The organism is Streptomyces sp. cg40 (genome assembly GCF_050320165.1).
GTDB classification, from domain to species: Bacteria; Actinomycetota; Actinomycetes; order Streptomycetales; family Streptomycetaceae; genus Streptomyces; species Streptomyces hokutonensis.
On record NZ_CP190128.1, the window covers coordinates 979,544 to 1,035,182 of the forward strand.

The following is a 55,639-nucleotide window of genomic DNA, read 5'->3' on the forward strand; positions in this document are numbered from 1 at the left end:
CCGCCGTAGAGGAGTCCGTCGACGCCGTTCGGGGCGTCCGCGGTGCCGAGGACGCCGACCAGCAGGGTGCCGGTGATGCCGCCGACGAGGTGGATGCCGACGACGTCGAGGGAGTCGTCGTAGCCGAGCTTGTACTTCAGGCCGACGGCGAGGGCGCAGACCGCGCCGCCGATCGCGCCGAGGGCGAGCGCGCCGAGCGGGGAGACCGCGCCGCAGGACGGGGTGATGGCGACCAGGCCCGCGATCGCGCCGGACGCGGCGCCGAGGCTGGTGGAGTGGCCGTCGCGGAGCTTCTCGACGAGGAGCCAGCCGAGCATCGCCGAGCAGGTGGCGGTGAAGGTGTTCAGTACGACGACGGAGGCCGTGTTGCTCGACGTCAGCGCGGAGCCGCCGTTGAAGCCGAACCAGCCGAACCAGAGCAGGCCGGCGCCGAGCATCACGAGGGGGAGGTTGTGGGGGCGTTCGGCGCCGCCCTCCTTCTTCCAGCCGATGCGCTTGCCGAGGACCAGGATCACGGCGAGGGCCGCCGCACCGGAGTTGATGTGGACCGCCGTACCACCGGCGAAGTCGATCGCGCCGAGCTTGTTGACGATCCAGCCGCCGGTGACGCCCTTGCCGTCGAAGGCGAACACCCAGTGGGCGACCGGCAGATAGACCACCGTCACCCAGATGCCGGTGAAGGCCATCCAGGCGCCGAACTTGATGCGGTCCGAGATGGCACCGCAGATCAGGGCGGCGGTGAGGGCCGCGAAGAGGGCCTGGAAGGCGGCGAAGACAGAGAGCGGGATGACGGCCTTCGGGTCGTCCGTCATCACGCCGCTCATGCCGAAGTACTCGGTGACGTCACCGAGTATTCCGGCCCCGCCGATCGAGTCGCCGAACGAGGCCGAGAAGCCGTAGACGACCCAGATGCAGCCGACCAGGGCGACGGAGCCGAAGGTCATCATGATCATGTTCAGGACGCTCTTGGCGGCGACCATGCCGCCGTAGAAGAGCGCGAGGCCCGGCACCATCAGACAGACGAGTGCCGTGCTCGCGAGCATCCAAGCGGTACTTCCGGTGTCCATGCGCACGCTCCACAGAGAGGCCCAGCGGGAGGAAACAACGTTTCACCGCAGTAGACCTTGGGTGCGTTACAGGACACCTGTGTGGCTGATTAAGGCCGGGTTTCAGTGCGGGGCGCCGCCGCCGAAGGCCGTCACCGTCAGGAAGCGGATCGGCAACTCGACCAGCCGCTCCGGACCGTGGGGACCCTCGCCGTCGAACTGGAGGGCGTCGCCGGGGCGCAGGGTGTAGCTGGACTTCCCGTGGCCGTAGACCATCACGCCTTCCAGCATGTAGATGATCTCGGTGCCGGCGTGCTGGAAGAGGGGGAAGACCTCGCTGGACTCGGTGAGGGTGACCAGCAGGGCGTCCATGCGCTTGTGGGCGCCCCTGAGTGAGCCGAGCTGGGCGTAGTCGTGGCCGACGCGGGTGCCCCGCCGGACGATGCGGGCGCCGTGTCCGGCGGGGACGAAGACGGCCTCGCGTTCGTCGTCCAGGCCGCGGAACAGGGCGGTGACGGGGACGTCGAGACCGCGCGCGAGCCGGGAGAGCGTGGTGAGACTGCACGCGGTCTGGGCGTTCTCGATCTTCGACAGCATCGCCTTGGAGATGCCGACCCGCTGCGCCATCTCGCCGACCGACAGCCCGGCCGCCTGCCGGTACTCGCGGGCCCGGACCGCGATGACGCGCTCCAGGGCCTGGTCGTCGGAGTCCGCCGCGGGTTCGGGGTGTTCGTCGTGCTCGGTCACCGGCGCATCCTATGCCGTGCGTTCCAGGCGGAAGCGGGGGTGGGGCTCGGCCCGGCCGGTGGCCAGGTCGGCCGCCATCGCGCCGATGAGCGGCGCGAATTTCGCGCCGTGCCCGGAGCACGGGGAGACGATGACGAGGCTGCCGTGACGGTCCAGGACGAAGTCCTCGTCCGGGGTGGTCGTGTAGAGACAGGTCGTCTCGGCGACGGGTACGGGGTCGAGTCCCGGGAGCCGGTCGTGGACGAAGTCGCCGACGCGGACGCGCGAGGCGGGGTCGACGGCACCGCTGCGTGCGGTGGCCGTGGTCGGGGTGCCACGGTCGTGTTCGGCGACCTTGACGGCGGGCAGCGGACCGCCGTCGGCGCCGGACGGCAGTCCGAAGACCTGCATCGACTCGTCCTTGGAGACCAGGACCGGCCAGGCGTCGGACGGCTCCCGCTGCCGGAAGTGGAAGACCTGCTGCTGGGTGACCCTCAACGGCGGGAGCACGACGGGCAGTTGGAGCTCGGGCAGCCACGCCCCGGCCGCGACCACCACCGTGTCGGCGATCAGCTCACGCCCGTCGTCCACGCGCAGAATCACCTTCTCCCGTACCTCGACGCCCGTGACGCGTACCCCGATCCACAGGTCCGCTCCATGATCGATCGCCCGCCTCACACAGACCGCGACGGTTTCGTCGGCGTCGATGACACCCGCGTCCGGGTGATACAGCGCCGGACCCGTGAACCGGATCTGCGGCCAGCGCTCCGAGGCGGCTTCCGGGCCGAGGAGTTCGTACGGCACCCCGGCCGCGCCCAGGGTGCCGGCCAGGCCCTCCGGGTCCCGCCCCTCACCCAGGTCGAGGCCACCGGTGGTCCGCAGCAAGGGAGTCGAGCTGTCGTGTTCCAGCTCGCGCCACTCCTCGTAGGCCTTCCCCGTCAGGCCGACGTAGAGGGGATCGGCGTACGCGCGCCGGAAGATGCGTGAACTGCCGTGCGAGCTGCCGTGCCTGTGGCCGATGTCGTGCGCCTCGACGAGCGTGACCTCGTGGCCCCGCCGGGCGAGCTGCCACGCGGTGGCGGCGCCCATGAGCCCGGCGCCGACGACGGCGATCACCGTACGGCTCCGGGGATCCAGTCGGTGCCGGCGAGGGGGACGCGGGCCATGGCGGCGGACTCGATGGTGAGGGCGACCAGGTCCTCGGGCTCCAGGTGGTGGAGGTGGGCCTTGCCGCAGGCGCGGGCGAGGGTCTGGGCCTCCAGGGTCATCACGCGGAGGTAGTTCGCGAGTCGGTGACCGGCCTCGACGGGGTCGAGGCGGGCGGCGAGTTCCTCGTCCTGGGTGGAGATGCCTGCCGGGTCTCGACCGTCCTGGTAGTCGTCGAAGTAGCCTGCCGCGGAGCCGAGTCGGCGGTACTCGTCGTCGTACTTCGGGTGGTTGTCGCCCAGGGCGATCAGGGCTGCCGTGCCGATGGCGACCGCGTCCGCGCCCAGGGCGAGGGCCTTGGCCATGTCGGCGCCGCCCCGGATGCCGCCGGACACGATGAGCTGGACCTCGCGGTGGACGCCCAACTCCTGTAGCGCCCGCACGGCTTGGGGCAGAGCGGCGAGGGTGGGGATGCCGACGTGCTCGATGAAGACGTCCTGGGTCGCGGCCGTGCCGCCCTGCATACCGTCGACGACCACGACGTCGGCGCCCGCGTGGACGGCGAGCTTCACGTCGTAGTAGGTGCGCGTGGCGCCGACCTTGACGTAGATCGGCTTCTCCCAGTCGGTGATCTCGCGCAGTTCGAGGATCTTGATGGCGAGGTCGTCGGGGCCGGTCCAGTCGGGGTGGCGGCAGGCGCTGCGCTGGTCGATGCCGACCGGCAACGTCCGCATGCCGGCGACGCGTTCGGTGATCTTCTGACCGAGGAGCATGCCTCCGCCGCCCGGCTTGGCGCCTTGGCCGAGGACCACCTCGATGGCGTCGGCGGCACGAAGGTCGTCGGGGTTCATGCCGTAGCGGGACGGCAGGTACTGGTAGACGAGGTGCTTGGAGTGGCCGCGCTCCTCGGGCGTCATGCCGCCGTCGCCGGTGGTCGTGGAGGTGCCGACCTCGCTGGCACCGCGGCCGAGGGCCTCCTTGGCCTGGGCGGACAGCGCACCGAAGCTCATGCCGGCGATCGTGACGGGGGTGGCCAGCCGCAGGGGGTTCTTGGCGTGCCGGGTGCCGAGGACGACGTCCGTGTCGCAGCGTTCGCGGTAACCCTCCAGCGGATAGCGGGACATGGAGGCGCCGAGCAGCAACAGGTCGTCGAAGTGGGGCAGTCGGCGCTTGGCGCCCCAGCCGCGGATGTCGTAGATGCCGGTCTCGGCGGCGCGCTGGATGGCGTGGATGGTGGCGCGGTCGAAGGTCGCGGACTCGCGCAGGCCGTGGGATGCGGGTTCCATGGTTCTTCGAACTCCCTCAGTACGCTGCCGTGTTGTCGACGTTGAAGTGGTAGAGCTCGCGGGCCGATCCGTAGCGGCGGAAGTCGGCCGGGTCCTCGTCCCGCTCGGCCGCCTTGAGCAACTCGGCCAGCTCGGCGAGGTGTTCGGGCCGCATCTCCTTCTCCACGCAGTCCGCGCCCAGTGACTTGACCGTGCCGCGGACGTAGATCCGCGCCTCGTAGAGGGAGTCCCCCAGGGCGTCGCCCGCGTCGCCGCAGACCACCAGTCGCCCGGCCTGTCCCATGAACGCGCTCATGTGGCCGACGTTTCCGCCCACGACGATGTTCACGCCCTTCATGGAGATCCCGCACCGCGCGGCGGCGTCGCCGTCGATCACCAGGAGGCCGCCGTGTGCGGTGGCTCCGGCGGACTGGGAGGCGTTGCCGCGCACGCGCACGGTGCCGGACATCATGTTCTCGGCGACGCCGGTGCCCGCGTTGCCGTGGACGGTGACGGTGGCGTGCTGGTTCATGCCCGCGCAGTAGTAGCCGACGTGGCCCTCGACCTCCACGGCGAGGTCTTCACGGATGCCGCAGGCCACGGCGTGCGCGCCCCGCGGGTTGAGAATCCGCCAGGTCGCGGCCGAGGGTGTGTGCAGGGCCTGGTTGAGCTCCCTCACCGGGGTCTCGGCCAGGTCGATCAGCGTCGCCATACGTACACCTCTTCCGGTTCGGGTTCGAAGATGCGGGCGTTCTCGACGCCGGGCAGGACGTCCAGGGCGCGGTACTCGGAGGCCATCGCCACCCAGGCGTCGGTCTCGGCGACGAGGGCGGGCTTGCAGGCGATGGCGTCCCGGACGATGGCGAAGGAGTCGCTCGTGGACACCAGCAGGGTGTAGAAGCCGTCGAAGCGCTCGCACAGCAGTCGCAGCGCCTTCTCCGGGTCGGCGCCTTCGGAGAGTTGGTGCGCGATGAAGCGGGCGCCGACCTCGGAGTCGTTCTCGCTGTCGAACTCCACGCCCCGGGCGCGGAGTTCGCGTCGGATGGTGGCGTGGTTGGCGAACGACCCGTTGTGGACCAGGCATTGACCGGGTCCGACGGAGAAGGGGTGCGCGCCTTCGGGGGTGACGGCCGACTCGGTGGCCATCCGGGTGTGGCCGACGCCCTGCCAGCCGGTGACGTTCGCGAGCCCGAAGGAGTCGGCCAACTCCACTGGATTTCCGGTGCCCTTGAGTACGGCCATGTCGGTGCCGGAGCCGATGACGACGGCATCCGGCAGCGCGTCCGCGACGGCCGCGAGCAGGGCGGCGACGGAGAGGTCCGCGTGGACGACCGTGGTGACATCGGCCGCGACGGCCGTCGTGCCCGGCAGCGCGGTCTCCGCGTCGGCCGGCGTCACGCCCAGCAGCGAGACGACCGCACGTCCCGGCGGGGACAGGCGCGGGTCGCCGTAGACCGCGACACCGGCCGAGTCGGGTCCGCGTTCGACGACCTGGCCCAGCATCGCGGTCAGCAGCTCGCCGAGCCGCGGTTCGAGTGCGGGCTCACGCAGATGGAGCCCCACGATTCCGCACATCTCAAGTCCCTTCTGGAGGGGGCGAAAACGGAAGGTGGTCAGAAGGCGGTCAGATAGCGGTCGAGCTCCCAGGGGCCGACCGTGGCGTGCCAGTCGAAGAACTCCTCGCGCTTGAGGTCGGCGAAGTACCGGCTCACCCCGGTTCCGGCCGCGTCCAGGGCACCGCTGACCACGTCGTCCGCCTGGAGGGCCTCGACGGCGTGCAGGAGGGTCGGCGGGAGTTCGGGGCCCTTGCCGACCGCGCCCGGCTCACCGGGGTCGAGGCCGCGCTCGATGCCGTCGAGACCGGCGGCCAGGGCGGCGGCAGCGGCGAGGTAGGGGTTGGCGGCGCCGTCCCCGCCGCGCAGTTCGATGCGGTTGCCGTCGGGGACGCGCACGAAGTGGGTGCGGTCGTTGCCGCCGTAGCCCGCCGTGCGCGGTGACCAGGTGGCACCCGAGCGGGTGGAGACCGCGCCGGTGCGCTTGTAGGAGTTGACCGTCGGCGCGATGACGGCCTGGAGGGCGCGGGCGTGCTCGACGATCCCGGCGACGAAGGAGTAGGCGAGCGGGGAGAGGCCGAGGCCCCGCCCGTCGGTGGCGTCGGGGAACGCGGGGTCCTCGCCCCGCCAGAGCGACATGTGCAGGTGCATGCCGGTGCCGGTGCGGTCGGTGAACGGCTTCGGCATGAACGTGGCGGTCATGCCGCGCTGTTCGGCCAGGACCGACACCAGGTATCGCATGGTGATGACCCGGTCGGCGGTGGTGAGGGCGTCGGCGTGCAGGAAGTTCTGCTCGAACTGGCCGTTGCCGTCCTCGTGGTCGTTGGCGTAGTTGCCCCAGCCGAGGGAGTTCATGGCCTTGGAGACGGCGGTGAGGTGGTCGTACATCCGGGTCAACCCGCGGGCGTCGTAACAGGGTTGGGCCGCGGTGTCGCGGCTGTCGGCCACGCTGAGCACACCGTGCTCGTCCCGGTTGACGAGGAAGTACTCCACCTCGGCGCCCACGGAGAGGGACAGCCCCTGCCCGGCGGCCCGCTCGATCAGCCGGCGAAGGATGACGCGCGGGGCGTACGGCCAGGGCTTTCCCTCTACGTACGGGTCGCAGTGGACCAGTGCGAGACCGGGTTTGACGAAGGGGAGGGGGGTGTACGAGCCGGCGTCCGGACGCGCGACGACGTCGGGATCGCTGGGCTGCTGGCCGAGCGCGCCGGCCGCGTATCCGGCGAAGCCGACGCCCGTGTCCCGGAGCTCCTCCACGGCCTGGGCCGGGACCAGCTTGGCGCACGGCTTGCCGGTCAGGTCGACGAAGACGGCCAGGACGAACTCGATGCCGTCGGCGCGGACCAGTTCGGCGAGATCGGGGGTGGCGGTCGCCATGGATCCCTCCAGGATGTCTACTGCTATGAATCTATGTTGCATATCAGTAGACAGGGTTGGCGTTACGGAAGGATTTCCGCCGTGCAAGCTCCCCGTAAGCTGCGGGGTCACAGTCGACCGAATTTCAACTAGGTCGTTCCGTGTCGCCCGCGTATCAATGGGGGTCGTACGTTCCGACGGACCGTCAGATTCGATCCCCCGCAGTGTGCCCGCACCCACCCGGCCCGGGGTCGCCATCCCACAACATGGCACTCCCATCAACGGGAAGGGAACACGATCCCCATGAAGCGATTAACCACAGGTGCGGCACTCACCGCCGCGGTCGTCGCCGCCACGACGCTGGCCCTCGCGCCCTCCGCGTCCGCCGCCGTCACCCCGGCCAGCGCCACCATCACCGCCTCCTGCGGCATCTTCGGCGGTGGCGCGGCCACGCTGACCGCGACCCAGGTCAGCAGCACTTCGGCCACCATCACCCTCAACTCCACCGCCATCACCACACCGCTCGCCCTGTCGGCGAACTCCATCAGTTCCACGCTCACCATGACCAACTCCACAGGCGCCAACCGGGTGTTCAGCGGCACCGTGAACCCGGCCATACCGGCGGGCGGCGCGGTCACCGTCGGTCCGCTGCCCGGCACCGTGGCCGTCGGCGACCACCTGGACTTCTTCAACGGCTCACTGAAGATGGTCATCTTCGGCATCTCCGTCACCTGTACGTCGAGCGCCGCTCAGTCGCCCGGGCCCTTCGTCTTCAGCTGAGTCCGCCGTGAGTGAGTGACCCGTTCGACTTCCGGGAGCGGTCGCACGCGCGCCCGCGCAGGACCCGACTGTCGCTCCGGGCGGACGACGCCCGACCCGCACCGGGATCAGACCCGGGCTGGTTCCGCCCGGAGCGATGCCCCGCCGCTCGCGAGATTCCCGACCGACCGGGGAGCGATGAGTTCGCGGGGCGGGGAGAGTCGTATCCGATGTATTCGACACGACTCCCCCGACCGGAAGGCCGACCGATGAGCTCTCTCCACGACACCCTGCGGCGACGCGTCGACGACGGCACCGTGCCGGGAGCTGTGGGCCTGGTGGCCCGCGGCGACGACGTCGAGGTGGTGGCCGTCGGCTCCGCCGACGTCGAAGGCACCGCGCCCATGGCCCGCGACTCGATCTTCCGGATCGCCTCGGTCAGCAAGCCGGTCACGGCGGCGGCGGTCCTGGCGCTGGTGGAGGACGGACGCCTGGCACTGGACGCCCCGGTGGAGGAGTGGCTGCCGGAACTGGCGAAGCCGACGGTGGTCCGCACACCCTCCTCCCCCGTCGAGGACGTGGTCCCGGCGGACCGTCCCGTCACGGTCGAGGACCTGCTGAGCTTCCGGGCCGGCTGGGGCTTCCCCGACGATTTCTCGCCGCCGGCCGTCCAGGCGCTGCTCGCGTTCCAGCAGGACGGCCGCGCCCCCTACCTCCAGCCCGGCCCAGACGAGTGGCTCGGCGCCCTGTCCCGGATCCCGATGGTGCGCCAACCGGGCACCGCGTGGCTCTACAACACCTGCTCGGACCTCCAGGGCGTCCTGGTCGCCCGCGCCTCGGGCTCGCCCTTCCCGGACTTCCTGGCGGAGCGGTTCTTCGGGCCGCTGGGCATGACGGACACGGCGTTCACGGTCCCGGAGTCGAAGCGGGACCGCTTCACCACTGCCTACACCCCGGACGGGCAGGGCGCCCTCCGGCAGGCCGACACCCCTGACGGCGGCTTCAGCCGCCCCCCGGCCTTCCCCTCGGGCGCCGGCGGCCTGGTCTCGACAGCGGACGACCTCCTCGCCTTCGGCCGGATGCTCGCGCACGACGGCACGGCACCGGACGGCACGCGGGTCCTCTCCCCTACCTCGGTCAGCCGCATGACGACGAACCACCTCACCGCCGCCCAGCGCGAGGCCGCGACCCTGTTCCTGGAGGGCCAGGGCTGGGGCTACGGCGGCCAGGTCGACATGGCCCCGATCGACCCGTGGAACGTCCCCGGCCGCTACGGCTGGGTCGGCGGCACCGGCACCGCGGCCCACGTCGTCCCGCCCACGGGCACTATCACGGTCCTGCTGACCCAGGTGGCGATGACCAGTCCGACACCGACGCCGCTGATGCGGGAGTTCTGGCGGTGCGCGGCGGCGGTCTAGAGGCGGTGGCCGGTGAGGCCGTTGATCCAGGCGATCATGGCGTCCGCGTCCTCGTTCACGGCGTGGCCGCCGTCCCAGTACAGGTACGAGTCGACGTCGTCGCCCAGGCTGTCGAGCCTGGCGGCGAGGTTGAGGACGATGTTGTGCGAGGTGTTGGTGTCGAGCGAGCCGGTGCGCAGCCACCAGTGCCTGGAGCGGCCGGGGTTGCGCTGTCCGATGAAGAACATCGGGTTCATCAGCCTGATCTTCTCGGGCAGGTCGGCGTCGAGTCGGGCGGTGTCGTCACCGGTGGCGGTGCGGAGGCTGTAGAGCGTGAAGTGGCGGGCGTTGGTGGTCGCGTCGCCGAACTCCTGGTTCTCGAAGGCACCGACGTCGAGGGCGTCGAAGGACGGGGCGTTCTTCGACCGGGTGCCGATGTGGGACAGGAAGCCGTCCCAGGTGAAGGTGGCCCTGCCGCCGTTCCAGGTGATGAAGGGGTTGGCGGCGAGGTAGGTGGCACGGTCCGCGTCCGACAGGCAGGCGAGATGGGCGGTGGCCGAGGGCTGGAGGTAGACCTCGACCATGTAGTCGGCGTAGTTGTCGGCGGTGAGGGTGCCGTACCCCTTGATGCCGCGCAGGCGCAGGGTGCGGAGGTAGCCGGCGTACGCGTCCTTCAACTGCGTGGAGTAGGGCTGTGCGAGGGCGGTGCCACTGCCCAGCGGGAGCGTGCCGAACATCCACTCGTACGCCATGTCGGCGTGGTCGAGATCGGTGATGGGCGAGTAGGCGGCGGTGGCGAAGACGGCGTCGCTCTCGTCGGCCGCCCCGATCTCCCTCAAGTAGGGGTGGTACAGCGGGCTGTCGCCGGAGGCGCCGAGCAGCGCGGAGAGCGCCGCGCCGGCGCTGCCGCCGCCGGAGACGATCCAGTCGGTGTTGCCCGGGATGCGGTGGCTGTTGAAGCGCAGGTAGCGCACCGCGGCCTTGAGGTCCACGATGCAGGCCGGGGCCTTGCCGAAGTACGTGCCGTCGGCCGTCGCGTTGTCCCGGCCCCGGACGCCCGGCTCCACCACGACCCAGCCGTTCGCCAGCGCGTACAGGGCGTTGTTCTGACGCGCCGTGGCACCCTCACCGGCGTTGTTGCCGCCTCCGCCCGGGCCGCCGATGACCGGGCCGGTGTAGCCCACGCCCGTGGCGGGGTTCGTGCTGGAGGAGGAGTACCCGCCCATGATGTTGGCCAGCATGATCGGTGCGCGGGAGGCGTCGACCGCCGTGCCGTCGATCTCGACGGGGACGCTGATGTTCATGCTCTGGTATGCCGCGTCGACCGGCTTCGCCACATAGGTGACGGCCTTGTAGAAGTGGTACGTGACCGTGTGGTCGCCGCTGCCGGTGGTGATCGTGGTCGTCAGAGTCGTGTGGTCGTCCTTGTCGAACACCAGTGACGCCTTTGACACCTTGTCGCCCGCCGAGGATGCCGTGGTCGTGGCCGAGTCGGCGCCGGCCGGTGTGGCCGCGTTCGCCGGTGCGGCCGAGAGGGCGGTGGAGGCCGGAACCGCTGCCGCTGCGGCGATCCCCGAGATGACAGTCCTGCGCTTCATGGCGAACGAGGCCCTTCCCGGTGGGCGACGCCCTCTTTTCCGGCGCGGCCGACCGCTGATTGGTTGTGGATGTGGGGTTGCGCGACCGATTCGCGCCTGGCTCAAAGGTGTCGCAGTATCTCGGTGCGGTCCGGAATCGGCCGGACCGCACCATGTCCCTTGGTGGTGAGAGCGGCGGCCACCGCCGCGTACCGCGCCGCCTCCACCGGTGAGGCCCCCCGCACCAGTTCGGCGGCGAACGCGCCGTCGAAGGTGTCACCTGCGCCGGACGCGTCCACGGCGGTCACCTGATGCGGCGGAACGCGGGTCACCTCTCCGTCCTCGGCCACCAGCACCCCCTCCTCGCCCAGCTTGAGGACGACCACGCTCGGGCCTCGTGCGCACAGCGCCCGCAGCACGGCTTCCGGCGACTCCTCACCTGTGAGCATCCGGCCCTCGTCGAGATTGGGAAGGGCGACGTCGCACAGCTCCAGGCTGCGCAGGATCACCGCTCGCGCACGCTCCCGCGACCACAACGCCGGCCGGTGGTTGGGGTCGTAGGTGATGAGCGTGTGGTGGGCACGGGCGACCGCCATCGCGTGGAAGGCCGCGTCGCAGGCCGTGCTGCTGATCGCCTGCGTGATGCCGGTGACATGCAGCAACCGCGCCTGTGCGACGGCCTGTTCGGGGATGTCGGCGGGTGTGAGCCAACTGGCCGGCGAGTCGGCCCGGTAGTACGTGAAAGCGTGCCCGGCCGGACCGCGGGCGATGAAGTAGACGCCCGTACGCCCGCCCGGCTCGCGCGTCACATGCTCCGTGCCGATCCCCTCGCGCTCCCACAACCGCAGGAGCGAGGTACCGAACGCGTCGTCACCGACCCGCGTCACGTAACCGGCACGTCCGCCCGAACGAGCCGCGGCCACAAGGAAGTTGGACGTGTCGCCGCCGTAGCCGACCGTGAAGGACTCGGCACTCTCCAGCGCCCCGTCCGCGTCGGCGTTGAACTCCAGCATCGGTTCGCCGATGGCGAGGATGTGGGCGGGTTCGATGTCGGTGTGCGTCATGGCCTCGGGTTCGGATCGGCGCGAAGCGCGGGGTGGACGGAGCGGAAGTCTTCACGGGCCGGCGGTCCGTCTCAGTTGTACGACGGCCCCTCCGGGCGCCGGACTCGTCGAGTCGGCCGCGCCATACGCTTCCCGGACTCGTCGATCGCTGACACGTAGGGCGAGGACTGACGCACACAGGCACAGCGCGGCCAGCGTGAAGAAGGCAACGCGGTAGGCGAACGCGCCGTCGGCGCCGGCCGGTGCTGTCAGGGATGCCGCCAGTGTCCCGGCCAGGGCCACCCCGAAGGCTCCGGCGGTCTGCCGCTGCATGTTGAGGAGGGTGGTGGCGTCGGCCGTACGGGAGGAGGAGATCGCGACGAAGGCGGCGTTCTGGGCGCTTGCGAAGAGCAGGCCGACGGATGCGCCCAGGAGGTAGGTCGACGGGTAGAGGGCGAGGGGCCGCGGGGTGACCGTGAGGATCGCCAGGAGGACGACGACCAGCGCGGCGCCGGCACCGCCGAGGACCATCAGGCGGCGGGGGCCGACCCGGTCGTGGACGCGGGGCACGATCTGTGAGGCGGTCAGCATGCCGAGCGCCTCCGGGAACGTGGCCAGGCCCGAGTGGAGGGCGTCGTAGCCCAACTCGGTCTGCAGGAACTGGGGGTAGAGGTAGAGCACGCCCATGAAGGCGGCCCCGGTGGGCAGCAGCACCAGCTGGGTGGTGCGGAACAACTCGTCCCTGAAGACCCGCAGATCGATCATCGGGTGCTTCGCGCGCAGTTCCCATGGGACCAGTGCGGCGAGGAACACGGCGCCGCCCACGAGCGGGACGAGGACGGCGCCGCTTCGCCAGCCCCGGTCCGGGGCTCCGGTGAGGGCGTACAGGACCGCCGCGAGTCCGCCGCCCGCGAGCACGAACCCCGGCACGTCGAAGCGGGGCGCGCCCTCGCCGGGGAAGTCGGGCAGCACGCCCAGTCCGAAGCACAGGGCGAGCAGTCCGACGGGCAGGTTGACGAGGAACACCCAGTGCCAGGAGGCGGTGTCGACGAGCCAGCCGCCCAGGACGGGTCCGAGGGCGGGGGCGACGGCGGTGGGCAGCATGACGTACTGCTGCGCGCGCAGCCTCTCCGCCACTGGGAACGCCCGCAGCATCATCGTCATCCCGACCGGGGCGAGCAGTCCGCCGCCGACTCCTTGCAGGACGCGGTATCCGGTGAGCGCTTCGAGCGAGCCAGCGGTGGCGCACAGGCCCGAGGCCACCGTGAACAGCAGCAGGGCGGTCAGCGCGGTGCGCCGGGTGCCGAAACGGTTGCCGAGCCAGCCGGAGACCGGGATGAAGACCGCGAGGGCCACGAGGTAGCCGACGTTGACCGAGCTCAGGCCGGACGTGTCCACCGCGAAGTCGCGTCCCATGGCCGGAAGTGCCACATTGACGATCGTGGTGTCCATGATCGCCATGAAGTTCGCGGCGACGAAGACGACACAGACGGCGACCTTCGCGGAGACCAGATGCCCGAATCGCGGCCCGGTCCGCCGCTCGTGGCTCAACTGCCGTCCCTGAGCCAGCGGACCTGCCCCTCGGTCAGCGTGAGGCGGCGCGCCTGGAGCGAGTTGTCGATCTGGGCGGTCGTCCGCGCGCCGATGGACGGCCACACGCCGGGGTGGTGGAGGGTCCAGGCCAGGGCCACGGTCTCGGGCAACGAGCCGAGTTCTACGGCGAGTTCGCGGCAGCGGAGGCGTCGGGCGCGGTTGGCCTCGGTGTCGTAGGGGTCGGGTTTGCCGTGGTGCGCCTTGGGGCCGGTGCGCGCGAAGTGGCCGCGGGCCTGCGAGGACCAGCCGATCAGGGGCAGCCGGTGTCCGCGCACGACGTCGAGTACGGCGCCGTCGGCGTGCAGACTGCCTTCCAGCAGCGCCGGGTCGGGCTCGGCGAGGCTGAACTGGTAGCTGGCGACGGGGGTTTGGCCCCGCTCGCCGAGTTCGACGGCGAGCTGCGCCAGTCGCTCCGCGCGCCAGTTGGAGACGCCGACGCGGCGGACGTGTCCGGCCGCCACGAGACTCACGAGGGTGTCCGCGAGTTCGGCGACCGGTCGGGCGGGGTCGTCGCAGTGGTAGAGGAGGACGTCGATGGTGTCGACGCCGAGGTTCGCCAGCGCGGACCGCACATGCTCGAACACGGTGTCCCGGTCCAGGGGGATGTCCCCGCCGGTCGTGTCGTGGCCGACCTTGGTGGCCACCCCCAGGGTCCCGGGGTTCTTGCGCAGCCAGTCGCCGACCGCCGACTCGGCCTTCCCACCGGAGTAACTGTGCGAGGTCTCGACGAGGAGCCCGCCGGCGTCGGCGAAGTGGCCGAGCCGCTCGGCGGTCGTCCCGGCGGGCTCCGCCCCGAAGGGGCCGCCCAGGACGAATCTGTGCGCGGCGGTCTCCATGCCTTCCTCGTCGAGGAGGCCGTCGAGCAGCTGAAGGGGGGAATGCGGCATCAGGCCCCACCGTCCTCGTTCGAGGCGTCCACCCGACGGAATCCGTCGATGTCGGCGAAGGGCCGCGGCAAATGCGGCCGGAGCGGGACCTGGAAGGTGTTGAGCATCATCGCGGACATGCTGAAACTGCCGATGCAGCCGATCAGGTCCAGCACGCCCTCCTCGCCGAACAGCGCGATGGCCTCGGCGTAGGTCTCGTCCGTGACGAAGTGGTCGTAGAGCATCTCGTGCGCGAAGGCGTGGAAGACTCGCTCGTCCTCGGCCTTGAACTGTGGGTCCTCGCCGCGTGCCAGGCGTTCCAGGCACTCGGCCGGGACGCCTTCCTCGATCGCCTGCTGGATGTGGGCGTTCCAGGCGGCCTGGCTGTCGAAGTGACGGCCGCAGATCAGCACGCTCAGCTCACGCAGACGCTGCGGGAACCGGGACTCGTTGCGGCAGTAGCGGCCGAGGTTCTCGACCCAGTGGGCGAGTTCCATGTTGCGGGCCCAGACGAGGAAGGGCGGGGGCGGTTCCTCGGCTCCGGGGCCGACGATGGTTTCGAGGAGTTCGGTCTGTTCGGGGGTCAGGCCGGTGATGGGGGTCAGGCGCATGGTCGCGCTGCCTTTCGGGAGATGTGGGGTCGCCGAGTCGATGTCCGCTCGCACGGGATACGACGGTGGGGTCCGCCGGAGAGGCCCGCGCCCGGGGCAGCGCCGTCCGTGACCACGAGGCCGCGCGTCAAGGGCACGCGGTCGCGTGGTCAGCGGCGGGGGGAAAGGGGAGGTGCCCCGGGCACGGGCGCCCGGCACCGGCAGGCCGAGAAGGGGATGGATGGTCGGCCGACCGGGCGGGAACGGGGGCGTGTGGCGACTCGGGTGCGGGGAACGCCCCGGACGAGGTGCTCAACCCACAGGTGGAAAGCCTGGGCGCGACGGGTCAGGCGGTGCGCCACCAGGCGTAGTACTTGTCGCCGTAGCCGTCCATGATCTCCGCGTACTCGTGGTCGGCGTCCGGGAACTCGAAGAAGTCGTGCGGGACTTCGAGGTCCGTGAAGCGGGTGTCCAGGTCACGGATGGTGGGCGCCAGCCTGGTGTCGAGCCGGCCGGACAGCAGGCGGACCTGGCTGGTGCGGCGCAGTTCGGGGGCGTTGGCGAGGACCAGGCTCCAGGGGTGGCAGAGGTCGTAGTACTCCTGGTCACCGAAGTAGGTGTTGTTGACCCGGTCCTCGGGTTCGTCCTTGAGGTCGCGCAGGATCGCCCCGGCGATCGACGACACCTTCCCGAAGATCTTCGGGTACTTCAGGCCGAGGTGCAGGGCTCCGAAACCGCCCATCGAGAAGCCCTCGACGGTACGGGCCCGGGCCTCGGGAATCGTGCGGTACGTGTCGTCCATGTGCTGGACCAGGTCGAAGGCGGTGATCTGGGCGAGCGGGCGGGCCCCGTCCTTGGAGTCGACGTACCAGCCGATCGGCAGGATCTGCGGGACGACGACGATCGCCGGGGGCATCACCTCGTTCCGGATCGCCTTGTCGATCCGCGCAACCATTTCGGAACCCTGGCGGGCGTTGCCGAACCCGCCGTGCAGCCAGTAGATGACGGGGAACCGGCGTTCCGGTTCGGTCTCGTACTGGGGCGGGAGGTAGAGCTGGTAACTGCCCTGGGCGTCCGCGCTGCCGCGCGAGGGCTGGGGGTAGAGGCCGAAGGTGGTGAGCTCCTGGTCCTCACGGACCTCGTCGATCCACTGCTGTTCGATCTCTGCCATCTGCTCGGGCGTCGTGCGTACCTTGTGAACCTTCTCGGCCACGGGGTCTGTCCTCTCGGGGATAAGTTGTGGTGCAGATCCGGGATCCTCCGAGGCAGGTGCGGCAGCCCTCCGACCCACCACCCGGACGTTCCATTACGTAGAACGATGTATTCTGTTGTGGAACGCTCATCAGTGAAACGCTGCGACGGGAGCCTGTCAATGGCCGGGATCGAAACTTCAGTGGACTCTCAGAGCGGCGGTCGCGGGGGCCGTACGTCCCTCGCGGGCAACGCCACCGACAAGGCCCTCAACCTGCTGGAAGCGGCGTCGGCGCCCGGATATCCGCACCGGCTGGGCGATGTGGCCGCGACCGCGGGGGTACCGAAGGCCAGCGCCCACCGCATCATGCAGAACCTCGTGGCCACCGGTTTCCTGGCCTCCGACGGCGCCGGCGGCTACGGCCCCGGGCCCCGGGTCCGCGCGCTCGCCGCCCGGATCACCCAGGGCTGCGAGGAGGACCAGGTCATGCGCGCCGAGCTGGAGGTGCTCGGCCGGAGAATCGGTCACACGGTGCAGATCGGTGTGCGCACCGGCGACGCGATCACCCTGCTGGTCAAGGTGTCGGGCCCGAATCCGGTACAGGACTCCTCCCGGGTGGGCATGCAGCTGCCGCTCCACACCACCGCGATCGGCAAGTGCGTCCTCGCCGACCTCGACGAGGACGAACTCACCGCCCTGACAAGCCGGTTGGGTCTGCCGCCCCGCACGGAGAACTCCCTCACCGATCCCGCCGAACTGCGGGCGGAACTCGCCAAGGTGCGCGAACAGGGATTCGCACTGGACGACGAGGAGAACGAACTCGGCGTGCGCTGCCTGGCCGTTCCGGTCCGCGACGCGAAGGGCTCGACGATCGGCGCCGTCAACGTCTCGACGATCACCTTCCTGGAGACCCGCGAGACCCTCCTGAGCTGGGTCGACGTCGTACGGACGACGGCGGGAGCGCTGCACGGTCTACTGGGCTGAGCCTCAGGACGGCGCACCCGTACAACGAGATCCAGCCAGGGCACAACGTGACGATTCGCACGCTTATCTTGTGTGTCCGTCGCAGATTCACCGCGTACGAGCACTGGACAGCAGGGCATCGTTTCAGCAGGGTTACACCACTGGGCCGATCACGTCTCGTCCGCACTGCGGCCGGAAGACGCCCGCGCCCCTGTTCACCGGCCAGCCCCCGGTGAGCCGGCACCACCACAGCATCTGAGCCCGATCCTCGCGAGCAGCGGGAGCACCTCCGGTTCGTCGCCGCTCATCTCTGAAGACCGTCGGCCTCGCACGGCCTGTTTCCGGCCGTCACCGCACGGCGGTCCCCAGCGACGCACCCGACCCTCCTCACCTCCCGGCCCTCCTCCGGCCGGCTCGCACTTTTCCGTGAACATGCGCAGGTGGAACCCGCTCTTGGGCGCCACCCGGGCCTCGCGACCCTCGTCGCCCACGCCCGGCGCGTGCAGATGTTCCCCATCACTTCAGCTGCCCGCCCTTCCGGTCTCCGCCGCCGTGGCGGATCTCCCGTGGCGCAAGGAGAAGACATGCACTCCCTCGACTCCGCTTCCCATCTGCCCGGCCCCAGAGCACGCCGGGCCGCCCGCGGTGGCCTCGTGGCCCTGTCCGCCGGGCTCGCCCTCACCCTGACCGCCTGCGGCGGCGGCACGGGCGCGACCGCCGGTGCGAAGAGCACCGGAAAGGCGGTCGCCGGCGACACGCTGACCGTGGCCGAACAGCAGGCGCCGCCCACCATGAACCCGGGCAGTCTCGACCTCGGGTTCGTCGACTTCACGATGCTGTCGTACGAGTCGCTGTTCTACCTCTCCCCCGACGGCACCGTGCAGCCCGCGCTCGCGAAGTCCTGGAAGTACGTCGGCACCGGCAACACGGAACTGTCCGTGACGCTCCGCTCCGGCGTGAAGTTCGCCGACGGCACGGCCGTGACCGCCGACGCGGTGAAGGCGTCCCTGGAGTACGCGAAGAAGGCGCAGGGCAACCAGGCCCACTACCTGACCGACGCCACCATCACCGCCACGGGCCCGCTGACGCTGACCATCAAGCTCGCCAAGGCCAACCCGATCCTGCCGACCCTGCTGACCCAGTCGTACGGCATCGGGCAGATCATCAGCCCCAAGGGACTGGCCAGCGCGTCGAAGCTGACGCCGACCGACACGAGCCAGGGTGCCGGGCCCTACATCTACCAGCCCTCGCAGAGCGTGGCCGGCGACCACTACACCTACACCGCCAACCCGTCGTACTACGACAAGAGCAAGCAGCACTACAAGAAGATCGTCATGAAGATCGTGCAGAACGGCCAGACCGCGGTCAACGCCATGAAGACGGGCCAGATCGACGTCTACAAGGGCGACTACACCTCCGCCGCCTCGGCCAAGTCCGCGGGCATGTCCACCGTCGGACTGCCGGTGATCCTCCAGGGACTGAGCCTCATCGACCGCGCCGGCGAGGTGTCCAAGCCGCTCGGCGACGTCCGCGTCCGGCAGGCGATCAACTACGCGATCGACCGGGACGCGGTGACGAAGGCGCTGCTCGGCGACGCCGGCACGCCGACCGTGCAGACCGTCATCAAGGGCGGCGACGGTTACTCCGCCGACCTCGCGGACTACTACACGTACAACCCGGCGAAGGCCAAGGAGCTGCTGAAGGCGGCCGGCTATCCCGACGGCTTCACCCTGCCCGTCCTCGCGGCCACGTTCGTCGGCTTCGACACCATGGCCCAGGCCATCGCCGGTCAGCTGTCCAAGGTGGGCATCAAGGTGAAGGTCACCGCCGTCACCAGCATCACCTCGTTCGTCGAGAACCAGACGAACAAGAAGTACCCGGCCGTCTCGGGCGGCTTCACCGAGGAGCCGATGTACCTGGAGGGCCTGGACCTCTTCATGCCGGGCTCGAAGGTCTTCAACGGCTTCGGCAGCAGCTCCCCCGAGCTCACCAAGCTCTTCGACCAGGCAGCCGCAGCCGCCCCGGCCGAGCGGGCCGGTCTCGACCAGCAGATGCAGGAGTACCTGGTGAAGAACGCCTGGTTCGCACCGGTCGCCTTCACGCCCGTCAACTACTACGTCCGGCCCGGCATCGGCGGCGTGAAGGTCAGCGCGGGCGCGCCCTTCGCCAGCCCGCTGGCCTTCTACGCCACCAAGTAGAGACTCCGGGCGGCCCCCTGTACCTGACGACGGGGGCCGCCCGGCCCAAGAAAGGAGTGAGGTGAGATGCACAGGATCCTCTTCCGCTGGCTGCTCGGCGCGATCCCGGTGGTGTTCGGCGTCAGCGTCCTGACCTTCGTCCTGACCAGCCTGGTGCCGGGCGACCCCGGCCGCACCATCCTCGGCGCCAACGCGAGTCCCGCCCAGGTGAAGGCACTCGACCAGCAGCTCGGGCTCGACCACTCGCTGCCGGTCCGCTACTGGGACTGGCTGACCGCCGCCCTGCACGGCAACCTCGGTGACTCCATCACCTCCGGGGTACCGGTGAGCGACCAGCTCACCTCCCGCCTCGGCGTCACGCTCTCGCTGATCGGCGGCGCCATCCTGGTGGCCGCCGTGGCGGGCGTGGTGCTCGGTGTGCTGAGCGCGCTGAAGGGCGGCCGGCTCGGGCGGGCCGTGGACGGCATCTCACTGGTCGGGCTCGCCGTGCCGAACTTCTGGTTCGGCCTGGTGCTGATGACCGCGTTCGCCGTGCAGCTGCCGCTCTTCCCCGCCACGGGCTACGTCCCGTTCACCGAGTCTCCGGTGCAGTGGTTCGAATCGCTGGTGCTGCCCGTACTGACGCTGGGCGTACCGGCCACCGCTCCCGTGGCCAAGCAGACCCGCGACGGCGTCCTCACCCAACTGGACCGCGAGTACGTCCGCGTACTGCGGGCGCGCGGTGTGCCCGAACGGTCGGTGATCTTCCGGCATGTGCTGCGCAACGCCGCCGCGCCCATCGTCACCGTCCTCGGCGTCGTCGTGGTGACGCTCTTCGGCGGCACGGTCCTCGCCGAGACCCTGTTCGTCATGCCCGGTCTCGGCGGCCTGGCGGTCACCGCCGCGCAGACGCAGGACATCCCGATGGTCCAGGGCGTCGCCCTCGTCTTCACGGTGACCGTGATGCTGATCAACCTCCTGATCGAAGTGGTGTATTCGATGCTCGACCCGAAGGTGCGGACATGAAGACCCCGGTGATCGCACGACAGACGGCACCCGAAAGCGGACGGGAAGGTCCGCGGCGAGGCTCCGCGCAACGCGGGTTCACGACCCGCCTGCTGCGCAAACCGACCGCCGCCGTCTCCGCCGGCTACCTCCTCCTCGTCGTCCTGGTCACCGTGTTCGCCGGCCCGCTCGCTCCGTACGACCCCGACCAGCAGGACCTCACCCACGCCCTCCAAGGCCCCAGCGGCGCCCACTGGTTGGGCACCGGCGAGCTCGGCCGGGACGTGCTCAGCCGGCTGATCCACGGTGGGCAGATCACCCTCCTCGGTGTGGTGATCACCCTGGCCGTCTATCTGACGCTCGGTGTCCCGGCCGGCATGGTCGCGGGCTACCGGGGCGGCTGGTTCGACCGGCTCGTCCTCAAGAGCGCCGACCTGATCTCCGCCGTTCCCGTCATCATCGTCCTGCTGGTGGTCCTCTCGGTCTTCACCAACAACGAGAGTGCCGCGATGGCCGCCAACGGTCTCCTCGGGGCGCCGCTTCTCGCCCGAGTGGTCCGCTCGGCCACCCTCGGTGTGAAGGGGGAGCTCTACGTCCGGGCGGCCGTCGCGGGCGGGATCGGCGACGGGGTCATCATCCGCCGGCACGTCCTGCCCCGGGTCACCGGCGCCGTCCTCGTCCAGGCCTCCGTGTTCGGCGCCTACGCCGTCCTCCTGGAGACTGGGCTCGGCTTCCTCGGTCTGGGCACCACCGACGCCAGCTGGGGCAGCATGATCGCCGAGGCGTCGAAGAACATCGGCACCGACCCCTGGCTGCTCATCCCCTCCGGCTTCATGATCGTCTCCTTCATCGTGGCGCTCGGCCTGCTCAGCGACGGCCTGCGCGACACCTTCGCCGAGCGTTACGCTCCTCCGGCCGACAAGCCGCCGTCCCGCCGGATGGGCCGCCCCCGGGGAGCCTCGCCCGAACCGACGCGGGTCGCGACCTCCGACGTACCGCGCGTGATCGAGGAGCCCGACGCCGACGCCCTGCTGTCCGTACGCGGACTGACGGTGTCCCTGCGCATCGAGGGCGCGCCCACAGAAGTCGTCCGGGACGTGGCGTTCGACCTGCACGCCGGTGAGGTGCTGGGCATCGTCGGCGAGACGGGCTGCGGCAAGACCGTCACCGCCACCTCGCTGCTGGGCATGCTGCCCGCGGGCGGCGAGATCACCTCCGGCACCATCCTCTTCGAGGGCACCGACCTCGCCCGGGCGGACGCGGCCACGCTGCGCAGGATGCGCGGACGCCGTATCGGCTGGATCTCCCAGGACCCCATCTCCAGCCTCGACCCCTCCTTCACCGCCGGCGCCCAGGTCGCCGAGGTCGTACGCCTGCACACCGGCTGCACCCGCAAGGAGGCCCGGAAGCGCGCGCTCGAACTCTTCGAGAAGGTACGGCTGCCCGACCCGGCCCGGGTGGCGAAGAGCTACCCCCACCAGTTGTCCGGGGGCATGGCCCAACGCGTCGGTATCGCCGCCGCGTTGGCCGGAAACCCCGCGCTGGTGATCGCCGACGAACCGACAACCGCCCTGGACGTGACCGTACAAGCCGAAATCCTCGACCTGCTGAGGGAGTTGCAGAGCGGCGGCACAGCGGTCGTCCTCATCACGCACGACTGGGGAGTCCTGGCCGACCTGTGCGACCGGGCCGTGGTGATGTACGCCGGCGAGGTCGTCGAGGAGGCCGAGGTCACCGCGCTCGTGACCACGCCCACCCATCCCTACACGGCCGGGCTGCTGGGGTCCGACCCGCACCACGCCCTGCCGGGCGAGCCGCTGCCCGCTGTGGAGGGCGCGGTGCCGCCCCCGACCCAGTGGCCCGTCGGCTGCCACTTCCAGAACCGCTGTCCGCGGGTGACCGACGCCTGCAAGGAGAAGCCCGTCGTGATCTCTCATCTGGTCGAGCTGGAACGGTCGACGCGGTGCATCCTCCCGCTCGAACTGATCGGAGGAGGAGCCCATGACTGACGCAACTCTCCTTCAGGTACGGGGCCTTGATGTCACCTACCGCCGATCCCGTCTGCGCGGCGGCGACGTCAACGCCGTACGCGGCGTGGACCTGACCGTGGGACGCGGCGAAACCGTCGGCCTGGTCGGCGAGTCGGGCTCGGGCAAGTCGACCATCGGGTCGACGGTCCTGGGACTCGTCCCGGCGTCCGGCGGCATCATCGACTTCGACGGCACCGACATCACACACAGCAGCCGCGCCGACCGCCGCCTGCTGGCCCGCCGTATGCAGGTGATCTTCCAGGACCCGTACGGCTCCATGAATCCCGCGCACACGGTGGGCGACACCCTCGCCGAGGCCCTCCGCTACAACCTGGGCCTGCCCGCCGACGAGATCCGTGAGCGCGTGCTGCGCGCCCTCGACGACGTCGGACTGCCGCCCGGCGCGGCCCACCGCTACCCGGCGGCCTTCTCCGGCGGACAGCGTCAACGCATCGCCATCGCCCGGGCGTTGGTCATGGAGCCCGACTTCATCGTGTGCGACGAGGCGGTCAGCGCCCTCGACCTCTCGGTCCAGGCCCAGGTCCTGAACCTGCTGGCCCGCCTCAAGCGCGCCCGTGGGCTGAGCTACCTTTTCATCTCGCACGACCTGTCGGTGGTGCGCTACCTCAGCGACACCATCGTCGTCCTGTACGCCGGCCGGGTGGTCGAGCGCGGCCCGGCCGCGCAGGTCGCCGGCAGTCCCGCCCACCCCTATACCCGGGCCCTGCTGGCCGCGGCACCGGTCCCCGACCCCGTCGCCCAGCGGCGCCGCCAGGCCGAGCGGCGCCTCGCCGCGGCGGCCACCCCCGCCACGGGCCGCGTCAGCGAGGGCTGCGCCTTCGCTCCCCGCTGCCCGTTCGCGCAGGAGATCTGCTGGTCCGTCCAGCCCGAACTCGTGGCGCGCGACGGGGTCGCCGTCGCGTGCCATCGCCGGGACGAGATCGCGGCAGGCACGGCGGCCCAGCCCGGTCAGACGACGGCCGGAGCCGCCTGACCTCGCCCCTCCTCCCTCCTGCATCCCCCTCCAAGGAGCACGATGACCATCACCGCCCCCGCCCCTCTCGACATCACCGCCCTGCTCCCCGACGGCACCCATCTCATCGCCGGCGAGTGGGTCCCCGCCCGTTCCAAGTCCACGATCGACGTGGTGAATCCGGCGACCGGCGCGGTACTGGCCCGAGTCCCGCGCGGAACGGCAGAGGACATCGACGACGCCGTACGATCCGCCGAGGCGGCGCTGCCCGCGTGGCGCGACACCAGTCCCGCCGTACGCGGTGAACTCCTCTACCGCTGGGCGGAGTTGGTGCGCGAGCACGACGACGACATCAACCGCCTGGAGGCGATCGAGGTCGGCCACCCGGTCGGCCCCTCCCCCATCGCCGCGCGCCTGACCTACCTCGCGGGCAAGGCCGACAAGATCTTCGGCGACACCCTGCCCACCCGCTCGCCGAACGTCCTGGGCCTGACTCTCCGCGAGCCCTACGGCGTCGTCGGCGCGATCATCCCCTGGAACGCGCCGGGCCCCATGACGGTCTTCAACACCGCCGCCCCGATCGCCGCCGGCAACACGGTCGTCCTCAAGCCCGCCGAGGACGCCCCGCTCACCGCCCTCTACCTCGCCCGCCTCGCCCTGGAAGCGGGCATCCCACCCGGTGTCCTCAACGTCGTCACCGGCTACGGCGCGGAGGCGGGGGCGGCACTGCCCGCGCATCCCGGCATCCGCAAGGTGAGCTTCACCGGCTCTCCGGCGACGGGCACCGCCGTGATGGAGGCGTGCGCCCGCAACTTGATACCGCTGCAACTGGAGTTGGGCGGCAAGTCCCCGCAGATCGTGCTGCCGGACGCCGATCTCGACAAGGCGATACCGGCGATCGTGCGCAGCATCGTCATGAACAGCGGCCAGGTGTGCGCCGCCGGATCGCGCGTGCTGGCCCACTCCTCGTTGCACGGCCGGCTGGTCGAAGAGCTGGCCGAACGCTTCCGGGCCGTGCGGGTGGGCCTGTGGGACCAGTCCGTCGACATGGGTCCGCTGATCAACGCCCGGCAGGAGAAGCGTGTGTTGGACTACCTGGCGATCGGGCGGGAGGAGGGTGCGGAGGTCGTGGTCGGCGGCGGCAAACTCACCGAACCCCCGTACGCCGACGGCTACTTCGTCGAGCCGACCCTCTTCGACCAGGTGCGCCCCGAGATGCGCATCGCTCAGGAGGAGATCTTCGGCCCGGTCCTCTCGGTCCTCACCTACGACGACGAGGACGAGGCGGTCGCCATCGCCAACGGCACGCGCTACGGCCTCACCGCGACGGTGTGGACGCGGGACATCGGACGCGCGGTACGGCTCGCCCGCCGCGTCGAGGCCGGCCAGGTCGCCGTCAACACCGTGGGCGACGGCGGGCCTACGGGGTCGATCGGCACCCCGTTCGGCGGCTATAAGAACAGCGGGTTCGGCCGGTCCATGGGCCCGGACTACCTGGAGGACTGGACCCAGGTCAAGGCCGTGATCATCGACGCGAACTGAGACCCGCGCCCGAGCCGGTGGTCCGGCCCCTGCGGCTCAGGGGCCGGACCACCTCCCCCTCTCTGATCGACGAGCTTGCGTACTCCGCAGACCAGCACGGCCAACGGCACCTTCTACCAAGGCTGAGTGATGATCATGTTGAGTTTCCCGCGGCGAAGGCCGCTGACCAGACTGTCGGCAGCGCTGGCGCTGGCGGTCGGCCTGCTCGTCGGCGAGACCGCCGTGACGGGCGGCCAGAGCTTCGCGGCCACGCAGACCACGACCGCCGCCGCACCGACCGCCGATGCCACGTCCTGCCCGTCGGTCGTCGGCACCGAGTCGTCCACTCCGAACGCGGCCTGGCTCGCACAGCAGGCGTCACAGTCGTTCGCCACCGCACAACTGGCCGCCTCGCCGCGCACGTCCCGCTGGGTGAGCCTGCGATTCCACGGACAGACCATGCGAGCGTGGGTGGACTATCCGGTTGGCCGGAAGAACGCCCCGGTGGTACTCGTCCTGCACGAGGTGTTCGGACTCACCGACTCCACGCGCAACACCGCCGACAAGATCGCCGCGATGGGCTACATAGCCATCACACCGGACATGATCTCGGGCCTCGGCCCCGACGGTAAGGGGGACACCCGCACGCTGACGGGCGCCGGCGGGTCGGCTTCCGACCTGGTCACGGCCGTGCCGGACAACGAGGTCAGCTCCCGTATCGGCGCATGGGTGAAGTACGCACAGCACCTGCCCCGCTCCACCGGCCAGACCGACATCGTCGGGCTCTCCTGGGGCGGCGGCGCCGCGTTCCGCTACGCGGCGACCGGCACCAGGTCGGTCGACTCGGTGTTCGTGTTCTACGACGTCGGCCCGCCCGCCGTGACCCAGGGCTGCCACCGCACCGAAGGACTCAACAACACCCGGTCGGACGGATCGCGGTTCCGGTCCACGGCTTCTACGCCGAGACCGACACCCGGGTGATCACCAGCCTGCCGGCCACCACCGAGGAGATGTCCGCCGCCCACAAGTACTACGAGCCGGTCGTCTACGCCGGCGCGGACCACGCCTTCATGCGCCTGGGGTCGAATCCGGCCGACACCAACCCGGCGAACGCCGCCGCGGAACAGGCCGGCCTGAAGCGCCTGAAGAAGGAACTCCGGCAGTCCTTCGTCCGGTGAAGCCGAACCGGCGACCGGGACCTCCTCCAGAGCGCATGTCCGGAATCGGCTCAGGCGGGCCGGGCGATCTTCTCCGCGGCTTCCACCGCGATCTCGATCGTCCGGGCCGCCGGCGAAGAGTGGGTGCGATGCGCCTGCCACAGCAGGAAGATCTCAGCGGGCGGAGGTGTCGGCTCGACCTGATGAACGCACAGCGCCGCATCGACGCCGAGATTCGCACCATGAACCGTCAGCCGGTACCCGTCACGCCGACAACTCCATCGGCGGCTGGTACGACATCTTCCTGCCCGGCCGACTGCGGGACTTCAGGGTCATCCAGGAGGTGGCCGGTATCGCTCCAGTAGTTGATGTCGAAGAGCTCGGAGACACTGTTGTTGCAGTCCCAGAGGGCGATCTTGCCGTCGCTGCCGAGCATCCGGCATGAGCCGTCCTAAGAGTTGCGGATCTTGTGGAAGCCGCTGCCGGCAGGCACGAACTGCATGGCGCCGGCGTGGCTCCTGTCCCCCGAAATCCAGCACGGTGTCCGGGCGTTCACCACCGTCGGTCACAGGGCGGTGGCGGCGCGGACCAGCCCCGCGACCGCCGTTGAGCGGCTGTGTGGGGGCCAGGCGATGACCGTGGTGACGTGGGGGGCGTCGGGGACCGGTACGGCGGTGAGGTTCTCGCGCAGGACGGTGCGGCCCGACTCCGGCACGATCGCGCAGGCGCGGCCGAGGGCGATGAGCTGGGTGAGTTGGGTGTGGTCGCGCACCTGTGGTCCGGGGCCGTCCGGGAAGGTGCCGTCCGGGCGCGGCCAGCGGGGCAGGGGCAGGTCGGGAAGGTCGGTGACCTCGGCGAGCCGCACGTGGGGGCGGGCGCTGAGCGGGTGGCCGGCCGGGAGGATCGCGACCTGGCCCTCGGAGTGCAGGTCCTCGGTGTCGAAGCCGGCCGTGTCGTCGAACGGCCGGTGCAGCAGGGCCACGTCGGCCCGGCCGTCGTGCAGGAACCGTGTCTGCTCGCCCGGCCCGCACAGTGCGACGTCCACGGCGACGGCGCCGGGCTCGGCGGCGTAGGCGTCGAGGAGTTTCGCCAGCAGTTCATCGGAGGCGCCCGCCTTCGCGGCCAGGACCACGGCGGGCCGGCCGGTCGCGGCGAGGGCGGCCCGGCGGGTGCGTCGTTCGGCGGCCTCGACGGCGTCCAGTGCCGCCCGCGCCTCTCTCAGCAGTACCGCCCCTGCCCCGGTCAGGGTGACACCCCGGCTGCCGCGCTCCAGCAGGAGGGTGTCCAGGCGGCGTTCGAGCCCGCCGATCGCCCGCGACAGCGGGGGTTGGGCGATCCCGAGCCGCTGGGCGGCCCGGCCGAAGTGCAGCTCTTCGGCGACCGCGACGAAGTACCGCAGCTCACGTGTCTCCACCCCGCCACCCTAACCGCGACGGCCAGGAGCGATACCCGGGCGGTATCGCCGTCCACCCAGACGGTCTTGGACGGCCTGCCCGGCGGGGAGAAGGATCGATGCCATGAGTGAAACGAACACCGTGAACCACCACAAGGTCGCACTGGTGACCGGGGCCAACAAGGGCATCGGCTACGAGATCGCCGCCGGGCTCGGCGCCCTCGGCTGGTCCGTCGGAATCGGCGCACGGAACGAGGAGCGTCGCGAGGCCGCTGTGGACAAGCTGCGCGCGGCCGGAGCCGACGCGTTCGGCGTGCCGCTGGACGTGACCGACGACGCCGGCGTGACAGCGGCGGCCCGGCTGGTGGAGGAGCGGGCCGGGCGGCTCGACGCGCTCGTCAACAATGCGGGGATCACCGGCGGCGAACCGCAGGAGCCCACCACGGTCGACGTGAACCGGGTACGGGCGGCCGTGGAGACCAACGTGATCGGCGTCATCCGCGTCACCAACGCCCTGCTCCCCCTGCTGCGCCGCTCGCCGTCGCCACGGATCGTGAACGTCTCCAGCAGCGTCGGCTCCCTCGCGCTCCAGACCACGCCCGGCGCCGAGACGGGCCCCATCGCCATCGCCTACGCTCCGTCGAAGACGTTCCTCAACGCCGTCACCGTGCAGTACGCGAAGGAACTGGCCGGCACCCACATCCTGATCAACGCCGTCTGCCCCGGCTTCACGGCGACCGACCTCAACGGCTTCCGGGGAGTGCGCACCCCCCAGCAGGGCGCAGCCGCCGCGATCCGGCTGGCCACCGTATCGGCCGACGGGCCCACGGGCCGCTTCTTCGACGACGAGGGGGAGGTGCCCTGGTAACACGCTTCCGGCCCGCGCCACCCCGGGGAGACGGCGCCTGCGCGTCCTCGTGACCTGCGCCGTCACGCTGTGCTGGTAGGGCCGTCGAGCGACCTCAACCCGGTAGAAAGCATCTGGTCGATACTGCGGCTGCCTAACCGGAGCCGGAACCGGACTCCGGTTCCGGCTCCGGCCGCCATGACGGCATCACGTATTCAAGGTCAGTAGTTGACCATCGGCCAAGCAACGCGGTCTACGACGCTCCCAGTCACACCACGGCCGAAGCACGGGAGGGGCAGTGATCAGCCCGTACGCCAGCGGCCTCGCCCACGAGCAGACTACGGACACCACCCGGCGGGTCCGAACCGAGACCGCGTCCATGACCAGCTTCTTCAGCCTCGGCGTCCCAGCTCGTGACCTTCACTGCCGCAAGGTCGATACTTTCCACAGGGGTGTCCTCACCCGCCCTCGCCCGACCGACCCCGGAGGCCTGACGACCCGTCATCAAAGTCGGCATTAAGTCAGCATCAGCCCCGCCGGAACCCGCTTCCGACCGCCAAGGACCGCCAAGATCAAGAACTTGCGCAACCCAGTCTGACCAGCAAAGACACAGGTCAGAGGCCCGTCTGCCAGTGCCACCAGGAGGAACCGATGAAGATGCTGATCAACGTCGCGGAAACCGTCGTCACGGACGCGCTGCGGGGCATGGCGGCCGCCCACCCCGAGTTGAGCGTGGACGTCGAGAACCGGGTGATCGTACGGCGGGACGCTCCCGTGGCCGGGCAGGTCGCGCTGGTTTCCGGTGGCGGGTCGGGGCACGAGCCGTTGCACGGTGGGTTCGTGGGTCCGGGGATGTTGTCCGCAGCCTGTCCTGGTGAGGTGTTCACCTCCCCCGTGCCGGACCAGATGGTGCGGGCCGCGGCGGCCGTGGACAGCGGGGCCGGGGTGCTGTTCATCGTGAAGAACTACACGGGGGACGTCCTCAACTTCGACATGGCGGCCGAGCTCGCCGAGGACGAGGGTATCCAGACCGCCAAGGTGCTGGTCAATGACGATGTCGCCGTCACCGACAGCCTCTACACCGCGGGGCGGCGCGGCACCGGTGCCACGCTGTTCGTCGAGAAGATCGCCGGTGCCGCCGCGGCCGAGGGGCAGCCGCTGGACCGCGTGGCGGCGATCGCCCGGCAGGTCAACGAGAACTCGCGCAGCTTCGGCGTCGCGCTGAGCGCCTGCACCACCCCGGCCAAGGGCAGCCCCACCTTCGATCTGCCGCCGGGCGAGCTGGAGTTGGGCGTCGGCATCCACGGCGAGCCGGGCCGGGAGCGGCGGGCGATGATGACCTCCGGCGAGATCGCGGACTTCGCCGTGCACGCCATCCTGGAGGACATGCCGCCGAGCAGTCCGGTGCTGGTCCTGGTCAACGGCATGGGTGCGACCCCGCTCCTGGAGCTGTACGGCTTCAACGCCGAGGTGCAGCGGGTGCTCACCGAGCGCGGGGTCGCCGTCGCACGCACACTGGTCGGCAACTACGTCACGTCCCTCGACATGGCGGGCGCCTCGGTCACCGTGTGCCAGATCGACGAGGAGCTGCTGCGGCTGTGGGACGCGCCGGTGAAGACGCCGGGACTGCGCTGGGGCGTGTGACACGTCGGCGCGTTCGGCCAACTCACCCACCACGCAAGGAGATCCCGTGCTCGACGCCGACTTCTTCCGCCGTTGGATGACGGCGACCGCCACCTCCGTCGCCCGCGAGGCGGAACGGCTCACCGACCTCGACTCCCCCATCGGCGACGCCGACCACGGCGCGAACCTGCAGCGCGGGTTCACCGCCGTGGCGGCCACCCTGGAGAAGGAGGCGCCGGACACCCCGGGCGCCGTCCTCACCCTCGCCGGGCGGCAGCTCATCTCGACCGTCGGCGGCGCCTCGGGGCCGCTCTACGGCACGCTGCTGCGCCGTACCGGAAAGGCGCTCGGGGACGCCGGCGAGGTGAGCGAGGAGGAGTTCGCCGGCGCGCTGCGCACCGGGGTCGACGCGGTCATGACCCTCGGTGGCGCCTCACCCGGTGACAAGACCATGATCGACGCGCTGGTCCCGGCGGTCGACGCGCTGCCGGAGGGTTTCGCCGCGGCGCGGGCCGCCGCCGAGGCGGGCGCCACGGCCACCATTCCCCTTCAGGCCCGCAAGGGCAGGGCGAGCTATCTCGGGGAGCGGAGCATCGGGCACCAGGACCCGGGCGCCACCTCGTCCGCGCTGCTGATCGCGGCGCTCCAGGAAGCCGCGGAGGCCGACGGTGAGTGACGAGAAGCTCGTGGGGATCGTTCTGGTGTCGCACAGCGCCCAAGTCGCCGCCTCCGTGGCCGAGTTGGCGCGGGGTCTCGCGGGCGGCGGCGCGGCCGTGCCGCTCGCTCCGGCCGGCGGCACCGAGGGCGGCGGGCTCGGTACCAGTTCCGAACTGATCGCCGCCGCTGCCGCGTCCGTCGACCGCGGCGCCGGGGTCGCCGTACTCACCGACCTCGGCAGCGCCGTACTCACCGTGAAGGCCCTCCTCGCCGAGGGCGACGAACTCCCGGCCGGCACCCGCCTGGTGGACGCCCCGTTCGTCGAGGGCGCGGTGGCCGCCGTCGTCACGGCGTCGACGGGAGCGGACCTCGACGCGGTGGAGGCGGCGGCCGCGGAGGCGTACACGTATCGGAAGGTGTGAGACACCCATCTGTCGGAGGGCCCACCTCGACCCCCTCCTGCGTCACGACACCCCTTCCGCCGCGATCGCCAGCGCCGCGCGCAGCGCCTCGGCCACCTCGGCGCCCCCCGTCGCCGCGTCCGCCGCGGTTCCGGGCGGGCTCCACGCCAACCGTTCGACCGCCGCGCGCAGTGCCGCGTTGAGCATCGCCGCCTGGATCATGGGGCGCAGGTCGCCCGCGGGCAGGCCGGCGCGGTCGGCGAGGGCGCCGGCGAACGCCGGTTCCGCCTCGTCGTAGGTCTGGAGCCAGATCGCGCGCAGGCCCGGTTCGGTGCGCGTGAGGCGTACCAGCGCGCTGCCGGTGGCGCCGTCGGGGCCGGTCGCGGCGAGGAAGCCGGCCGCGAGGTCCGGGGCGAAGAGGTCCTCCAGTGGGAGGCCGGGCGGCCACTCCCGCAGCCGGGCCGCGATGACGTCGATCCCGGCCGAGAACAGCGGCCGTACGCAGCTCTCCTTGCTCGGGAAGTAGCGCCACACGGTGCGCGCCGAGACGCCGACCGCCTGGCCGATCTGCTCGCCGGTGGTCGCCGCCACTCCCTGGGCGACGAACAGTTCCACCGCCGCCCGGGCGATCTCCAGCCGGATCTCGGCCTTGCGGGCCTCGGTGAGCGGCGGTCGTCCCGTGCGTCCGCTGGATGCGGTCATCAGTTCCCCTCCGGCTGCGGTCGTGACCTCCCGGGATTCTGCACCATGACCCGCCCACCGACTTTATGTCACTTGCAGACATTAAGTCGTATGGTGAGTACACAACGGGCCCAGAGGCCTCGCACGACGAACAGGAGCACGTCATGACCAGTGGACTCGACGGACGCAGCGTCATCGTCACCGGAGCGGGTTCGGGCATCGGGCGCGCCACCGCGCTCGCCTTCGCCGCGGAGGGTGCCAAGGTCGTGGTGGCCGATCTCAACGCCGACGGCGCCGAGGCGGTCGTCAAGGAGATCGAGCAGGCGGGCGGTACGGCCCTCGCCGTCACGGGCGACCTGAGCGAGCAGGCGGTCGTCGACGAGGTGACCGCGACCACCGTGGAGCGGTTCGGCGGAGTCGACGTGCTGGTGAACAACGCGGGGATCATGGACCGGATGTCGGCACTCGCGGACGTGGCCGACGCGGAGTGGGAGCGGGTCATCCGGGTCAATCTGACCGCACCCTTCCTGCTCACCCGGGCCGTGCTGCCGCACATGCTGGCGGCGGGCCGGGGCGCGATCGTGAACACCGCCTCGGAGGCCGGCTTCCGCGGCAGCGCGGCGGGCGCCGCCTACACGGCCTCCAAGCACGGGGTCGTCGGCCTGACGAAGTCCCTCGCGGTGATGTACCGGAGGCAGGGCATCCGCGCCAACGCCATCGCCCCGGGCGGTACGGCGACCAACATCTCCGTGGACGCGGACCGCGAGGCACTCGGCCCGGCGGCGCTCGCCCCGCACTTCGTCAACGTCGGCCGCGTGGCCCAGCCCGAGGAGCAGGCCGCCGCGATCGTGTTCCTCGCCTCGGACGCGGCAAGCAACATCAACGGCGTGATCCTGCCGGTCGACGACGGCTGGTCGGCGGTCTGACGCTCCCTTCGGAGGACCCGACGGGCGGCGCGCTACGACTCCGGGCGCTCGGCGGCGCCCTGCACGAAGAGCCGCGCCAGCCGCTGCCCCTTCTCCACAGCGGCGGCGTGGTCCTCGATGGGCTTCACCCGTGAGTCCTTGAACACGATGTAGGTGACCCCGGCGTTCGTCCCGCCGCCGCGCGGATCGGCGCGGATGCCGAGGGCCTTGGCCGTGGCGTACGAGGCCTCACCAATGATGTCGTGCGGGCCGACGTCTCCCACGACGGCGTACTGCACCCGGTCCCGGTAGATCACGGCGGCGACCGAACCGCCGCCGATCCCGTGGTCCCGGTGGTTCCAGAGGGTGCTGGCGGCCGGGACCACGATGTACGGGAGCCGTTCGGCGTCCAGGTAGCTGCCGTCGGACTGCTGGTAGGCCGTCATGGCCGAGAAGAGCGGGTCGGTGCGCGAATTGCAGCGGGTACCGGCCTGCCCGTCGCAGTCGATGTCCATGTCGGCCTTCCAGTAGACAGCCTCCTTCGTGCCGCAGACCGGGATCGACGCGGGTTCCCCGTCGTCGGTCCGGTACCGGCCGCGCGAGACGGGGGCGCAGTCACGCACCTTGGCCAGCAGGTCGGCCGCCGCGACATCACCCTCGCGCAGCGCCGCCGGCCCCGCTTGGGGCCGGGCGAACGCGGCGGGCGAGGCGGGCAGCGTGGTCGGGGCGAGCAGGGCGGCGCCGGCCGCGACCAGCGTCAGCGTCTGGACACGCACGATGAGGACCCTCTCCTGGGGAATCTGACGGACACTCAGCCCACCCTGGTACCGGTCCGATCACGCGGCCACTGTTAGGGGGCCGGACGGTGCACGCCCCGTCCCGTCCCGGCGAGTCCGGGTCACTTCCGACGGGGGCCGGGGGCCCGAGCCATCTCGGCTCCGGCCACCCGGCCGCCCGCGCCGGCGCGGGATCAGCGACGACAGCGGTCCGCGCCACCGGCATGAACTCCCCACTCACAGGGGTGAGTTCAGCCGTGAGGAACTCAGCATACGTAACGTTCGCGACCGATCTTCAACGGCGCCCCTCTTGATGCGATTGCCCCACCCGCGTCATATTGGTCCGGACCTTTCAGCTCGTGTGATGCCCATGCCATGCCGGGGAGGCAGAATCGTGCGACGCGTCCGGGCCACTCTCGCTCTCCCCCGCGCCGCCCTCACCTGCGGCGCGCTCCTGCTGCTCGCCTCCTGCGGCACGGGCGGCGACGGAGACGGCCACGCACCCGGCGCCCCCGTCGGAGTCACGGCCGCCGCGGGGAGCGCGACCAGCGTGCACGTCATGTGGGACGCGGTGACGGCGAGCCCGAGTGTCGGCACCTACGAGATCTATCGGGGCACCGCAAAGGTGAAGGAAGTACCGGGTTCCGAGCACATGGTGGACGTCACCAGGCTCAAGCCCGCGACCGTGTATGCCTTCACCGTGCGGGCCCGGGACACCGACGGCCGTCTGGGACCGCGCAGCCGGGAGGTGACGGCGCGGACACCGGTCGCCGTCGCGGCCGACCACTCGGCACCCACCCGCCCGGGCTCACCACAGGGGCGGGTCATCGGCAGCCGGGCAGTCCAGCTGTCCTGGGGCGGCTCCACGGACGACCGGGGTGTGGTGTCGTACGACATCTACCAGGGCGGGGCGAAGATCCACAGTGTGAGCGGCGCACAGACGGCGACCGTGGTCACGGGGCTGCGGCCCGGCACGCGCTACTCCTTCACCGTGCGGGCCCGGGACGCCGCCGACAACCTCTCGCCCGCGAGCACGGCCGTCCCGCTCACCACGGCGCCGGGCAGCGACGACGGGCGGGGCACCGCCCCCACGGACTTCGGCGCGAAGACGCACCGGGGCGACGACGGGGCGTACTACATCGACCTGTCCTGGGTGCCGCCGCGCACGGACGGGGTGGTCACGGAGTATCAGATCGACCTCGACGGGCAGCCGGCCACCTCACTGGTCTGGGGCGGGACCGCGCCGCGCGACCGGGCGACATACAGCTTCTACGTGGGCCGGGACGCCGGGGAGAGCCATCGGGTGCGGCTCAGGGCCCGGCTGCCGGACGGTACGTGGGGAGGGTTCTCGGCGGAGCGGACGGTGACGACGGGCGAGGCCGGGTCATAGACGAATCGTAGGATTCGGCGCATGGCCCAAGGGATGCGCGGCCAGCTGGTCCGCCACCGAGGTCGGCACGACACCGCGCGACCGCCGCTCGAACAGCTCCCTGCCCAACTGCTCCTCCAGCGACCGAATATGAGTCGTCACCGCCGGCTGCGACAGCCCCACAGGTCGCGGCGCCCCCGGACGAGCTCGCCGTCATGGCGGACCGCGGCGCCCTCGGCGCGAACCGGCCTCCGGAGCCCGTGCAGCCGGCGGGACCGGCCGAGCCGCTGTGCACCCGGGTACTGCCCGCCCTGGCACCGCTGACCGGGGAGGGCGTACGGCTGCGGATCAGCGCGGGGCTGACGGACGACCTCCTCGACGGGCTGTGGGGCGGCCGCTACGACCTGGTGATCGCCACCGCCCGGTCGCGCTGGCGGACTCTGGCCTGGGAGCCGCCGGCGGACGAGGAGTTCGTGCTGCTCGCCGCGCCCGCGTGGGCGGAGCGCATCGGCGTCGGGCCGGTCGCGGCGGAGGGGCCCGCCGCGCTGCGCGGGGTGCCCCTCGTGTCGTACGCGGAGAATCTGCCGATCGACCGGCGCTACTGGCGGCATGAGTTCGGCACCCGGCTCGGCGGGCAGACCGCGATCACAGTGCCCGATCTGCGCGGGGTGCTGGTTGCCGTGGTGGCGGGTGCCGGGATCAGCGTGCTCCCCCGGTATCTCTGCCTCGACGAGCTGGCGTCCGGCGCGCCGGTGCCGCTGCTGACGCCCAAGGACCCGATCAACACCACGTATCTCACCCGCCGCCCCGGCTCTCCGGACAACCCGCACGTCACGCTCGTACGGGAGCGACTGCTCTGTGTGGCGCTCACATGGTGAGTCCGCACATGTGGTGAGCCCACACCCAGGACGCGGAGCGATCCGCCACCTGACCACGCCTCACCCCTGAGCCGGACGAAGGAATCCGTCACCTGCCCGGTCGCCGTCCGCATGCGGGACCGGCCCAGGACGCGTTGGCTTCCTTGGAGGCAGCACGGCCGTTTCCCGATCCCGGCGGCGCAAGGGATGTTCCGCCAACCGTGCCGTTGGAGGGCAGTCCCATGCGCACTTGTCAGCTACTACTCCGCTCCGGCCTGACCGTGACAGCCGCCGCCGTTCTCCCCCTCGCCCTGACCGCCGGCCCGGCCGGCGCGGCTTCGGGGATCTCCGTGAGCACGACCGGGACCACCGTCTCGGTCACGACCAGCGCCTGCTCCCAGAACCGGACCACCGGCGTCTGGGGCACCGGCTCACTGCTCACCAGCAGCCAGGCGAGCTTCGCCGAGGGGCGGAAGGCGACCCTGGCGGGCACCACCGTCAGCCAGTCCACCGCCTGGACGAACGTCACGCCGGGCACCTACACCGTCATCGTCATGTGCCAGAACGCCACCACGCCCGCGGGCACCCAGTCCGTGATCGTCTCCGCCGCCGCGACCCCCAGGGCCACCGCCACGGCCTCGCCCTCGCGCGGTGTCATGGGCGGCCTCGGCGGGGCCACGAAGGACTACGGCCCGCTCACCCTGGGACTCGGCGCGGGCCTGGTGGGAACCGGCGTCATCGCGACGGCCTGGTTCCTGCGCAGACGCGCGAAGCCCTACCGGCTCTGACCGTCCCCACGATCCCAAGAGCGAGGGGCCGCCCGGTCGTCGGACGGCCCCTCCCCCATGTCCTACGGCAACTCCGCGAACTCCTCGATCGCGTGCGTGAGCCACTGTGTCCAGAAGGTCTCCAGGTCGATGCCCGCGCGCAGCACCAGGTGCCGGAGCCGGTCCTGCGGGCTGTCCCTGCCGGGCGGGAAGTCATGCTTCTCGATCTCCTCGTACTCCGCCAACTGCCGCCGGTGCAGGTCGAGATGGCGGCGCAGGTCGGCCTCGATGCCGTCCGTGCCGACCACCGCCGCCGCGCGCAGCCGCAGCAGCATCGTGTCGCGCAGCGGCTTGGGGTCCTGGGCGGACGCGGTCCAGCGGGCCAGTTCGGCGCGGCCCGCGGGCAGGACCTCGTAGCTCTTCTTCTGGCCGCGGGCCGGCTGCTCGGGCGTGAGCGCCCTGATCTGGCCCTCGGCCTCCAGTTTTCCCAGCTCGCGATAGATCTGCTGATGCGTGGCAGACCAGAAGTAGCCGATCGACTTGTCGAAACGCCGGGTCAGCTCAAGCCCCGAGGACGGCTTCTCCAGGAGGGCGGTGAGGATCGCGTGCGGGAGTGACATGGGGTCATCCTAGGGAGGGTCGTCAGAGGGCGGCGGCGACCTCGGTGCCCTGCTTGATGGCCCGCTTGGCGTCCAGTTCGGCGGCCACGTCGGCGCCGCCGATCAGGTGCACGCTGCGTCCGGCGGAGACCAGTTGGTCGTAGAGGTCGCGGCGCGGGTCCTGTCCGGTGCACAGCACGATCGTGTCGACGGCGAGGACCGTGCTCTCCTCACCCACGGTGACATGCAGGCCGGCGTCGTCGATCAGGTCGTACCGGACGCCCGGGACCATGGTGACGCCGCGGTGCTTGAGTTCGGCGCGGTGGATCCAGCCGGTGGTCTTGCCGAGTCCGGCGCCGACCTTGGTCTCCTTGCGCTGGAGGAGGTGGACGCTGCGCGGCGGGGCGGGCCGCTCGGGTGCGGCGAGGCCGCCGGGTGCCGCGTAGTCCATGTCGACGCCCCAGGCGCGGAAGTACGTCTCCGGGTCCTCGCTCGCCTTGTCGCCGCCGTCGGTGAGGAACTCGGCGACGTCGAAGCCGATGCCGCCCGCGCCGAGGATCGCGACGCGCTCGCCGACGGGCACGCGGTCGCGCAGGACGTCGAGGTAGCCGACGACACTGGGGTGGTCCACGCCGGGGATGTCGGGAGTGCGCGGGGTGACGCCGGTGGCGACGACGATCTCGTCGTACTCCGCCAAGTCCCCTGCCGTCACAGGGGTGTTGAGGCGTACGTCGACCTCGTGCTCGGTGAGCCGGGTGCGGAAGTAGCGCAGCGTCTCGTCGAACTCCTGCTTGCCCGGGACCTGTCGGGCGATGTTGAGCTGTCCGCCGATCTCGCTCGCGGCGTCGTACAGCGTGACCTGGTGGCCGCGTTCGGCGGCGGAGACCGCGCACGCGAGTCCGGCCGGGCCCGCGCCGACGACCGCGACGCGTTTGCGCAACCGCGTCGGCGCGAGGACGAGTTCGGTCTCGTGGCAGGCGCGCGGGTTGACCAGGCAGGAGGTGATCTTCCCGCTGAAGGTGTGGTCGAGGCAGGCCTGGTTGCAGCCGATGCAGGTGTTGATGGCGTCGGAACGGCCGGCGGCGGCCTTGGCGACGAAGTCCGGGTCGGCGAGCATCGGGCGGGCCATCGACACCATGTCGGCGTACCCGTCGGCGAGCAACTGCTCGGCCAGTTCAGGGGTGTTGATGCGGTTGGTGGTCACGAGGGGGACGGACACCGCGCCCATCAGCTTCTTGGTGACCCAGGTGTACGCGCCGCGCGGCACCGAGGTCGCGATGGTGGGGATGCGTGCCTCGTGCCAGCCGATGCCGGTGTTGATGATGGTCGCCCCGACTGCCTCAACCGCCCTTGCCAGGCTGATGACTTCGTCGAGGGTGGAGCCGCCGGGGACGAGGTCCAGCATGGACAGCCGGTAGACGATGATGAAGTCCTCGCCGACCGCCTCGCGCACCCGGCGCACGATCTCGACGGGGAAGCGCATGCGGTTCTCGTAGGAGCCGCCCCAGCGGTCCTCGCGGTGGTTGGTCTGGGCGGCGACGAACTCGTTGATGAGGTAGCCCTCGGAACCCATGATCTCGACGCCGTCGTAGCCCGCCTGCCGGGCGAGGCGGGCCGCGCGGACGTAGTCCTCGATGGTCTGCTCGACCTCGGCGTCGGTGAGCGCGCGGGGCGGGAAGGGGCTGATCGGCGCCTGGAGCGGGCTCGGCGCGACGAGGTCCTGGTGGTAGGCGTAGCGGCCGAAGTGCAGGATCTGCATCGCGATCCGGCCGCCCTCGCGGTGCACGGCGGCGGTGATCCCGGCGTGCTGCGCGGCCTCGGCGTCGGTGGTCAGTTTGGCGCCGCCCTCGTAGGGCCGGCCGGCCTCGTTGGGGGCGATGCCGCCGGTGACGATCAGGCCGACACCGCCCCGCGCGCGGGCCGCGTAGAACTCCGCCATGCGCTCGAAACCGCGCTCGGCCTCTTCCAGGCCTATGTGCATGGAGCCCATGAGGACCCGGTTGGGCAGTGTGGTGAAGCCCAGGTCGAGGGGGTTCAGCAGGTGCGGGTAACGGCTCATCGGGCCCTCCGTGCGCGGTGTCGTGCCTCTTTTGTAGAGGACGGGACCGCGTTTGTGCAACTAGTTGCATAAAGACCCGGGCCGACCTGCCCCCCGGATTCACAGGGAGCCGTTACCTGTTCCTTATCGGGGGGAGTCGAGAATCACAGGGAGGCGTGCCGCGGGATGCCGGACGCCCGGGCCGAGGGAGCGAGCCGTGACGCACGACCCTGAACACGACGACCACAGCGCCGGGGCGATACCGCCGATGCCGGACCACGCACCCGAGTGGGAGGTGCTCACCGGACCCGGCGGCGCCGAGCGGGACCACGGTCTCGACCGGCTGTGGCGACAGCGCTCGAAGCGCGCCCGCGCGGTGATCGCCGCGGTCACCGTGGGCGTGCTCGCGCTGGGCGGCAGCGTCGCCTACGCGGCGACCTCCGGAGGTTCGGGCAGCGACGCGATTCCCGCCGCGGCCGGGTCCTCCGCCCCGTCCGGTTCGCCGTCGCCCGGCGGGCCCGGCTTCCGGCACGGGGGCGGCATGTGGTTCGGCTTCGGCGTCGGCGGCAAGGCCGTGCACGGCGAGGCGACGGTCAAGGACGACTCCACCGGCAAGTGGGTCGTACGCATCTGGCAGCGCGGCACGGTCACGAAGGTCGACGGCGACCAGGTCACCGTCAAGAGCGACGACGGGACCTCGTGGACCTGGACCGTGGGTTCCGACGCCACGGCCCAGAACTCCGCCGCCCTCAAGAAGGGCGACACCGCCTCCCTGATCGGCACCCGCTCCGACAGCGGCACCAGGACCGCCGACCGCGCCTTCACGGGCACCTTCGACCGCAAGGGCCAAGGCCAGGGCGGACGGGGCGGGTTCCCGGGCGGCCACGGCCCGTGGGGACGCGGCGGCCCGAGCGGTGCGCCTTCGCCCAGCCCGTCCGGCAGCGGCGCTACGACCTGACGGAGCCGGCCGGTGCGACGCCGATCACGACGTTGGCGTACAGCTCCTCGGAGTAGGCCGACCGCGTGTCGAGACCCGCGCCCCTGAACACCGCGACCGCTGACGGGAGTTGACGCTCACTGGTCTCGACGAGCAGACAGCCGCCGGGGGCGAGCCACTCGGGCGCGCCGCCGGCGACCTCGCGGAGTATGTCGAGGCCGTCCGCGCCGCCGTCGAGGGCGACCAGTGGCTCGTGCTCGCGGGCCTCCGCGGGCAGAAAGCCGACCTCGCCGCTGGGGACGTAGGGCACGTTGGCGGCGAGGATGTCGACGCGTCCGCGCAGTTCGTCGGGCAGCGCGGCGAACAGGTCTCCGGTGTGGACGTGCCCGCCGAAGGCGGCGACATTGCGGCGGGCGCAGCGCGTGGCGGTGGGGTCGATGTCGGCGGCGTGCAGTTCGACCCGGCCGAGGGCGGCGGCGAGGGCCGCGCCGACCGCGCCGGAACCACAGCACAGGTCCACGACGACGGACGCGTCCGGGGCGTGAGCGAGGGCCTGTTCGACGAGGAACTCGGTACGGCGGCGGGGCACGAACACACCGGGTTCCACGGTGATGCGCAGACCCCTGAACTCGGCGTGGCCGACGACGAGTTCGAGGGGCAGGCCCGCGACGCGGCGGTCCACCATGGCGGCGACCTCGTCCGGGGTGCGGGCGGCGGAGAGGATCAGCCGCGCCTCGTCCTCGGCGAAGACACAGCCCGCGGCACGCAGGGCGGCGACGACGGAGGCAGGGGAAACGGGGGATGGGGAAGGCATGGAAGCCGAGAGCCTTTCGGAAGGTGGCCGAAGGGCGCTCTCGCGGTCACCTGCTACCGGTGATCCGAGCTGTCCTGAGGTGAGAGCACCCGGCATGACACAGCGGAAATGGGTCTCACCTCCAAGGAGTTCAGGGCCGCGGACGTCCGCGACGGAGGACAACAGTACCCGAAGCGCGGAACCGACGAGGGGCCGGGCTCTTCGCTGAGTTGTACTGTGCAACCAGGACAGCGAAGGAGACGCAGTGGGAGCGGACAGGGCCGTGGAGACCATCCAGCGCGAGATGACGACGTTCGCGCGGCGCGCCCGGGCCTCGGCCGGCCGGCTGCACCCCGAGCTGTCCCTGGTGTCGTACACCCTGCTCAGTCACCTGGAGGAGCGCGACGGCCGCCGGGCCACCGACATGGCCGCGCACTACGCCCTGGACAAGTCCACGGTCAGCCGCCAGGTCGCCGCCCTGGAGCGCGCCGGCCTCATCGAACGGCGTCCCGATCCCGAGGACCAGCGCGTCCAGGTCCTGCATCTGACCGACGCGGGCCGCCGAATCCTCGCCCAGGTCACGGAGAACCGCCAGGCCGCCTTCCGCGAGCGGCTGGCGGACTGGCCGGAGGAGGATCTTCGGCGGTTCGCCGGCTATCTGGAGCGCTACAACGCGTGGTCGGGCGAGGCTCCCGCCGGGGAGAACTGAGGAGTCGGTCCTACGACACTCCGACGGACCGGTTCTCGATCAGGTGCGCGTGCGGCGAGGAACGCGGTGCGAAGACGCAGCCGGAAGCCGAGGGACTCGTACAGCCGTATCGCGGTGGCATTGCCCGCGCCGGTGTGCAGGAACGGGGTCTCGCCGCGTTGGCGGATGCCGTGGGCGACGGCCCGGATGAGCCGGCTCGCGAGTCCCTCGCCGCGGGCGGAGGGGTCGGTGCAGACGGCGCTGATCTCGGTCCAGCCGGGCGGGTGAAGGCGCTCGCCCGCCATGGCGACGAGGGCACCCTCGCGGCGGATGCCCAGGTAGGTGCCGAGTTCCACGGTTCGGGGCAGGAAGGGTCCCGGCTTTGTCCGCTCCACGAGGTCGAGCATCTCGGGGACGTCGGCCGGACCGAGGACGATCGCCTCCGGGTCCGGTGCGGCGGCCATCCCGTCGTCCACCATCTGCACACCGTCGATGTCGAAGGTGATCTCCCAGTCGTCCGGGACCCGGCCCCGGAAGCCCAGCAGCGGGATCTCCGCGCCGGGACCGGCGAGCGCGGCGACGTCCGCCCAGTCGTCGGCGTCGGGTTCGTCGGGCAGGGCCAGCCACGGAGAGACGTCGACCGGGTAGCGCAGGATCCGGCCGCGCCGCTCGGCGAAGTGGGCGTGCGGGCCGGTGAGGGCGGCGCGGGCGGGGTTGTCGAGGAGGCGTTCGTCGGACGTGCTCATGCGGAGACCTCGATCACGATCTTGCCGCGCGCGTGGCCGTCCTCGACGGTGCGCAGGGCCTCACCGGCCCGGTCGAGCGGGAAGGTCCGCGTCACGTGCGGGTCCAGTTCGCCGCCGACCGCGAGCCGCGCGACCGCGTCGAGGACGGCCGTGCCGCGGGCCCGCTGGACCCGGGCGCCGCCGAGCTTCTCCACCTCGGGCGCGGGAGCCCCGGCGGTGACCAGCTTCGTGCGGTCGGTGAGCAGGGTCGCGGCCTCGGCGAGCACCTCGCCGCCGACGAGGTCGTAGACGCCGTCGACGCCGTCCGGGGCGACCGCCCGCACCCGTGCGGCCAGGTCCGGTCCGGACGGGACGTGGACCGCGCCCAGCGACTCCACGAAGTCCTTCTTGCCCTCGCTCGCCACGCCCACGGCACGCAGTCCGAGGGCGCGGGCGATCTGCACGGCCGCGGATCCGACACCGCCGCCCGCGCCGGTGACCAGCACGGTCGCACCGGCGGGCAGGTCTAGCTGGCGGACGCCGTCGTAGGCGGTGGCCGCGGCGACGGGGAGAGTGGCGGCGTCCTGGAAGGAGAGCTCGGCGGGCTTGAGCGCGGTGACCGTCGCCGGGAGCAGGGCGTACTCGGCGTAGCCGCCGGCCACCGTGCTGCCGAAGACCGCGTCGCCGACGGCGATGCCGTCCACGCCCGCGCCGGTCTCCTCGACGACGCCGGAGACCTCGTTGCCGAAGACCGAGGGGAACGTGCGGGTGTCGCTCTCGCCGGGCCGCCGGTAGCCGGTGCGCAGCTTCCAGTCGACGGGGTTCACCCCGGCCACGCGCACCGCGACAAGGACTTCACCGGGACCGGGACTGGGCCGGTCCACCTCTACGAGCGCCTCCGTCTCAGGTCCCCCGTAACGCGTGAAGACGTATGCCTTCGGCATCTGCTCCCTCACTCTCCTTCACAGTCACCACTTCGCCGGCACTCAAGACCAAGGTCGGCCACCGGGCGGCTATTCCCCGGAACCCGGAGAGTTCATACGGCCGCAATGATCGGCGGTACCCCTCGGACCTGGGCATACCCGGTGGACGCGTACGGTTGGAAGGAGAAACGACTGATCACGCTCGCCCGGCGGATCCGCGCCGCAGCGACCTGGAGGCTCCACCCGTATGCACGTCACCCGAGGCTTCACCGGACGCCCCCGCGTTCCCGACGCCGGCCTGCCGCCCGGTCAGTACGACGCGGGCGACGACTGGCCCGTCCTGTCCGCCGAGGTCACCCCCGACCTGGCTCCCGCCGACTGGACCTTCCGCGTGGACGGACTGGTCGAGGCGCCGCGCACCTGGAACTGGACGCAGGCCCATGAACTGCCCGCGTCGGCCTACGAGGGTGACATCCACTGTGTGACGAGCTGGTCGAAGTTCGGGGTGCGGTTCGGGGGCGTCTCGCTGGACGCGTTCCTCAATGTGGTGCGGCCCCATGTGTCCGCCACACATGTGGTCGCCTATTCGCACACCGGGTACACCACGAACCTCCCGCTCTCCGACGTCACCGGGGGACGGGCATGGATCGCGTGGGAGTACGACGGGAAGCCTCTGCCCGCCGAGCACGGCGGCCCCGCCCGGCTGCTGGTGCCGCACCTGTACTTCTGGAAGAGCGCCAAGTGGATCGCGGGCCTGCGTCTCCTCGACCACGACGAGCCGGGTTTCTGGGAGCAGAACGGCTATCACGCCCGGGGCAACCCCTGGGAGGAACAGCGGTACTCCGGTGACTGACACCTTCGCGCCCACCACCAGGTTCGCGGTGCCCGGACGCATCGCGGTGAGCAACCGGGCCGCCGCCGTGTGGCAGACCGCTACGCTCACCGAGATCCGCCGGGAGACCCCGCACGCCTCCACGTTCCGGTTCGCGGTGCCCGGCTGGAGCGGCCATCTGGCGGGCCAGCACCTGATGCTGCGGCTGCGCGCCGAGGACGGCTATGTGGCGCAGCGCCACTACTCGATCGCCTCGCACCCGGACGACACCGGGCATGTGGAACTGACCCTGGACCATGTCGAGGGCGGCGAGGTCTCCGGCTGGTTCCACACGGTGGCCCAGCCCGGTGACCAGGTCGAGGTGCGCGGCCCGCTGAGCGGCTTCTTCGCCTGGCCCGGAGACCGGCCCGCGCTGCTCCTGGGCGCCGGTTCCGGGGTCGTACCGCTGATGTCGATGCTCCGCCAGCACCGGGCGCGGCGGCTGTCAGTGCCGCTGCGGCTGGTGGTGTCGGCGCGGAGTCCCGAGGAGTTGATCTACGCGCGGGAGTACGGCGCCGAGACGACGACCGTGTTCACGCGCAGCGCGCCACAGGGTGTGCCGGTGGGACGTATGGCCGCGGCACATGTGGCACCGCTCCTGGCCGAGCAGCCTCCCGGTGGGTGGGAGGCCTACGTGTGCGGCTCCAACGGCTTCGCCGAGCATGCGTCACGGCTGCTGGTCGAGGCGGGCCAGCCGGTGGACCGTATCCGCATCGAGCGCTTCGGCTGAGGCTCGCGATCGAACGCCTCGGCTGAGGACCGCGCCCACCGATCTCTCCTGCTCCGGTTGAGGGAAGTGCCCCGGAGGGGGTACGACTGCTGTGTGGACGCTCGCATGCGTGCGCGGTGTCGAGGCGGCGGGCCGGCCCCACAGCGGGCTTACGGCCTTCCGGTTCCTCGACTCCGGTGACGGCGAGGAGGTCGACGTGCGGAACCGGGTACGGAGTCGGCGCAGGCGGCACAATCCGCTGCGGCGCCGGTCGGACGTCGTGGAGGCGTGGACGGCGGTCGCCGTCGCCGTCCTGCTGTTCGTCTGCGCGCCACTGGCCGGGGCCGCCGCGGGGCTGTGGGCCCACGACCAGGCCCGGACCCTCGCCGCCGCCCAGCGCGCCGACCGCCACCGGGTCCGCGCGGAGGTGATCGGCAAGCCGCCCGCCGAACTGCCGTCGGTGGAGGGCAGCCGCCCGCGCAGCTTCCTGGTGGAGGTGCGCTGGACGGAACCGGGCAAGGGACCGCGTACGGCCACGGCCGCGGTCCCGGCAGGGACGGGGCGCGGTGACGTGGTGGACGTGTGGTTCGACGCCCAGGGCCGCAACGTCGCACAGCCCGCGGGTGAAGTGGCCGTCTGGCAGCACACGTTGACGGTCGGCATGTGGGCAGCAGGTGGTGTGGTCGCCCTGGTGCTGCTCACCTCCACGGTGAGCCGACGGGTCGCGCTGCGCCACCGGTTGGCCGAGTGGGAACGGGACTGGGCACTCACCGAACCGCAGTGGACCCGACGGCGGGCGTGACGCGAGGGGCACGAAACGGAGGCCATGCGACGGGGGCCGTGTGGCCGCCGCACATGGACCGCCGCTACACCCCTTGCTGCATCCGCCGTGCGATCCGCCCATGGTCCCGCAGCACATCCCCCAGCGCGGGCAGCACCGGCTCACCCCGGTCGACGAGGACCCGCCCGCCGACGACCGTGGTCCACGCCCGCGCCGGACCGCAGCGCAGCCATGCCTCGACGGGGTCGCTCAGCGCACCGGCCAGGGCGACTTCGTGCAGGTCCCAGACGACCAGGTCGGCACACGCGCCCGGTCGCAGGTGCCCCAGTTCGTCGGCGCGGCCCAGGCAGCGCGCCGAGCCGCGGGTCGCGATGTCGAGGGCGTCGCGCGCGGTCATCGCGCCGGGGCCGCCCCGGTAGCGGCCGAGCAGCAGCGCGCCCCGGGTCTCCATCCAGAGCGAGGCGTGGTCGGTGGAGGCGGAGCCGTCGCAGCCGATGCCGACCGGCAGACCGAGTTCGCGCATCTCCTTCACCCGGGCCGTGCCGCCGCCGATCAGCATGTTGGAGCTGGGGCAGTGCGCCACACCGACACCGGCGGCGGCGAGGCGGCGCAGTTCGTCGTCGTTCGGGTAGATGCAGTGCGCGACCCAGGTGCGGTCGCTCATCCACCCGGTGTCCTCGAAGTACTCGACGGGCCGGCAGCCGTAGGTCTCCAGGCAGTAGGTGTCCTCGTCCCGGTCCTCGGCGAGGTGGGTGTGCAGCCGTACGTCGTACCGCTCGGCGAGTTCCGCGGTCGCCGTCATCACGTCCTTGGTGACCGAGAACGGCGAGCAGGGTGCGAGCGCGACCCGGATCAGCGCGCCGGGTTCCGGGTCGTGATGGGCCTTGATCAGCCGCTCGCTGTCGGCGAGCACCTCGTCCGTGCTCTGGGTGACGCTTCTCGGCGGCAGTCCCCCGTCCTCGACGGAGCGGGTCATCGAACCGCGGGTCGCGTGGAAGCGGAAGCCGATGTCGCGGGCGGCGCGAATCTCGGCGTCGACCAGGTAGGGGCGTGGATGCACATAGAGGTGGTCGGAGGATGTGGTGCAGCCGCCCATGAGGAGTTCCGCCATACCGACGTACGCCGATACGTATGCGGCCTCCTCGTCGAGGCTCGCCCACAGCGGGTAGAGCGTGGTCAGCCAGTCGAAGAGGGTGCCGTTGACGGCGGGCGCGTAGGAGCGGGTGAGGTTCTGGTAGATGTGGTGATGGGTGTTGATGAGGCCCGGGGTGACGAGCCGCCCGGCCGCCGAGACGGTCGTAGCGGCTTCGGGCTCGGCTCCGCCCGCGCCGACGGCGGTGACCCGACCACCCTTGACGGCAACCCAGCCGCCCGGGATCTCGCGCCCGTCGTCCACGACGAGCAGTTCGGCGTCCTTGACCAGCAGATCCACGGCTGACGACATGCCGCCATGGTAGGCGCGGGGCGCGGTACGGGTCTGGCGAGTCCTCCGATGTCACACGTACGGTGTGATCTTCCGCGCTCACCCTTCGCAAAGGTGGTCATCGATGGCCCTGTTCGACCTTCCGCTCGGCGAACTCCGTGAGTACCGCAGCACGTCCGCCGAGCCCGAGGACTTCGACGCCTTCTGGTCCAAGACCCTCCAGGAGACCCGCGAGCACGATCTCGACGCCCGCTTCGAGGAGGTCGACACGGGGCTGTCCACGGTGCGGGTGTACGACGTGACGTTCGCGGGATTCGGCGGTCACCCGGTGAAGGGCTGGCTGCGGCTGCCCGCCGGCGCGGCCCAACCTCTGCCGCTGGTCGTGGAGTTCGTCGGCTACGGCGGCGGGCGGGGTCTCCCGCACGAGAACCTGCTGTGGGCGTCGACCGGCCGCGCCCACTTCATCATGGACACGCGCGGCCAGGGCAGCGCGTGGGGCGGCGGCGGTGGCACCCCGGACCCGGTGGGCGGCGCGCCCGCCTACCCCGGTTTCATGACCCGGGGCATCGACGCCCCCGAGAACTACTACTACCGCCGGGTGTTCACGGACGGGGTGCGCGCCGTCGAGGCGGCCCGCTCGCACCCGTCGGTCGACCCCGCGCGCACGGTGGCGCTCGGCGCCAGCCAGGGCGGCGGCATCACGGTCGCCGTGGGCGGGCTGGTCGGCGACCTGGCCGGGATCGCGCCGGACGTGCCGTTCCTGTGCGACTACCCGCGCGCGGTGACCCTCACGAACCGCGACCCGTACCGGGAGATCGGCAACTACCTGAAGACCCATCGTGGCCGCGCCGAGGACGTGCTGCGCACGCTGTCGTACTTCGACGGCGTCCACTTCGCGTCCCGTGGCCGCGCCCCCGCCCTCTTCTCGACCGGTCTGGAGGACGAGACCTGCCCGCCCTCGACCGTGTTCGCCGCGTTCAACGCCTGGGCGCACGAGGACAAGAAGATCGAGGTCTACGACTTCAACGACCATGAGGGCGGCGGCCCTTACCAGGAGGCGGCCAAGCTGGACTGGCTGCGGTCGTACGTCTGAGGGGCGCGCGATGAACACAGGTGAGGCCGCCGCGCGGTTCGTGCGGGTCTGGGCCCGCGCCTGGGCGGAGCACGACGTGGACGCGCTGCTGGAGCTGTACGCCGAGGACTGCGTCCACCGCTCGATGCCGTTCCGCGAACCGCACCGGGGGCGGGCCGAGTTGGCCGCGTATCTGCGCTGGTCGTTCGCGGCGGAGCGGGTGGGCGACGTGCGGTTCTCGGCGCCGGTCGTCGGCCAACACCGTGTCGCCGTGGCCGAGTTCAGGGTCCTGGCCGAGGAGGACGGCGTACCGTCCACGCTCGCCGGCTGCGTCTTCGCGCGCTTCGACGAGGCCGGGCTGGCCGTGGAGACCCGAGACTACTGGCACACGGAACCGGGCCACCGGGAGCCTTCGGGCACGCTGTTCCTCAACTGAACGTACGACACCTTCCACCCAGTCCGACCAGTCGGTATGTTCAGAGGGTCCGGGCCGCAGCGTCGCGGCCCGGAGCCACGGCGGACCACGGAGGCACCATGTCCGAGCACCAGCCAGCCATCGACGGCCACTGCGACCCCCGCTTCACGGCGGTGCGCACGGCGTTCGAGGAGAACTTCCGGGACCGCGACGAACTGGGCGCCGCCGTGACCGTCACCGTGGACGGCGAGACCGTCGTCGACCTGTGGGGCGGCTGGGCCGACGCGGCACGGACCCGCCCCTGGGAGCGGGACACGGTGGTCAACGTGTGGTCCACGACCAAGGGCCCGGTGGCCCTGTGCGCCCACATCCTCGCCGACCGGGGCCTGCTCGACCTCGACGCCCGAGTGGCCACGTACTGGCCGGAGTTCGCAGCCGCGGGCAAGGAGAACGTTCTCGTACGACACCTGCTGTCGCACCGAGCGGGACTGGCCGGCCTGCGCGAGCCGCACTCCCTCGCGCAGCTCTACGACTGGGAGTTGACGACCCAGCGGCTCGCGGCCATGGAGCCCTGGTGGGAGCCCGGGACTCGGTCCGGGTACCACGCACTCACCTACGGTTTCCTCGTCGGCGAAGTGGTGCGCCGCGTCTCGGGGTTGCTCCCGGGCGCCTTCCTGGAGCGGGAGGTCACCGGCCCGCTCGGGATCGACTTCACCATCGGGCTGCCGGAGAAGGAGGCGGGCCGGGCGGCCGAGCTGGTGCATCCGCCCGTCGCGTCGAGCAGCGAACAGGCCGCGATCTTCAGCCAGTTGGCACCCGCCGCCATCGCCGCGCTGACCAACCCGATCGCGGGCGCGGCCGAGGCCAACACCCCGGAGTGGCGCGCCGCGGAGATCCCCGCGGCGAACGGCCACGGCACCGCGCGTGCGATCGCCGCGCTCTACGGCGTCTTCGCCGGGCGCGGTTCCTATGGCGGCCACCGCGTCCTGTCCCCCGAGGCTGCCGAGCGGGTGCGCGAGGGCCAGGGCAGCTGCCGCGACCTGGTGCTGGGCGCGGGCTTCGCGCACGAGACGGAGATCGGACTCGGCCTGTGGCTCAGTGGCCCGAACGGCTCGTACGGTCCCGACCCGAGGGCTTTCGGACACGACGGCTTCGGCGGTTCCTGCGGTCTGGCCGACCCGGACGCGGGCGTGTCACTGGGCTACGTGATGAACCGGATGGGGCCCCATATCGCCGACGACCCAAGGAAGTTGGCCCTGATCGACGCCCTGTACGGCGCGCTGTGAGGAGTGATCGCGGCGGGTCGGTTTCGGCCTAACTGCCTTACCGCCCTTCCCTGGTGGTTTAGACCAATGCTAGATCTGGTCGCGCAACGAGCCCGCACGGCTACGTTTCGTCACCGGTTCTGCCCTCAGTCTTGTCACCCTCAGGAGGCGCGGCATGGCCCGCACCACCCCCCACCACCCGACCGCCGACGACCAGCCCCTCTACGGGAAGGTCGCCACCCAGTTGCTCGGCGAACTCCACGACGGCATCATCCCGCCGGGTGAACGCCTGCCCAGCGAGCGGCAGTTGGCCGAACACTTCCAGGTCAGCCGGGAGACCGTACGACAGGCGCTGGAGCTGCTGCGCCGGGACGGTCTGGTCGCGACCGACCGGCGCGGCAGCCACGCCACGCTGCCCGGCCTGCCGGTCGAGACCCCGTCCTCCCTCACCTTCCCGGTCGGCGCCCGGAGCACCGACCCGACCGGCTTCGACCGGACCTCCGTGACCTGGGAGACACCTCCGCCCGAGCACGCCGAGGCCCTGGGGCTCGCCCCGCACCGCCCGACCCTGGTGCACCGCTACGCGTCCGCGGCGGCCGACGGCAGCGGACTGCGTACGGCCGTCACGTCCTTCTCGGCGGTGGCGTTGGCCGAGGTGGAGGAACTGGCCCGCTACCGCGACCGCGCCGACGGCTCCGCCTCCGCCCAACTCCGGCGCGCCTACGACTGGATGCGCCGGGCCGGACTGACCCTGCACCACCGGGACGCCATCACCCAGGTCGCGAACGCGCCCTCGGTACGGGTGACCCGGCGCGTGCACGACCAGTACGCGCGCCCGCTGGAGATCACCGACCTGGTGGTGGAGGCCCAACAGGACGCCCTGATCTACGAGTTCACGGTTCCGTCGGCGGGCTGAACGCCTTGGCGCGCGGCGGGCCCGATCCCGAACTCGCCGCGCGCCGAACGGCGTTACGCGCTCCTCAGCACGACGAGCCGCTGAGTCGCCCGGGTCATCGCCACATAGTGGTCGACAGCTCCCTCGATGCCCTCGCCGAACGTCTCCGGGTCGACGAGCACGACCAGGTCGAACTCAAGTCCCTTGGACAGCTCGGGAGTCAGCGACCGGACCCGGGGCGTCGCCCGGAAGCCCGGGTCGCCGATGACACACGCGATCCCCTCGGTGTGCTCGGCGAGCCAGGTGTCGAGGATCGACTCCCGGTCGGCGACGGGTCCGTGGACGACGGGGACACCGCTGCTGCGGATGGAGGTCGGCACGTTGGCGTCCGGGAGTACGGCACGGATGACCGGCTCGGCCTCCGTCATGATCTCCTCCGGGGTGCGGTAGTTGATGGTCAGGGAGGCCAGGTCGATCCGGTCGAGGCCGATCCGCTTCAGCCGTTCCTGCCACGACTCGGTGAAGCCGTGCCGGGCCTGGGCGCGGTCCCCGACGATGGTGAAGCTGCGGGAGGGGCAGCGCAGGAGCAGCATCTGCCATTCCGCGTCGGTGAGTTCCTGGGCCTCGTCCACGACGATGTGCGCGAACGGCCCGGCGAGCAGGTCGGGTTCGATGCCGGGCTGGGCCGCCTCGTCGATGAGGGCGTCCCGCAGGTCCTGTCCGTGCAGCATGCCCATCGCGCCCTCGCTCTCGTCGATCTCGACGTTCTGCAGGAGGCTGTCGATGACGTCGGTACGACGGGCGTGCTCGGCCGCTACGGCCGCTTCCTGCCGGCGTTTGCGGCGCGCCGACTCCGGGTCGCCGAGGCGCTGTCGCGCCGCGTCGAGCAGCGGCAGGTCGGACACCGTCCAGGCCTGGGCGTCGGCGCGCTGCAATCGCTGGACGTCCTCACGGCTCAGCGAGGGGGCGCACTTGCGCAGATAGGCCGGTACCGTCCACAAGTCCCCTACCAGGTCGGCCGCTTCGAGCAGCGGCCAGGCGTGGTTGAAGGCGGTGAGCAGTTCGCGGTTCTGGCGCAGGGACTTGCGGAGCAGTGCGGGCGTGACCGCGCCGTCCTGGGCGTTGGTGGTGTCCTCGTGCTTCTCGACCAGGATCGTGAGCAGTTCCTGCCAGACCTGCTCACGCCCCTCGTTGTGCGGGGTACCGGGTTCGGCCGCCTCGAAGGCGACGGCCCAGTCCTCGGCGCTGAGCCAGATGTCGGACCAGTGGGTGGTGACGTTCATGCCCTTGGTGGGCGGCTCCTCGTAGAACCGGACGGCGGGTTCGATCGCCCGCACCAGTTCCACGGACGATTTCAGCCGGGCCACCTCCGGGTCGGCCTCGATGCCCGCCGCGGCCCCTTCGTCGACGAGGTCCCGCAGGATGCAGGTCTGAACACCCTCCTCGCCGAGGCTCGGCAGCACGTCGGCGACGTAGTCCAGGTAGGGCCGGTGCGGACCCACGAACAGCACCCCGCCCCTGCGGTGGCCGAGGCGCGGGTCGGAGTACAGGAGGTAGGCGGAGCGGTGCAGGGCGACGACGGTCTTGCCGGTGCCGGGCCCACCGTCGACGACGAGCGCGCCGCGTGATCCCGCGCGGATGATGGCGTCCTGGTCGGCCTGGATGGTGCCGAGCACATCGCGCATCCGGCCCGAGCGGTTGCCGCCGAGGCTGGCGATGAACGCGGACTGGTCGTCGAGCGCGGCATGCCCGGCGAAGCCCTCGGCGGTGAACACCTCGTCCCAGTAGTCGCTGATCCGGCCGCGGGTCCAGCGGTACCTGCGGCGGCTCGCCAGCCCCATCGGGTTGGCGTGGGTGGCGCCGAAGAACGGCTCGGCCGCCGGGGACCGCCAGTCGAGCAGCAGCCGTCGGCCCGTGCTGTCCGTGAGGCCGAGTCGCCCGATGTAGACGGGCTCGGATGTGGTGGCGTCGACCATGTGGCCCAGACACAGGTCCAGGCCGAAGCGACGTAGGGTCCGCAACCGTGTGGTGAGCCGGTGGATCTCCGTGTCCCGGTCCATCGCCGCCCGGCCGATGCCGCCGGGCGCCCTGCGCTCGGCGTCGAGGCGCTCGGTCAGTTCCGCGATCGACTCGCTCAGGGACTGCGCGATGGCCGCGAAGTGCTGCTCGTCGGCGGCGATCAGCGCCGGGTCGGCCTTGGCCGAGAGCCGGTCGGGAAGGTCGAAGGCGCTGGTGGTCAGGGGGTTCACGGCATCAATTCCGATCTGCGGTCGCTCACTGCCGTGCGGGCGGCAGGTCGTGGGGACCGGTGCGTACGGGTTCTCGTGTGCGGGGCTCGGCCGGTTCACGCGCTGGTGGGCGGCCTTCCCCCGCCGGCCGGGTCGAGGAGCAGCTTCGCGGCCAGTGTCGTCCCGTCGGTGCGGAGCGTTCCGGCCACGGTCCGTGCCCGGTCCCGGACCTCGGGGGCCAGGGCGATGGTGAGGGCGGCCGACAGGGAGTCGTAGGTCGGCGTCGGACCGTCGTGCGCGACTCCGATGCCCAGCTCTGCCACCCGTGCCGCCCAGTATGGCTGGTCCACGATCTGCGGCACGACCACCTGCGGCACGCCGACCATGGTGGCCGACGTCGTGGTGCCCGCCCCGCCGTGGTGAACGACGGCCGCCACCCGCCCGAAGAGCGCCTGGTGGTTGACCTCGCCCACGACGAAGCAGTCGTCCCGGTCGTCGGTCGCGGCCAGCCGGGCCCAGCCCCGGCCGAGCACGACCCGGCGACCGTGTGCCCGTGCGGCCGCGACGGCGTCCCGGGCCATGTCGGGCGAGTCGCGGAGCGCCATGCTGCCGAAGCCCACGTACACCGGCGGCTCGCCCGACTTCAGGAACGCCTCCAGATCCGCCGGGAGCGGGCGCTCGTCGGGCAGGATCCACGGTCCGGTCACCACGAGGTCGAGGTCGGTCTGGTCCTGCCACGGGAACAGATCCGGGTCCGAGGCGAGCCACGGCCGCTCGGTGAACGCGTGGTCGCGGACGTTGTCGACCGGCGGCAGGCCGATCGCCGCCCGGTGGCGGTTCTCGGCGTCGCGGTAGAGGGCGTTCACCCGCTGGGCGTCCTCCTCCCACAGCACCTTGATGTCGGTCTCCTCCGGCGAGGAGGGCCGGCCGGGCCGCGCCAGAGGCCGGTACTTCGACGACGGCAGTCCGGCCGTGTGGAAGCAGGCGAACACATAGCGGATGCCGAGTTTCTCGGCCACCGAGCGGGCGCCGGTCGGCATCAGACCGCTCGCCAGCAGCACGTCGCAGCCCTCGGCCGCAGGCAGCAGCGTCTCGTAGCGGGCGGCGACCAGCTCGGGCGCGAGCTGGAACGCGGTCGCCGCGGACGGCGGCCTGGCCCCGGTCACCACCGAGCGCACCGACGGGCCCAGCGGCAGCAGCGGTACGCCGGCCCGGTCCGTCAGCTCCACGAACTCCTCGTCCGGCGGCGCGGCGACACTCACCTCCGCGCCGAGTTCCCGCAGTCGGGCGGCGAGTCCCGCGACGGGTTCGACATCCCCGCGCGACCCCCACGTCGTCAACAGCACACGCATTCCGCGACTCCCATTTCCGCAGGTCATGCCCTTAGGCCGGACATTCTGCGGTACACCGGGGGCCTTGCCGCAAGCCCCCCGGTGCGCTATACGTTAAGAAGGGAAAGAGGAGTGAGCACGCCTCCCTTTCCACCCTCCCCCGCACGGCCCGCGGAACTCGCGCGAGAAAATCCGCCCGCCGATGTCGAGAACCCGCGCCCGGCTCCGTCCCCGAGGTGAAGGCGACCACAATGGGTCGTGCCGGCACCGAGGAGAACGACCATGGCCAAGTACCTGCTGCTGAAGCACTACCGCGGCGCCCCCGCCGCCGTGAACGACGTCCCCATGGACCAGTGGACGCCCGAGGAGATCACGGCCCATGTGCAGTACATGAACGACTTCGCGGCCCGCCTGGAGAAGTCCGGCGAGTACGTCGACAGCCAGGCGCTCTCCCCCGAGGGGACGTTCGTCCGCTACGACGGCGAAGGGCGCCCGCCGGTCACCGACGGACCGTTCGCCGAGACCAAGGACGTCATCGCAGGCTGGATGATCATCGACGTCGACAGCTACGACCGTGCCCTGGAGCTGGCCGGTGAGCTGTCGGCGGCCCCCGGGGCCGGTGGCAGGCCGATCCACGAATGGCTGGAGCTGCGCCCGTTCCTCGGCACGCACTCGACCACCACGGACTGCACCTTCAAGTGAACGAGGTCCTGCTGAGGAGCCTCACGCCGAGCGTGCTCGGCGTCCTCGTCCGCCGCGGAGCAGACTTCGCGGCGGCCGAGGACGCCGTACAGGACGCGCTCGTCGAGGCGGTCCGGGTCTGGCCGGACGATCCACCGCGCGATCCGAAAGGGTGGCTGGTCACGGTGGCCTGGCGGCGGTTCCTCGACGCGACGCGCGCGGACACCGCCCGCCGCAGGCGCGAGGACCTGGTGGACGAGGAGCCGGCGCCCGGCCCCGCACCGGCCACCGACGACACGCTCCAGCTCTACTTCCTGTGCGCCCACCCGTCGTTGACGCCGTCGTCGGCGGTCGCGCTCACGCTGCGCGCGGTCGGCGGGCTCACCACCCGGCAGATCGCGCAGGCCTATCTGGTGCCCGAGGCGACCATGGCGCAGCGCATCAGCCGGGCCAAACGCACCGTGTCCGGAGTGCGGTTCGACCAGCCCGGCGATGTGGCCACCGTGCTGCGCGTCCTCTACCTGGTGTTCAACGAGGGCTACTCCGGCGACGTCGACCTCGCCGCCGAGGCGATCCGGCTCACCCGGCAGGTCGCGGGCGTGATCGACCACCCCGAGGTGTCGGGCCTGCTCGCCCTCATGCTGCTCCACCACGCCCGGCGCGCCGCCCGGACCGCGCCCGACGGCAGCCTGGTTCCGCTCGCCGAGCAGGACCGCGGCCGGTGGGACACCACGTTGATCGCCGAGGGCGTCACGATCCTCCAACTCGCCCTCGCCCGCGACCGGTTGGGCGAGTTCCAGGCGCAGGCCGCGATCGCGGCGCTGCACGCGGACGCGCCCGGGGCCGAGGAGACGGACTGGGTGCAGATCGTCGAGTGGTACGACGAACTCGTCGGCCTGACCGACAGTCCGGTGGTCCGCCTCAACCGCGCGGTGGCGGTCGGCGAGGCAGACGGCCCGCGCGCCGGTCTGGCCGCGCTCGCGGCCCTGGACGACTCGCTCCCCCGACACACCGCGGTGGCGGCCTACCTCCACGAGCGCGACGGCGACCTGGC

The 55,639-nt window shown here is 71.4% G+C and carries 55 protein-coding genes (2 of these 55 cut by a window edge); 29 read left to right on the forward strand and 26 right to left on the reverse strand.

All coding sequences use genetic code 11. The annotated features are described in order from the left end of the window. The 7 genes from ACQHII_RS04265 to glnT form a co-directional block, all read right to left on the reverse strand. Positions 1-1,067: the 5' portion of an ammonium transporter gene (locus ACQHII_RS04265; RefSeq protein ID WP_427917924.1), read on the reverse strand. Its footprint begins 229 nt before the window's first position; the window shows 1,067 of its 1,296 coding nt (coding positions 1-1,067); the start codon lies at positions 1,065-1,067; its stop codon lies beyond the left edge, outside the window. A 102-nt stretch (positions 1,068-1,169) separates the two neighbouring features. Next, positions 1,170-1,793, reverse strand: coding sequence for a helix-turn-helix domain-containing protein (locus tag ACQHII_RS04270; protein WP_427917925.1), 624 nt, complete (start codon positions 1,791-1,793; stop codon positions 1,170-1,172). Positions 1,794-1,802: 9 nt separating this feature from the next. Then, the gene (locus ACQHII_RS04275; protein WP_427917926.1) at positions 1,803-2,888 is read right to left on the reverse strand and encodes an FAD-dependent oxidoreductase; all 1,086 of its coding nucleotides are present in this window, start codon (positions 2,886-2,888) and stop codon (positions 1,803-1,805) included. Further along, positions 2,885-4,204 (reverse strand): FMN-binding glutamate synthase family protein, encoded by a 1,320-nt coding sequence (locus tag ACQHII_RS04280; RefSeq protein ID WP_427917927.1) that lies wholly within the window; start codon positions 4,202-4,204, stop codon positions 2,885-2,887. The genes ACQHII_RS04275 and ACQHII_RS04280 overlap by 4 nt, the downstream gene beginning before the upstream one ends. Positions 4,205-4,220: 16 nt before the next feature. Next, entirely contained in the window at positions 4,221-4,895 is a 675-nt protein-coding gene (locus ACQHII_RS04285) for a glutamate synthase (RefSeq protein ID WP_427917928.1), read from the reverse strand. Further along, positions 4,883-5,758, reverse strand: a complete 876-nt coding sequence (locus tag ACQHII_RS04290) for a class II glutamine amidotransferase (protein ID WP_427917929.1) — start codon at positions 5,756-5,758, stop codon at positions 4,883-4,885. The genes ACQHII_RS04285 and ACQHII_RS04290 overlap by 13 nt, the downstream gene beginning before the upstream one ends. A 38-nt stretch (positions 5,759-5,796) precedes the next feature. Continuing rightward, complete coding sequence (gene glnT, locus ACQHII_RS04295) at positions 5,797-7,113, reverse strand: type III glutamate--ammonia ligase (RefSeq protein ID WP_427917930.1); 1,317 nt, start codon at positions 7,111-7,113, stop codon at positions 5,797-5,799. Positions 7,114-7,395: 282 nt separating this feature from the next. On the opposite strand from glnT, the gene ACQHII_RS04300 reads away from it, so the two are divergent. Together ACQHII_RS04300 and ACQHII_RS04305 are read left to right on the forward strand one after the other, a co-directional pair. Continuing rightward, a complete protein-coding gene (locus ACQHII_RS04300) occupies positions 7,396-7,872 on the forward strand; it encodes a hypothetical protein (RefSeq protein WP_427917931.1) in 477 nt (158 codons plus the stop codon). A 248-nt stretch (positions 7,873-8,120) separates the two neighbouring features. Then, on the forward strand, positions 8,121-9,269 hold the full coding sequence (locus ACQHII_RS04305) for a serine hydrolase domain-containing protein (RefSeq protein WP_427917932.1): 1,149 nt from the start codon (positions 8,121-8,123) through the stop codon (positions 9,267-9,269). Here the strand turns inward: ACQHII_RS04305 and ACQHII_RS04310 are convergent. The 6 genes from ACQHII_RS04310 to ACQHII_RS04335 all read right to left on the reverse strand — a co-directional run bounded on the left by ACQHII_RS04310 (position 9,266) and on the right by ACQHII_RS04335 (position 16,130). Further along, entirely contained in the window at positions 9,266-10,846 is a 1,581-nt protein-coding gene (locus ACQHII_RS04310; protein WP_427917933.1) for a subtype B tannase, read from the reverse strand. The two genes, ACQHII_RS04305 and ACQHII_RS04310, sit on opposite strands and share 4 nt — an antisense overlap. 101 nt (positions 10,847-10,947) lie before the next feature. Then, complete coding sequence (locus tag ACQHII_RS04315) at positions 10,948-11,889, reverse strand: sugar kinase (RefSeq protein ID WP_427917934.1); 942 nt, start codon at positions 11,887-11,889, stop codon at positions 10,948-10,950. A 51-nt stretch (positions 11,890-11,940) separates the two neighbouring features. Then, entirely contained in the window at positions 11,941-13,419 is a 1,479-nt protein-coding gene (locus tag ACQHII_RS04320; RefSeq protein WP_427917935.1) for an MDR family MFS transporter, read from the reverse strand. Then, complete coding sequence (locus tag ACQHII_RS04325) at positions 13,416-14,348, reverse strand: aldo/keto reductase (RefSeq protein ID WP_427917936.1); 933 nt, start codon at positions 14,346-14,348, stop codon at positions 13,416-13,418. Before ACQHII_RS04325 ends, ACQHII_RS04320 begins: the two co-directional genes overlap by 4 nt. Beyond that, positions 14,348-14,938: a carboxymuconolactone decarboxylase family protein gene (locus ACQHII_RS04330; protein WP_427917937.1), complete on the reverse strand. Its 591-nt coding sequence runs from the start codon at positions 14,936-14,938 to the stop codon at positions 14,348-14,350. Before ACQHII_RS04330 ends, ACQHII_RS04325 begins: the two co-directional genes overlap by 1 nt. A gap of 325 nt (positions 14,939-15,263) precedes the next feature. Continuing rightward, entirely contained in the window at positions 15,264-16,130 is an 867-nt protein-coding gene (locus ACQHII_RS04335; RefSeq protein WP_427917938.1) for an alpha/beta hydrolase, read from the reverse strand. Between the two features lie 180 nt (positions 16,131-16,310). On the opposite strand from ACQHII_RS04335, the gene ACQHII_RS04340 reads away from it, so the two are divergent. From ACQHII_RS04340 to ACQHII_RS04375, 8 genes are all read left to right on the forward strand, one after another. Then, a complete protein-coding gene (locus ACQHII_RS04340) occupies positions 16,311-17,093 on the forward strand; it encodes an IclR family transcriptional regulator (RefSeq protein ID WP_427917939.1) in 783 nt (260 codons plus the stop codon). A 563-nt stretch (positions 17,094-17,656) separates the two neighbouring features. Then, positions 17,657-19,270, forward strand: coding sequence for an ABC transporter substrate-binding protein (locus ACQHII_RS04345; protein WP_427917940.1), 1,614 nt, complete (start codon positions 17,657-17,659; stop codon positions 19,268-19,270). Positions 19,271-19,336: 66 nt separating this feature from the next. Continuing rightward, entirely contained in the window at positions 19,337-20,275 is a 939-nt protein-coding gene (locus tag ACQHII_RS04350; protein ID WP_427917941.1) for an ABC transporter permease, read from the forward strand. Then, positions 20,272-22,263 (forward strand): dipeptide/oligopeptide/nickel ABC transporter permease/ATP-binding protein, encoded by a 1,992-nt coding sequence (locus ACQHII_RS04355; RefSeq protein ID WP_427917942.1) that lies wholly within the window; start codon positions 20,272-20,274, stop codon positions 22,261-22,263. The genes ACQHII_RS04350 and ACQHII_RS04355 overlap by 4 nt, the downstream gene beginning before the upstream one ends. Beyond that, the gene (locus tag ACQHII_RS04360; RefSeq protein ID WP_427917943.1) at positions 22,256-23,278 is read left to right on the forward strand and encodes an oligopeptide/dipeptide ABC transporter ATP-binding protein; all 1,023 of its coding nucleotides are present in this window, start codon (positions 22,256-22,258) and stop codon (positions 23,276-23,278) included. Before ACQHII_RS04355 ends, ACQHII_RS04360 begins: the two co-directional genes overlap by 8 nt. Positions 23,279-23,320: 42 nt before the next feature. Continuing rightward, positions 23,321-24,799 carry an aldehyde dehydrogenase family protein gene (locus ACQHII_RS04365; protein WP_427917944.1) on the forward strand — a complete coding sequence of 493 codons (1,479 nt, stop codon included), beginning with the start codon at positions 23,321-23,323 and terminating at the stop codon, positions 24,797-24,799. Between the two features lie 135 nt (positions 24,800-24,934). Continuing rightward, on the forward strand, positions 24,935-25,759 hold the full coding sequence (locus ACQHII_RS04370; RefSeq protein WP_427917945.1) for a dienelactone hydrolase family protein: 825 nt from the start codon (positions 24,935-24,937) through the stop codon (positions 25,757-25,759). Next, a complete protein-coding gene (locus ACQHII_RS04375; RefSeq protein WP_427917946.1) occupies positions 25,756-25,956 on the forward strand; it encodes a dienelactone hydrolase family protein in 201 nt (66 codons plus the stop codon). Before ACQHII_RS04370 ends, ACQHII_RS04375 begins: the two co-directional genes overlap by 4 nt. Before the next feature lie 229 nt (positions 25,957-26,185). Here ACQHII_RS04375 and ACQHII_RS04380 read toward each other — a convergent pair whose 3' ends face one another. Then, positions 26,186-26,371, reverse strand: a complete 186-nt coding sequence (locus ACQHII_RS04380; protein ID WP_427917947.1) for a hypothetical protein — start codon at positions 26,369-26,371, stop codon at positions 26,186-26,188. Positions 26,372-26,500: 129 nt separating this feature from the next. Continuing rightward, complete coding sequence (locus ACQHII_RS04385; protein WP_427917948.1) at positions 26,501-27,349, reverse strand: LysR family transcriptional regulator; 849 nt, start codon at positions 27,347-27,349, stop codon at positions 26,501-26,503. A 103-nt stretch (positions 27,350-27,452) separates the two neighbouring features. Between ACQHII_RS04385 and ACQHII_RS04390 the strand changes: the two genes are divergently transcribed. From ACQHII_RS04390 to ACQHII_RS04405, 4 genes are all read left to right on the forward strand, one after another. Then, positions 27,453-28,196, forward strand: a complete 744-nt coding sequence (locus ACQHII_RS04390; RefSeq protein WP_427917949.1) for an SDR family oxidoreductase — start codon at positions 27,453-27,455, stop codon at positions 28,194-28,196. A gap of 630 nt (positions 28,197-28,826) precedes the next feature. Continuing rightward, positions 28,827-29,819: a dihydroxyacetone kinase subunit DhaK gene (dhaK, locus tag ACQHII_RS04395; protein ID WP_427917950.1), complete on the forward strand. Its 993-nt coding sequence runs from the start codon at positions 28,827-28,829 to the stop codon at positions 29,817-29,819. 46 nt (positions 29,820-29,865) lie between these two features. Continuing rightward, positions 29,866-30,474, forward strand: coding sequence for a dihydroxyacetone kinase subunit DhaL (gene dhaL / locus ACQHII_RS04400; protein WP_427917951.1), 609 nt, complete (start codon positions 29,866-29,868; stop codon positions 30,472-30,474). Beyond that, positions 30,467-30,877 (forward strand): PTS-dependent dihydroxyacetone kinase phosphotransferase subunit DhaM, encoded by a 411-nt coding sequence (locus ACQHII_RS04405; protein WP_019068997.1) that lies wholly within the window; start codon positions 30,467-30,469, stop codon positions 30,875-30,877. The genes dhaL and ACQHII_RS04405 overlap by 8 nt, the downstream gene beginning before the upstream one ends. 42 nt (positions 30,878-30,919) lie before the next feature. On the opposite strand, the gene ACQHII_RS04410 is transcribed toward ACQHII_RS04405, so the two are convergent. Continuing rightward, complete coding sequence (locus ACQHII_RS04410) at positions 30,920-31,558, reverse strand: TetR/AcrR family transcriptional regulator (RefSeq protein WP_427917952.1); 639 nt, start codon at positions 31,556-31,558, stop codon at positions 30,920-30,922. 143 nt (positions 31,559-31,701) lie between these two features. Between ACQHII_RS04410 and ACQHII_RS04415 the strand changes: the two genes are divergently transcribed. After that, entirely contained in the window at positions 31,702-32,463 is a 762-nt protein-coding gene (locus tag ACQHII_RS04415; RefSeq protein WP_427917953.1) for an SDR family NAD(P)-dependent oxidoreductase, read from the forward strand. Between the two features lie 32 nt (positions 32,464-32,495). On the opposite strand, the gene ACQHII_RS04420 is transcribed toward ACQHII_RS04415, so the two are convergent. Further along, positions 32,496-33,218, reverse strand: coding sequence for a glycoside hydrolase family 75 protein (locus tag ACQHII_RS04420; protein ID WP_427917954.1), 723 nt, complete (start codon positions 33,216-33,218; stop codon positions 32,496-32,498). A 394-nt stretch (positions 33,219-33,612) separates the two neighbouring features. On the opposite strand from ACQHII_RS04420, the gene ACQHII_RS04425 reads away from it, so the two are divergent. After that, positions 33,613-34,608, forward strand: a complete 996-nt coding sequence (locus tag ACQHII_RS04425; protein ID WP_427917955.1) for a fibronectin type III domain-containing protein — start codon at positions 33,613-33,615, stop codon at positions 34,606-34,608. On the opposite strand, the gene ACQHII_RS04430 is transcribed toward ACQHII_RS04425, so the two are convergent. Next, positions 34,603-34,770: a LysR family transcriptional regulator gene (locus tag ACQHII_RS04430; RefSeq protein ID WP_427917956.1), complete on the reverse strand. Its 168-nt coding sequence runs from the start codon at positions 34,768-34,770 to the stop codon at positions 34,603-34,605. The two genes, ACQHII_RS04425 and ACQHII_RS04430, sit on opposite strands and share 6 nt — an antisense overlap. A 32-nt stretch (positions 34,771-34,802) precedes the next feature. Between ACQHII_RS04430 and ACQHII_RS04435 the strand changes: the two genes are divergently transcribed. Beyond that, the gene (locus ACQHII_RS04435; RefSeq protein ID WP_427917957.1) at positions 34,803-35,465 is read left to right on the forward strand and encodes a substrate-binding domain-containing protein; all 663 of its coding nucleotides are present in this window, start codon (positions 34,803-34,805) and stop codon (positions 35,463-35,465) included. Positions 35,466-35,686: 221 nt separating this feature from the next. Further along, positions 35,687-36,232, forward strand: a complete 546-nt coding sequence (locus ACQHII_RS04440) for a hypothetical protein (RefSeq protein WP_427917958.1) — start codon at positions 35,687-35,689, stop codon at positions 36,230-36,232. A gap of 62 nt (positions 36,233-36,294) precedes the next feature. On the opposite strand, the gene ACQHII_RS04445 is transcribed toward ACQHII_RS04440, so the two are convergent. Further along, complete coding sequence (locus ACQHII_RS04445; RefSeq protein ID WP_427917959.1) at positions 36,295-36,831, reverse strand: PadR family transcriptional regulator; 537 nt, start codon at positions 36,829-36,831, stop codon at positions 36,295-36,297. 22 nt (positions 36,832-36,853) lie between these two features. Beyond that, positions 36,854-38,869: an FAD-dependent oxidoreductase gene (locus tag ACQHII_RS04450; protein ID WP_427917960.1), complete on the reverse strand. Its 2,016-nt coding sequence runs from the start codon at positions 38,867-38,869 to the stop codon at positions 36,854-36,856. A gap of 196 nt (positions 38,870-39,065) precedes the next feature. On the opposite strand from ACQHII_RS04450, the gene ACQHII_RS04455 reads away from it, so the two are divergent. Beyond that, on the forward strand, positions 39,066-39,806 hold the full coding sequence (locus tag ACQHII_RS04455) for a hypothetical protein (RefSeq protein WP_427917961.1): 741 nt from the start codon (positions 39,066-39,068) through the stop codon (positions 39,804-39,806). Here the strand turns inward: ACQHII_RS04455 and ACQHII_RS04460 are convergent. Beyond that, positions 39,796-40,599, reverse strand: a complete 804-nt coding sequence (locus tag ACQHII_RS04460) for a putative protein N(5)-glutamine methyltransferase (protein ID WP_427917962.1) — start codon at positions 40,597-40,599, stop codon at positions 39,796-39,798. The two genes, ACQHII_RS04455 and ACQHII_RS04460, sit on opposite strands and share 11 nt — an antisense overlap. 283 nt (positions 40,600-40,882) lie before the next feature. Between ACQHII_RS04460 and ACQHII_RS04465 the strand changes: the two genes are divergently transcribed. Continuing rightward, a complete protein-coding gene (locus tag ACQHII_RS04465; protein ID WP_427925226.1) occupies positions 40,883-41,287 on the forward strand; it encodes a MarR family winged helix-turn-helix transcriptional regulator in 405 nt (134 codons plus the stop codon). Here ACQHII_RS04465 and ACQHII_RS04470 read toward each other — a convergent pair. Both ACQHII_RS04470 and ACQHII_RS04475 read right to left on the reverse strand, forming a co-directional pair. Beyond that, positions 41,245-42,012 (reverse strand): GNAT family N-acetyltransferase, encoded by a 768-nt coding sequence (locus ACQHII_RS04470; protein ID WP_427917963.1) that lies wholly within the window; start codon positions 42,010-42,012, stop codon positions 41,245-41,247. The two genes, ACQHII_RS04465 and ACQHII_RS04470, sit on opposite strands and share 43 nt — an antisense overlap. Beyond that, the gene (locus tag ACQHII_RS04475) at positions 42,009-42,935 is read right to left on the reverse strand and encodes an NADP-dependent oxidoreductase (protein ID WP_427917964.1); all 927 of its coding nucleotides are present in this window, start codon (positions 42,933-42,935) and stop codon (positions 42,009-42,011) included. Before ACQHII_RS04475 ends, ACQHII_RS04470 begins: the two co-directional genes overlap by 4 nt. Before the next feature lie 226 nt (positions 42,936-43,161). Here ACQHII_RS04475 and ACQHII_RS04480 point away from each other — a divergent pair, with 226 nt between their 5' ends. From ACQHII_RS04480 to ACQHII_RS04490, 3 genes are all read left to right on the forward strand, one after another. Further along, the gene (locus tag ACQHII_RS04480; RefSeq protein WP_200708730.1) at positions 43,162-43,767 is read left to right on the forward strand and encodes a sulfite oxidase-like oxidoreductase; all 606 of its coding nucleotides are present in this window, start codon (positions 43,162-43,164) and stop codon (positions 43,765-43,767) included. Next, positions 43,760-44,515 (forward strand): ferredoxin reductase, encoded by a 756-nt coding sequence (locus tag ACQHII_RS04485; RefSeq protein ID WP_427917965.1) that lies wholly within the window; start codon positions 43,760-43,762, stop codon positions 44,513-44,515. Before ACQHII_RS04480 ends, ACQHII_RS04485 begins: the two co-directional genes overlap by 8 nt. 196 nt (positions 44,516-44,711) lie before the next feature. Further along, entirely contained in the window at positions 44,712-45,296 is a 585-nt protein-coding gene (locus ACQHII_RS04490; RefSeq protein WP_427925227.1) for an Rv1733c family protein, read from the forward strand. Positions 45,297-45,360: 64 nt separating this feature from the next. On the opposite strand, the gene ACQHII_RS04495 is transcribed toward ACQHII_RS04490, so the two are convergent. After that, on the reverse strand, positions 45,361-46,719 hold the full coding sequence (locus ACQHII_RS04495) for an 8-oxoguanine deaminase (protein WP_427917966.1): 1,359 nt from the start codon (positions 46,717-46,719) through the stop codon (positions 45,361-45,363). Positions 46,720-46,822: 103 nt separating this feature from the next. Here ACQHII_RS04495 and ACQHII_RS04500 point away from each other — a divergent pair, with 103 nt between their 5' ends. From ACQHII_RS04500 to ACQHII_RS04515, 4 genes are all read left to right on the forward strand, one after another. Next, positions 46,823-47,791 (forward strand): acetylxylan esterase, encoded by a 969-nt coding sequence (locus ACQHII_RS04500; protein WP_427917967.1) that lies wholly within the window; start codon positions 46,823-46,825, stop codon positions 47,789-47,791. 10 nt (positions 47,792-47,801) lie between these two features. Further along, positions 47,802-48,206, forward strand: coding sequence for a nuclear transport factor 2 family protein (locus ACQHII_RS04505; protein WP_427917968.1), 405 nt, complete (start codon positions 47,802-47,804; stop codon positions 48,204-48,206). Positions 48,207-48,304: 98 nt separating this feature from the next. Further along, positions 48,305-49,471 carry a serine hydrolase domain-containing protein gene (locus tag ACQHII_RS04510; protein WP_427917969.1) on the forward strand — a complete coding sequence of 389 codons (1,167 nt, stop codon included), beginning with the start codon at positions 48,305-48,307 and terminating at the stop codon, positions 49,469-49,471. Positions 49,472-49,625: 154 nt separating this feature from the next. After that, positions 49,626-50,366 (forward strand): GntR family transcriptional regulator, encoded by a 741-nt coding sequence (locus ACQHII_RS04515; protein ID WP_427917970.1) that lies wholly within the window; start codon positions 49,626-49,628, stop codon positions 50,364-50,366. A gap of 53 nt (positions 50,367-50,419) precedes the next feature. Here ACQHII_RS04515 and helR read toward each other — a convergent pair whose 3' ends face one another. Together helR and ACQHII_RS04525 are read right to left on the reverse strand one after the other, a co-directional pair. Beyond that, positions 50,420-52,594 carry an RNA polymerase recycling motor ATPase HelR gene (helR, locus tag ACQHII_RS04520; RefSeq protein ID WP_427917971.1) on the reverse strand — a complete coding sequence of 725 codons (2,175 nt, stop codon included), beginning with the start codon at positions 52,592-52,594 and terminating at the stop codon, positions 50,420-50,422. Between the two features lie 95 nt (positions 52,595-52,689). Next, complete coding sequence (locus tag ACQHII_RS04525) at positions 52,690-53,925, reverse strand: glycosyltransferase (protein WP_427917972.1); 1,236 nt, start codon at positions 53,923-53,925, stop codon at positions 52,690-52,692. Positions 53,926-54,186: 261 nt separating this feature from the next. Between ACQHII_RS04525 and ACQHII_RS04530 the strand changes: the two genes are divergently transcribed. Further along, on the forward strand, positions 54,187-54,606 hold the full coding sequence (locus ACQHII_RS04530) for a YciI family protein (RefSeq protein WP_427917973.1): 420 nt from the start codon (positions 54,187-54,189) through the stop codon (positions 54,604-54,606). After that, positions 54,603-55,639 carry the 5' portion of an RNA polymerase sigma factor gene (locus ACQHII_RS04535; RefSeq protein ID WP_427917974.1) on the forward strand. Its footprint extends 109 nt past the window's final position, so the window shows 1,037 of its 1,146 coding nt (coding positions 1-1,037); its start codon is at positions 54,603-54,605; its stop codon lies off the right edge, out of view. The genes ACQHII_RS04530 and ACQHII_RS04535 overlap by 4 nt, the downstream gene beginning before the upstream one ends.

What these genes read in the sequence shown, in the direction of transcription:
- ACQHII_RS04280 (WP_427917927.1), bottom strand. Translation starts at nt 4,204, where the DNA reads ATGGAACCCGCATCCCACGGCCTGCGCGAGTCCGCGACCTTCGACCGC.
- ACQHII_RS04285 (WP_427917928.1), bottom strand. Translation starts at nt 4,895, where the DNA reads ATGGCGACGCTGATCGACCTGGCCGAGACCCCGGTGAGGGAGCTCAAC.
- ACQHII_RS04290 (WP_427917929.1), bottom strand. Translation starts at nt 5,758, where the DNA reads ATGTGCGGAATCGTGGGGCTCCATCTGCGTGAGCCCGCACTCGAACCG.
- glnT (WP_427917930.1), bottom strand. Translation starts at nt 7,113, where the DNA reads ATGGCGACCGCCACCCCCGATCTCGCCGAACTGGTCCGCGCCGACGGC.
- ACQHII_RS04300 (WP_427917931.1), top strand. Translation starts at nt 7,396, where the DNA reads ATGAAGCGATTAACCACAGGTGCGGCACTCACCGCCGCGGTCGTCGCC.
- ACQHII_RS04305 (WP_427917932.1), top strand. Translation starts at nt 8,121, where the DNA reads ATGAGCTCTCTCCACGACACCCTGCGGCGACGCGTCGACGACGGCACC.
- ACQHII_RS04310 (WP_427917933.1), bottom strand. Translation starts at nt 10,846, where the DNA reads ATGAAGCGCAGGACTGTCATCTCGGGGATCGCCGCAGCGGCAGCGGTT.
- ACQHII_RS04315 (WP_427917934.1), bottom strand. Translation starts at nt 11,889, where the DNA reads ATGACGCACACCGACATCGAACCCGCCCACATCCTCGCCATCGGCGAA.
- ACQHII_RS04325 (WP_427917936.1), bottom strand. Translation starts at nt 14,348, where the DNA reads ATGCCGCATTCCCCCCTTCAGCTGCTCGACGGCCTCCTCGACGAGGAA.
- ACQHII_RS04330 (WP_427917937.1), bottom strand. Translation starts at nt 14,938, where the DNA reads ATGCGCCTGACCCCCATCACCGGCCTGACCCCCGAACAGACCGAACTC.
- ACQHII_RS04345 (WP_427917940.1), top strand. Translation starts at nt 17,657, where the DNA reads ATGCACTCCCTCGACTCCGCTTCCCATCTGCCCGGCCCCAGAGCACGC.
- ACQHII_RS04350 (WP_427917941.1), top strand. Translation starts at nt 19,337, where the DNA reads ATGCACAGGATCCTCTTCCGCTGGCTGCTCGGCGCGATCCCGGTGGTG.
- ACQHII_RS04355 (WP_427917942.1), top strand. Translation starts at nt 20,272, where the DNA reads ATGAAGACCCCGGTGATCGCACGACAGACGGCACCCGAAAGCGGACGG.
- ACQHII_RS04360 (WP_427917943.1), top strand. Translation starts at nt 22,256, where the DNA reads ATGACTGACGCAACTCTCCTTCAGGTACGGGGCCTTGATGTCACCTAC.
- ACQHII_RS04365 (WP_427917944.1), top strand. Translation starts at nt 23,321, where the DNA reads ATGACCATCACCGCCCCCGCCCCTCTCGACATCACCGCCCTGCTCCCC.
- ACQHII_RS04370 (WP_427917945.1), top strand. Translation starts at nt 24,935, where the DNA reads ATGTTGAGTTTCCCGCGGCGAAGGCCGCTGACCAGACTGTCGGCAGCG.
- ACQHII_RS04380 (WP_427917947.1), bottom strand. Translation starts at nt 26,371, where the DNA reads ATGCTCGGCAGCGACGGCAAGATCGCCCTCTGGGACTGCAACAACAGT.
- ACQHII_RS04390 (WP_427917949.1), top strand. Translation starts at nt 27,453, where the DNA reads ATGAGTGAAACGAACACCGTGAACCACCACAAGGTCGCACTGGTGACC.
- dhaK (WP_427917950.1), top strand. Translation starts at nt 28,827, where the DNA reads ATGAAGATGCTGATCAACGTCGCGGAAACCGTCGTCACGGACGCGCTG.
- ACQHII_RS04410 (WP_427917952.1), bottom strand. Translation starts at nt 31,558, where the DNA reads ATGACCGCATCCAGCGGACGCACGGGACGACCGCCGCTCACCGAGGCC.
- ACQHII_RS04415 (WP_427917953.1), top strand. Translation starts at nt 31,702, where the DNA reads ATGACCAGTGGACTCGACGGACGCAGCGTCATCGTCACCGGAGCGGGT.
- ACQHII_RS04435 (WP_427917957.1), top strand. Translation starts at nt 34,803, where the DNA reads ATGGCGGACCGCGGCGCCCTCGGCGCGAACCGGCCTCCGGAGCCCGTG.
- ACQHII_RS04440 (WP_427917958.1), top strand. Translation starts at nt 35,687, where the DNA reads ATGCGCACTTGTCAGCTACTACTCCGCTCCGGCCTGACCGTGACAGCC.
- ACQHII_RS04445 (WP_427917959.1), bottom strand. Translation starts at nt 36,831, where the DNA reads ATGTCACTCCCGCACGCGATCCTCACCGCCCTCCTGGAGAAGCCGTCC.
- ACQHII_RS04450 (WP_427917960.1), bottom strand. Translation starts at nt 38,869, where the DNA reads ATGAGCCGTTACCCGCACCTGCTGAACCCCCTCGACCTGGGCTTCACC.
- ACQHII_RS04460 (WP_427917962.1), bottom strand. Translation starts at nt 40,599, where the DNA reads ATGCCTTCCCCATCCCCCGTTTCCCCTGCCTCCGTCGTCGCCGCCCTG.
- ACQHII_RS04465 (WP_427925226.1), top strand. Translation starts at nt 40,883, where the DNA reads ATGACGACGTTCGCGCGGCGCGCCCGGGCCTCGGCCGGCCGGCTGCAC.
- ACQHII_RS04470 (WP_427917963.1), bottom strand. Translation starts at nt 42,012, where the DNA reads ATGAGCACGTCCGACGAACGCCTCCTCGACAACCCCGCCCGCGCCGCC.
- ACQHII_RS04475 (WP_427917964.1), bottom strand. Translation starts at nt 42,935, where the DNA reads ATGCCGAAGGCATACGTCTTCACGCGTTACGGGGGACCTGAGACGGAG.
- ACQHII_RS04480 (WP_200708730.1), top strand. Translation starts at nt 43,162, where the DNA reads ATGCACGTCACCCGAGGCTTCACCGGACGCCCCCGCGTTCCCGACGCC.
- ACQHII_RS04495 (WP_427917966.1), bottom strand. Translation starts at nt 46,719, where the DNA reads ATGTCGTCAGCCGTGGATCTGCTGGTCAAGGACGCCGAACTGCTCGTC.
- ACQHII_RS04500 (WP_427917967.1), top strand. Translation starts at nt 46,823, where the DNA reads ATGGCCCTGTTCGACCTTCCGCTCGGCGAACTCCGTGAGTACCGCAGC.
- ACQHII_RS04505 (WP_427917968.1), top strand. Translation starts at nt 47,802, where the DNA reads ATGAACACAGGTGAGGCCGCCGCGCGGTTCGTGCGGGTCTGGGCCCGC.
- ACQHII_RS04510 (WP_427917969.1), top strand. Translation starts at nt 48,305, where the DNA reads ATGTCCGAGCACCAGCCAGCCATCGACGGCCACTGCGACCCCCGCTTC.
- ACQHII_RS04515 (WP_427917970.1), top strand. Translation starts at nt 49,626, where the DNA reads ATGGCCCGCACCACCCCCCACCACCCGACCGCCGACGACCAGCCCCTC.
- ACQHII_RS04525 (WP_427917972.1), bottom strand. Translation starts at nt 53,925, where the DNA reads ATGCGTGTGCTGTTGACGACGTGGGGGTCGCGCGGGGATGTCGAACCC.
- ACQHII_RS04530 (WP_427917973.1), top strand. Translation starts at nt 54,187, where the DNA reads ATGGCCAAGTACCTGCTGCTGAAGCACTACCGCGGCGCCCCCGCCGCC.